The sequence below is a fragment of the Streptomyces sp. BK340 genome (assembly GCF_007827595.1).
Lineage (GTDB): Bacteria > Actinomycetota > Actinomycetes > Streptomycetales > Streptomycetaceae > Streptomyces.
This window is the reverse complement of the sequence record NZ_VISR01000007.1, coordinates 227,470-285,140: the sequence shown is the minus strand read 5'-3', so window position 1 is coordinate 285,140 and position 57,671 is coordinate 227,470. Positions and strand designations below refer to the sequence as shown.

Here is a 57,671-nt window from a genome sequence, read left to right as displayed (position 1 = left end):
GTGAACACCGGGAACCGTTCGTACAGTTCACGGCCCATGCCGGGGCGCTGGGCGCCCTGGCCGGTGAACAGCAGGGCCGGCCTGGCCGTGCCGCCGGTCTCGCCCGTCACGAGGGCGGGATCGGTGTCCCCGGTGGCGAGCGCGGTCAGCGCGCGCATGAGGTCGTCGCGGTCGCCGACCGCGGCGGCACGGTGGTCGAATGCGGAGCGGGTGGTGGCGAGGGACAGGGCGATGTCGGCGGGGTCGAGTTCCGTTCGGGTCTCGGCATGGGCGCGCAGGCGGGCGGCCTGGTCGCGCAGGGCCGCGCGGCTGCGGCCGGACAGCGGCCAGACGGTCGTGCGGGGGCCGTCCACGGGCACGGGCCGGGGCTGCGTGGCTGCCGCCGTGTCCGGAACCTGTTCCAGGATCACGTGGGCGTTGGTGCCGCTGATGCCGAACGAGGAGACGCCGGCGCGGCGCGGCCGGCCGCTCTCGGGCCACGCGGTCTCGTCGGCGACCAGTTCCACGGCTCCGGCGTCCCAGTCCACGTGGGTGGAGGGCTGCGTGGCGTACAGGGTGCGCGGGACGACGCCGTGGCGCATCGCCATGACCATCTTGATGATGCCCGCGACACCCGCGGCGGCCTGCGTGTGGCCGATGTTGGACTTCACCGAGCCGAGCAGCAGCGGCTGTTCGGGGGCGCGGCCCTGGCCGTAGGTGGCCAGCAGGGCCTGGGCCTCGATCGGGTCGCCCAGGGTGGTGCCGGTGCCGTGCCCCTCGACCACGTCGATGTCGGCGGTGGTCAGACCGGCGCCGGCGAGGGCCTGGCGGATGACCCGCTGCTGGGAGGGGCCGTTGGGGGCGGTCAGGCCGTTGCTGGCACCGTCCTGGTTGACGGCGGAGCCGCGCACCACGGCCAGCACCCGGTGGCCGTTGCGGCGGGCGTCCGAGAGCCGTTCCAGGACCAGGACACCGACGCCCTCCGCCCAGCCGACGCCGTCGGCGCTGTCGGAGTACGCCTTGCAGCGTCCGTCCGGGGAGAGCCCGCGCTGCCGGGAGAACTCGATGAGGGAGGTCGGCGTGGACATCACGGTCACACCGCCGGCGAGCGCCAGCGAGCACTCCCCCGCCCGCAGTGCCTGCATCGCCCAGTGCAGGGCGACCAGCGAGGACGAGCAGGCGGTGTCGACGGTGACGGCCGGGCCCTCCAGGCCGAGGACGTACGAGACGCGGCCGGAGGCGATGCTCGGCGAGGTGCCGCTGCCCTGGTGGCCCTCGAAGCGCTCGTCGGCGAGGGTGGCCGCGTAGTCGTTGTACATGACGCCGGCGAACACGCCGGTCTGGCTGCCGCGCAGGGACACCGGGTCGATCCCGGCCCGCTCGATCGCCTCCCACGAGGCTTCCAGCAGAAGCCGCTGCTGGGCGTCGGTGGCCAGGGCCTCGCGTGGGCTCATGCCGAAGAAGGCCGGGTCGAAGTCGGCGGCGTCGTGCAGGAATCCGCCGAAGCGGGTGTAGGCGGTACCGAGGTGGTCGGGATCCGGGTCGTAGAGGGAGTCGAGGTCCCAGCCGCGGTCGGTGGGCAGGCCGGAGATGGCGTCGGTGCCTTCGCGCACCAGTCGCCACAGGTCGTCGGGCGAGGCCACCCCGCCCGGGTAGCGGCAGCTCATGCCGACGATGACGATCGGGTCGTCGTCGTGCCCGGCCGGGCGTGCCGCGGCCGTGGCGACCGTGCCGTCCTCGCCCATCAGCTCGTCGAGGACGTGGGCGGCGAGCGCGGTGACCGTCGGGTAGTCGAAGACGACGGTGGCGGAGGTGCGCAGGCCGGTGGCGGTGCGCAGCCGGTTGCGCAGTTCGACGGCGGTCAGCGAGTCGAAGCCGAGGTCCTGGAACCGGCGTACGGGGTCGACGTCCTCGGGGCCGCCGTGCCGCAGGACGGCGGCGACCTGGGCGCGCACGAGCTCCACGACCGCCTCGCCGCGGGCCGCGGTGTCGAGTCGGGCGAGGCGCTGGACCAGGCCGGCCGCGGCCTCGGAGCCCGCCACGACGGAGCGCCGGGCCGGGGTACGGATGAGACCGCGCAGCAGCGGCGGTACGTCTCCCAGGGCGCGCAGGACCGGCAGGTCCAGGCGGGCGGGCAGCAGCACGGGGGCGCCGAGCGCGAGGGCGGCGTCGAACAGCGCGAGGCCGTCCTGCTCGGACAGGGCGGGGGTGCCCGTCCGGGCGAGCCGCTCCACGTCGGCCCGGGTCAGGGTTCCGGTCATGCCGCCGTCGGCGGAGGCGTCGGCGGTCGGGGCCCACGGGCCCCAGGCCAGCGACTGGCCGGGCAGTCCGGCGGTGCGGCGCAGCTGGACCACGGCGTCGACGAAGGCGTTCGCCGCGGCGTAGTTGCCCTGTCCCGGGGCGCCCACGGAGCCGGAGAGGGAGGAGAAGACGACGAAGGCGGCCAGGTCGTCACCGCGGTCGTGGACCGCTTCGTGCAGGTGCCATACGGCGTCGCCCTTCGGGCGGAGCACGCCGCTGATCCGCTCGGGGGTGAGCGAGTCGATGACGCCGTCGTCGAGGACGCCCGCGGTGTGCACCACGGCGGTGAGGGGGTGTGCGGCGGGCACGGCCGCGAGCAGCCGGTCGACCGCCGCGCGGTCGGCGAGGTCGCAGGACTCGACGGTCACCTGGGCTGCGCCGAGGCCGCGCAGTTCGTCGGCGAACTCCATGGCGCCGGGCGCTGCCGGTCCGCGGCGGCCGGCGAGCAACAGGTGCCGTACGCCGTGCCGCGCGACCAGGTGGCGGGCGAGGGCCCGGCCGAGACCGCCGGTGCCACCGGTGATGAGGACGGTGCCGTCGGGGTTCCGGTCGGTGACCGGGGCGGTGGCGTCCGTGCCGGAGTGGCGGGCGCGGGCCAGCCGGGCCATGAGCACCTGGCCGTCCCGCACGGCGAGTTGCGGTTCGTCGCCGCCGAGGGCCTGCGGGGGCAGGGCTGCGGGGGCGTCCGGGTCGAGGTCCAGCAGGCCGAACCGGCCCGGGTGTTCGGCCTGGGCGGAGCGCACGAGACCCCATACGGCGGCGCCCGCGGGGTCCTGCACGCCCTCGCCGTCGGCGGCGACCGCGCCGCACGTGACGAAGGTGAGCCGGGAGGCGGCGCCCGCGTCGTCGGCGAGCCAGGACTGCATCTGGCCGAGGACGCGGGCGGTGAGGGCGTGGGCCGCTGTGGCCGGGTCGTCGGCCGGGTCGCCCACGGCGGGGGCGAGCACGACGTCGGGTACCGGTTGCGCGCCCGCGGCCAGAGGTGTGCCGAGGTGGAACGGGTCGTCGCCGAGGACGGCCACCGACGGCGGCGCGGTGGGGGCGGAGCCCCGCAGCCGGGTCCAGCGCAGCTCGAACATGGCGTCCCGGGCCAGGGCGGTGGCGGCGGTCAGTCGTTCGTCCGGCAGGGCGCGCAGGACGAGCGATCCCACGGAGGCGACGGGCCGTCCCTCGGTGTCGGCGACGGCGAGGGACACGGCGTCGTCCGCGGCCCAGGACAGCCGGACCCGCAGTGCGCGGGCGCCCTCGGCGTACAGCGCCACGTCCTGCCATGAGAAGGGCACTCCGCCACTGCCGTGCTCGCCGAGGTCCAGGAAGGCCGAGCCGTGCAGGGTGGCGTCGAGCAGTGCCGGGTGGAGGCCGAAGGAGCGGACGTCCGCGTCGCTGTCGGGCAGCGCCACCTCGGCGAGGACGTCGTCGCCGTGCCGCCATGCGGCGCGCAGTCCCTGGAACAGCGGCCCGTAGCCGAATCCCAGGGTGCCGAGCCGCTCGTACAGGTCGTCGGTGTCCAGCGGGCGGGCGTCGGCGGGGGGCCAGTCGGCTGCGGTGAGACCGGCGAACGCGGTCTCCTGCGCCGCTGCTTGCGCCGGGTCCGCGGCGGCGAGGACACCGCCGGCGTGCTGGGTCCAGGGCTGGTCCTCGGCGCCGTCGGGCCGGGAGTGGACGGTGAGGGTGCGGCGGCCGGACTCGTCGGGGCTGCCGGCCCACACCTGCACCTGGACACCGCCCTGTTCCGGCAGGACCAACGGCGCGGCCAGCGTCAGTTCCTCGACCCGGTCGCAGCCGGTCTCGTCGCCCGCGCGCAGGGCCAGTTCCAGGAAGGCGGTGCCGGGCAGGAGCACGGTGCCGCGCACGGCGTGCTGGGCCAGCCAGGGTTGTGTGCGCAGCGACAGCCGCCCGGTGAGCAGCAGTCCGTCGGAGTTGGCGAGGGAGACGGCGGCGGCGAGCAGCGGGTGGTTGGCCGCGCCGAGGCCCGCCCCACGGACGTCGCCGGTACGGCTCAGCGCGGTCCTGGGCCAGAACCGGCGGTGCTGGAACGCGTACGTCGGCAGGTCCACGGGCCGGGCGTCCGTGCCGGCGAAGTACTCCGCCCAGTCGACGCGCACACCGCGGACGTGCAGCCCGGCCAGGGCCTCCGTGAGGGTGTCGGTCTCGGGCCGGCCGGGCCGCAGCACCGGCAGGGCGCTGACCGGGTCGTGGGACTCGAGCGCGGTCCGGGTCAGCGCGGACAGCACTCCGTCGGGGCCGGCTTCGAGGAAGAGGCCCGCGCCGTGGCCGCCGAGCCAGTCGAGGGCGTCGGCGAAGCGGACGGTACGGCGGACGTGCTCGGTCCAGTGATCGGGCGAGGTCAACTGCTCGACGGTGGCGGGAGCACCGGTGACCGTGGACACGATCGGGATCACCGGAGCCTGCGGCGACAGGCCGGCGACCACCGCGCGGAACTCGTCCAGCATGGGTTCCATGAGCGGCGAGTGGAAGGCGTGGGACACCCGCAGCCGGTTCGTCCTGCGGCCGAGCGCGGTGAAGTGCGCGGCGACGGCCTCGGCCTCGGCCTCGGCGCCCGCGACGACGACCGCGGTCGGGCCGTTCACGGCGGCGAGGGAGACCCGGTCCTCGCGGCCCTGCAGCAGGGGCAGCACCTCGGCCTCGGCGGCCTGAACGGCGATCATCGCCCCGTCGGCGGGCAGCGCCTGCATCAGCGTGCCCCGGGCGAGGACGAGCGCGGCCGCGTCGGCGAGCGTGAACACCCCGGCGACATGCGCGGCCGCGATCTCGCCGACGGAGTGGCCGGCGAGGAAGTCCGGCTTGATGCCGAAGGACTCCATCAGCCGGTACAGGGCGACCTCGACCGCGAAGAGTGCGGGCTGCGCGTAGGCGGTGCGGTCGAGCAGTTCGGCGTCGGCGCTGCCCTCGGCCGCGAACAGCACGTCGCGCAGCGGACGGTCGAGTCCGGAGTCGAAGTGGGCGAGGACCTCGTCGAGCGCGCGGGCGAACACCGGGAAGCGAGCGGCGAGTTCACGGCCGGTGCCGAGCCGCTGCGAGCCCTGCCCGGCGAAGAGGAGGGCGAGTTTGGCGCGGGCGTGTGTGCTGCCCTGCACGGCGGCCGAGGCGTCGCCGCCGGAGAGCGCCGCGAGCGCCGCGGCGGCGGCCTCGCCGCTCGCCGCGGTGATCACCGCTCGGTGTTCCAGGGCTGCCCGGGTGGTGGCCAGGGAGCGGGCGATGTCGGCCGCGGACAGCCGGGGCCGGGCCTGAAGGAAGGAACGCAGCCGGGCGGCCTGGGCGCGCAGGGCGTCGGGGGTCCGTCCGGACACGAGCCAGGGCAGCACCGCCCCGTCGGTCTCCGCGACCGGTACGGGCTCCGGCTCGGTCTCCTCGGCCGGCGGGGCCTGCTCGATGATGGCGTGGGCGTTGGTGCCGCTGAGACCGAAGGACGACACACCGGCGCGGCGCGGCTCGTCGCGCTCCGGCCAGGCGGCCGGCTCGGTGAGCAGGCGCACGGCTCCCGCCGTCCAGTCCACATGGGTGGTGGGCGTGTCGACGTGCAGGGTCTTCGGCAGCAGGCCGTGCCGCATCGCCAGCACCATCTTGATGACACCGGCGACACCGGCGGCCGCCTGGGTGTGGCTGATGTTGGACTTCACCGACCCGAGCAGGAGTGGCCGCTCCGCGTCGCGGCCCTGCCCGTAGGTCGCCAGCAGGGCCTGCGCCTCCACGGGGTCGCCGAGGGTGGTGCCGGTGCCGTGGGCCTCGACCACGTCGATCTGATCGGCCGACAGCCGGGCGTTGACCAGGGCCTGTTCGATCACGCGCTGCTGTGAGGGGCCGTTGGGGGCGGTCAGGCCGTTGCTGGCACCGTCCTGGTTGACGGCGGAGCCGCGCACCACGGCCAGCACCCGGTGGCCGTTGCGGCGGGCGTCCGAGAGCCGTTCCAGGACCAGGACACCGACGCCCTCCGCCCACCCGGTGCCCTGCGCGGAGTCGGCGAAGGAGCGGCAGCGGCCGTCGGCGGCCAGCCCGCCCTGGCGGGCGAACTCGACGAAGGTCGTCGGACTGGACATCACGGTGACGCCGGCTGCCAGCGCGAGGGAGGACTCCCCCGAGCGCAGTGAGTGAGCGGCCAGGTGCAGGGCGACGAGGGAGGAGGAGCAGGCGGTGTCCACGGTCACGGCCGGTCCGACGGCGCCGAAGAAGTACGACAGCCGGCCCGAGATGACGCTCGTGGCGTTGCCGGTCAGGACGAATCCCTGGACGTCGTCGTCGGGACCGGTGCGGTACTCCTGGGGCATCGCGCCGACGAAGACACCGGTCCGGGTGCCGCGCAGCGTGAGCGGGTCGACGCCGGCCCGTTCGAAGGCTTCCCAGGACGTCTCGAGGAGCACCCGCTGCTGGGGGTCCATGGACAGGGCCTCGCGGGGCGAGATCCCGAAGAAGTCGGGGTCGAACTCGGCGGCGCCCCGAAGGAAACCGCCGGAGACGTCCGTGGGGCCGTCCTGCGGGTCGAGTTCCCAGCCGCGGTCGTCGGGCAGCCCGGTGATGCCGTCCCGCCCCTCGACGAGCATGGCCCACAGGTCCTCGGGGCTCGCCACCCCTCCGGGATAGCGGCAGCTCATGCCCACGATGGCGATCGGCTCACTGGCGGCGGCCTCGAGTTCCGTCACCCGCTGCCGTGCGCGCTGCAGGTCGGCGCCGGCCCGCTTGAGGTAGTCCCGCAGTTTCTGCTCGTTGCCCATATCAACTCAACCCATCTGGAAGACCAGCGCAGACCAGCGCACAGTCTCGGCAGGCCGGCGCAGGAAAACCCCTAGTCGTGGCGGGGTGCCGGGCTGGGACGGGCGGGGCCGAACGCTCCTGCGGGAGCCGGCCGGCGGGCAACACTAGGGGTTTGCTGCCGGTGGGCGGGACAGCATCGGCGCTGCGAGATGGGTTCCGGGGGGACACCCCGGCCAGCGACTTCGACGAGGATCACTTCGCATGCCCGAATCCGCCCCGACGGGCAATCCGCCGTGTCCCGCACCGTCCGCTCCCGGCGATCCGGCCGAATTCGATGCCCAGGACGAGGAGTTGATCGCGTATCTGCTCCGGCGGGTGCAGCGTTCCCGGGGCCGGCAGCTGAGCCGGCGGGCCGCGGGTCTTCCGGCCACGACGCTGACCGGGGAGACGGAGATGCTGCGGGAGTACACGGCTCGCCTGGGCCGGCCCGGCGCGGAGATCGCGTTGGCGATCCTCACACTGGCACGGCAGCAGCAGCGCGCACCGCACAACGGCTCCTGAGACGTACCGCCCGAGTCGTACGGCTGCGCACATGACGACGGCGGGCTCCCGGACCGGAGTCCGGGAGCCCGCGTCCGCAGGCCCTTACGGCCGCCCGCTACCAGCGGGCGCCGGTGAGCGCCGCTCCGTGTTCACGGACCAGCCGTGCCTCGGCGAGGTCGGATTCCACCATCATCCGCATCAGCTCGGCGAAGCCGACCTCGGGCTCCCAGCCCAGCACCGTGCCGGCGTGGGTGGAGTCGGCGCACAGGACCTCCACCTCCGCGGGCCGCACCAGCGCCGGATCGATGACGACGTGCTCCTCCCAGTCCAGACCCACGTACTCGAAGGCCAGGCGCACGGCCTCACGCACGGAGTGCATCCGGCCGGTGCCCACCACGTAGTCGCCCGGCTCGTCCTGCTGGAGCATCAGGTGCATCGCCCGGACGTAGTCGCCGGCGAACCCCCAGTCGCGTACGGCGTCGAGGTTGCCGAGGCTGAGCTTGTCCTGCATGCCGAGCTTGATCTGCGCGACCGCCAGGGAGATCTTCCGGGTGACGAACTCGGCACCCCGCCGCGGGGACTCGTGGTTGAACAGGATCCCGGAGACGCCGTACATCCCGTACGACTCGCGGTAGTTGCGCGTGATGTGGTGGCCGAACGCCTTGGCGACGCCATAGGGGCTGCGCGGGTGCAGGAGGGTGGTCTCGCGCTGCGGCGTCTCCGCGACCATCCCGAACATCTCGGAGGACGACGCCTGGTAGAAGCGGATCCGCCCCGGGGCGCCGACCCCCGCCGCACCACCGCTGAGCCCGCTCACCATCCGGACCGCCTCCAGCATGCGCAGCACGCCGTTGCCGTTGACCTCGGTGACGAGTCCCGGCTGTTGCCACGACATGGGGACGAAGGAGATGGCCCCCAGGTTGTAGACCTCGTCAGGCTGGATCCGGTCCACCGCGGAGACCAGGCTGCCCTGGTCCATCAGGTCGCCGTCGACGAACCGCAGGTCCGGGATCAGCCGGCCGATGCGGTCCTTGCGCGGGTTCGCCTGCCCCCGGACCAGGCCCCAGACCTCGTAACCCAGCGAGATCAGATGTTCTGCCAGGTAGGACCCGTCCTGCCCGGTCACTCCGGTGATCAGCGCACGCTTGGACATCATTTCCCTTCCACCGCCACGGCCTTCTCGGAGTGCCAGCGAACCAGCATCGGCCCTAAGGAATTTGCGAGACTCCGGCCGCACGGTGGACACCACATCGGCGAACAGCAGCGACACGAGCCACTCTGTGAGCTGCCTCACCCCTTGCCACCCGCCCGGCGCACGAACTGCCTGACCAGCGCCCCTCCTGTCGGTCCGGGCCCGCCTGTTGGCCGGATACGTCAGTAATCTGTCATTGCAGCCAGTGCGAGATCCGATACAGGCTGTGACCGTGTTGGAGCGACGTGTTGTTGTGGTGGTGTACGCGGGCGCCATGGCCCTGGACATCACCGGACCGATTGAAGTGTTCGATACCGCGAACCGGCTCCTGGGTCCCTCGGGCACCCCCTACCGGACCGACTTCGTCTCCGCCGACGCGCCGCTGGTGCGCATGAGTTCGGGGGTGGTGGTCGGGGCGGCGCCGCTGGAGGCGGGGCAGGGCCCGATCGACACGCTTCTCGTGCCGGGGGGATGGAGCGTCGGCAACGCTCTCCGGGACCAGGAGCTGGTGTCCTGGATCGGCGGGGCGGCGGCCCGGTCGCGCAGAGTCGCCTCCGTCTGCGGCGGATCCTTCCTGCTGGCCGAGGCCGGGCTGCTCGACGGCAGACGCGCCACCACGCACTGGGCCTACAGCGAGGCGATGGCGTGCCGCTATCCGGATGTGACGGTGGACGCGGAGCCGATCTTCGTCTGGGACGGCCCCTTCGTGACCTCCGCGGGCGTGTCGACGGGCATCGACATGGCGCTGGCTCTGGTGGAGGCCGATCACGGATCGGCGCTCGCACTGGAGACGGCACGGTTTCTCGTGCTGTTCCTCAAGCGGCACGGAGGACAGTCCCAGTACAGCGCCGTCCTCGACGCCCAGCTGGCCGACCATCCGCCGATCCGGGCGGCGCAGGAGTGGATTCTGGACAACCTGGACAACCCATTGCCCGTGGCCGAGATCGCGCGGCAGGCCAACATGAGTCAGCGCAACTTCGCCAGGGTCTTCCGGCGCGAGGTGGGCACGACACCCGGCCACTACGTCGAGCGCACGCGTATCGCCCGCGCACGCGAACTGCTGGAGACCACAGACCTGACGATCAGCCAGATAGCGGGCCGCTGCGGATTCGCCGCCACCGAGACGTTCTTCCGCTCCTTCGGACGGACGCTGGGACTCACGCCCAAGGAATACCGGCACCGCTTTCAGGTCATCTCGCCATCCGGCCTCATCGACCGGCACCACGAGAGGGAGGGAAGCCCCGCATGACCACCGCGACCGCGGAATTACGCGAGGCAGGAACGATACGCCTGGCCGACTATCTGGCCGGGGAACTCGCCAGGGCCGGCGTCACCCACATGTTCGGCGTGGGCGGCGCGAACATCGAGGACCTGTACGACGCGGTGCATCGCGGCGGTACGGTCCGCGGCGTCGTCGCCAAGCACGAGTTCTCCGCCGTCACCATGGCCGACGGGTACGCGCGTACTACCGGGCGCCTCGGCGTCGTTGCGGCCACCTCGGGCGGCGGGGCGATGAATCTCGTACCGGGTCTGGCGGAGGCGTACGCCTCCCGCGTTCCTGTGCTGGCCCTGGTGGGCCAGCCGCCGACCGGTCAGGAAGGGCACGGGGCCTTCCAGGACTCCAGCGGCAGGGCGGGCTCCTTCGACGCACGGGAGGTCTTCGCACCCGTCTCCCGGTTCTGCGCCCGGGTCGACGACGCGGACTCGCTCAGGGAGTTGCTGCCCCGGGCAATGGCGGCGGCACAGGCCGAACCACGCGGGCCGGCCGTGCTGCTGCTGCCCAAGGACGTGCAGCAGGCCCGTATCCGGGTGCCCGCCCTTGACCCGGAGCCGGCACCGGGCGGCCGGGCGGCGGCCACCGTGGCACCGCTCGACACGGCTGCCGTCAGCGCCGTGTCGGACGCCCTTCGCGGGGCCGGTCGCGTCCTCGTCATCGCCGGTGAGGGTGTTGCCGCCGACGACGCACGCGGCGAACTGGCCGAACTGGCCCGGCGTCTGGGGGCATGGGTGGCGGTCACCCCGGACGCCAAGGACGTCTTCGACAACCACGATCCCCGATTCGCCGGCGTGGCCGGGGTGATGGGCCACGCAAACGTCGAGGAATGTCTACGGCGGGCCGATCTGTGCCTGCTGGCCGGTACCCGGCTGCCGCTCCTGGCACGTGGCGGCCTCGACCAGGCCCTGGCCGCCACCGACGTCGTGTGCCTCGACCCCGAACCGCCCTTCGTGGCAGGCATCGCACTGGGTGGGAACCTGCGCGACGCGCTCCGCGCGGTGACCGCCCGGCTGCCGTCGGCCCCACGTCCCTGCCCGCCGCACGCCGGCCCGCTCCCCGCGCCCGTGCCGGGTCCGGACTTTCGGGCCCGGGAGCGAACCGTCCCCCATGCCCAGGCGGTCGCCGCGGTGGCGGCGGCGCTCCCCGAGGACGCGCACGTCTTCGTGGACGCCGGCAACGCGGGGGCCAGCGCGGTCCATCTCCTCCCGGCACCGCGCCGCGGCCGCTTCGTGCTGGCGGTCGGCATGGGCGGTATGGGCTACACCTTCGGTGCCGGCATCGGCGCCGCACTCGCCACCGGCCGGCGCACCTACGTCCTGGCAGGCGACGGGGCCTTCTTCATGCACGGGATGGAAGTGCACACCGCCGTGGAGTACGGCGCACCCGTGACATTCGTGATCTTCAACAACAACGCCCACGCCATGTGCGCGCTGCGCGAGGAGTTCCTGCAGGGCGGCGTCCGCAGCGACGACCTGTTCGCCCCGGCGGACCTCGCCGCCGGAGTGGCCGCCGCCTTCCCGTCGCTGGAGGCCACGGGAGCCGTCGACGCGGCGCAACTGCGCACGGCGCTGCTGCGCAGCAATGCGGGCGGCGGCCCGGCGTTCGTCGCCGTGGCCTGTGATCCACGGGAGATCCCCCCGTTCCTTCCCTTCCAGTCCTTCACCGAAGTCACCGAGAGCAAGGAGGGTTCGCATGAGCGAGGAGTCGTCCATGTTGGCTGACATCCCCGGTCTGATCCGGATCGAGAACGCCGGCAAGGAGGAACTGACCGCCCACTGCATGGAGCTCACCCACGCGGTCTACCCCCACCATCAGGTCTACGGGCAGTACTGCACCATCCACGAGTACGTCGACTGCCCCCCGGAGCAGGCCTACGACTATCTGCGCCAGGGGCACCATCTGGAGGAATGGACCTGCAGCCTGCGGGACTTCGCGCCCACCGGCACACCGGGGCTGTGGGTCGGTCACGACCGGCTGGAGGACGACACCAGGATCTACTGCGAGGTGGTCGCCAACCCCGAGGCCATGACCGTGGACTACCGCTGCTCGTGGGACCAGGGCGAGAAGCTGTGGATGATCTACCTGATGCGGGTCGTGCCGGCCCTCCTGGTGCTGGACAAGCCGGGTTCGGTGATCACCTGGACCAACTGCCGCCATCCCTACTACGACGAGAACCCGCGCCCCGACCTGGCTCCCCGCCCGGACCGGCCCTGGGTGGGCGACTACTGGGACCTCTTCTACGCGGGGCACACCTTGGAGATGAACAACCTCAAGGCGATCCTGGAACACCGCCACCGGAGCGGTCTGCCGGTCAGCGTGGCTCCGGGCAGGGCGGTGGCGCAGTGACGACGGTCAGCCTCACCGACGTGGCGAGCTACCTCCCCGGTGAGCCGGTCCCCGCGGAGTACTACACCGAATACCCCGGGGCCGAGGACAAGCTCCGCAACCACCCCATGTTCAAGGTCCCGCTGTCACGGCACCACGTGGCCGGGGACGAGACCAACGCGGACATGGTCGAGCGCGCCGTACAGCCCCTGATCGAACGGCACGGCAGGGCGGCGATCCGCGGCGTCGACGTGCTGTTGGTGCACAGCCAGTTGCCGGACCTGCCGTTCGTGGGCGCCGGAACCGAGGTGGCGCGCCGGCTGGGCCTGAACCCGGAGTGGCTCGTCGACGTCGCCAACGCGGGCTGTGCGTCCTTTGTGTACATGTTGAAGATGGCCCGGCAGATCCTCGCCTCCACCGACGCGAAGACCGCGCTGATCTGCAACGCGCAAAGCGCCGCGGGGCAATGCTTCACTCAGTCCGAGGTGCGCAGACTCGCCCAGGCGGCGATTCCGGGCGACGGGTGCGGTGTGGCGTTCGTGACGACGTCGGCACAGTCGCCGGTCCTCGATGTGGAGACCCGGCACATCGGCGAGTACGCCGGCGACATGACCGTGGCGCTCGACGACGGTCGCAAGTACTGGGAGCCGGGCGAGTCCCAGCTGCGGATCGGGTTCACCGACGCGAGCGTCGCCAAGGTCCTGGCACGCGGGAACCGCCTCGTCCCCGAAGTGGTCCTCGATCTGTGCCGGCGGCTCGGCGTGGCGAGCACGGACATCGACGTCCTCATCACCAACCAGCCCAACCGCACCTTCCTGCGGAACTGGCGAGAGGCGCTGCAACTGCCGGCCGAACGGCACCTGAACACCTTCGACGAATACGGCAATCTGTTCGGGGCGGCGATCCCGATCACCTTGGACCGTGCGATCGGCTCCCGGCAGGTGGCGGACGGCGACCTGATGGTGCTCGGAGGCTTCGCCCACGCGGGCGACTTCGCCGGTGCCGTCGCGGTTCGCTGGCACGGCGGACGGGACTGAGGCATGGACGTCCCCGTACTGCACCGACTCGCCCTGAACGAGAGCCCGTACCCCCCACTGCCCCCGGTACGCGAGGCCATGCAACGGGCCGTCGCGGAGGCCCACCGCTACCCGCAGTTCCACCCCGACGACCTCACCGAGCGGATCGCCGCGTGGTGCCGGGTGCCCTCCGACCGTGTCGCGGTCGGCAGCGGGTCGGTCGGCGTCGCCCTGCAGTTGCTCCAGGCGGTGGTCAGGCCGGGCGACACCATGGCCTACGCCTGGCGCACGTTCGACGCCTACCCTGTCCTGGCCGCCATCGCCGGCGCTCAGCCTGTCCCCGTCCCCCTGTCGCCGGACGGCCACCAGGATCTGGACGCCCTGCTCGCGGCGCTCGACCACCGCACCCGCGTCGTGGTGCTGTGCAATCCGCACAACCCCACCGGAAGCCTCGTCACCGCCGGCGCACTGTCGGCGTTCCTGCGCCGGGTCCCCCGGCGCGTCACCGTGCTCCTCGACGAGGCGTACGTGGAGTTCGCCCGCGGTGCCGACCTGCCGGACACGTCGGCGCTGCTGGACGCACACCCCAACCTGCTGGTCCTGCGCACCTTCTCCAAGGCATACGGCCTCGCCGCCCTGCGGGTCGGCTACGGACTCGGCGCGCCCGACCTGGTGGAGCGGGTCCGCCGGCAGCAGCTGCCCTTCGGGATCAACGCGGTGGCGACAGCGGCGGTGAAGGCCTCGCTGCGGGCCGAGAGCGAACTGCGCCTGCGCGTGGACACCGTCGTCGCCGAACGCGAACGGCTTCGGCGTGCACTCGTGTCCCTCGGCTGGTGCGTGCGCCCCGGCCATGCCAATTCCGTCTGGCTCGCCGCGCCCGATCCGGTCGACGAGGGCGCCGCAGCACTCACCGGCGCCGGTGTCCAGGCGCGCCACTACCCCGGCGAGGGACTCCGGCTCACCGTCGGCGACCGGAACGCCAACGACACCGTGCTGACCGCGCTGGCAGGAGTGCGGGTGCTCGGTGGTGCGGCGCGGACGTGAAGCACGCCTCCGTGGCGGCCGGGCAGGAACCTAGTCCTGGGTTTCCGCCTGGTGCTCCTCCCCTGCGAGCAGGCCCGCCGGACGGCGGCCCGGTGGCTGCTGCGGCTCGGGGCGCGCAGGTGCCGCGGGCATCGACCGGTCCACCGGGCCGTCGGGGGTCACGGTCAGCGGTTCCCCGTGATGCAGCAGTTCCAGCGGTTCACCCTCCACCAGCCGGTAACGCACATGGGCCGGGCCGACGTCCACCTTCAGCCTGCGTCCGCGCACCAGCACCGTGAACGCCACCCTGGACAGCGCTTCCGGCAGGCGCGGTGCGAACGCCAGCAGGCCCGGCTTTCCTTCCTCGCCGATGTACCGGCGCAGGCCGCCGAGACCGGCGACCAGGGCGATCCACGTCCCGGCGAGGGAGGCGATGTGCAGCCCGTCACGGGTGTTGTGCTCCAGATCGTCCAGGTCCATCAGCGCGGCCTCGCCGAGGTAGGCGTAGGCCAGCCGCAGATGCCCGGTCTCGGCGGCGAGCACCGCCTGGCAGCACGCCGACAGGGAGGAGTCGCGGACGGTGAGCGCTTCGTAGTAGGCGAAGTTGCGTGCCTTCTGCTCGTCCGAGAACAGGTGTGGGCACGCCAGCATCGCCAGCACCACGTCGGCCTGCTTCACGACCTGCTTGCGATACAGGTCGAAGTAGGGGTAGTGCAGCAGGAGCGGGTAGTGCTCGGGCGGGGTCGCCTCGAAGTCCCAGCGCTGGAAACTGGTGAACCCGGCGGACTGTTCGTGCACGCCGAGGGACTCGTTGTACGGCCTCGCCATGCGCGCCGCGGCGTCCCGCCACACGGCGGTCTCCTCGTCGTCGACACCGAGTTCCGCGGCCCGGTCGGGATGCCGCGCCGCCACCTCCGCGGCGGCCAGCAGGTTCTGCCGGGCCAGCAGGTTGGTGTACAGGTTGTCGCGGGCGATGGCGCTGTACTCGTCGGGTCCGGTGACCCCGTCGATGTGGAAAACGCCTTCCGGGTCGTGGTGCCCGAGGGAGCGCCACAGCCGAGCGGTGTCCACGAGGAGGTCGAACCCCTCACCACGCTCGAAGTCCTCGTCCCCCGTCACCGCGGCGTACCGGACGACGGCCATGGCGATGTCGGCGTTGATGTGGAAGGCAGCCGTACCGGCCGGCCAGTAGGCGGAGCTCTCGCCACCGTCGATCGTCCGCCAGGGAAACGCCGCTCCCGACAGGCCCAGCTGGCTCGCGCGTTCCCGGGCCGCCGGCAGCATCTGGTGCCGCCATCGCAGTGCCGACGCGACGGTCTCCGGCGCGGTGAACGTCAGGACCGGCAGCACGTAGGACTCGGTGTCCCAGAAGGAGTGCCCGTCGTACCCGGTTCCGGTCAGGCCCTTCGCGGGAATGGCCCGGTTCTCGCCGCGGGCCGCCGCCTGGAGCACGTGGAAGAGAGCGAACCGCACCGCCTGCTGGATCTGTGCGTCGCCCTCGACCTCGACGTCCGCGCCGGCCCAGAAGCGGTCCAGGTACGCCCGTTGCGCGGCGACCAGCCCGTCCCATCCCGTGCTGACCGCGGCCGCCACGGCTCCGTCCACCTGATCGTGCACGGCCGGCAGCGAACGCTCCCCCGACCAGCCGTAGGCCACGAACTTGACCAGCCGCAGCGGTTGCCCGGGCACCAGGTCCGCGGTCACCGTCAGACGGCTGACATCGGGCTCGCTCTGCGCCGTCCGGCGAGTGCTCCCGGGTCCCTCGATGAGGTGGTCGGCCGCTGCCGCCACCCGCAGTGCGCTGCGGTCGGTGCAGTGCACGAGCCGCAGGCGGGTGTCCTGCGCGAAGTGCTCCTCGGCGTTCAGGGGGGACTCGATGGCGGCGGCCACGCGCGGGTCGCCCGCCGCGCCGGGCAGTTGTTCGTTGGCGACCAGCTCGGACTGCACGGCCACCGTGGTCGGTCCGTCGATCGGCTCGACCTCGTACACGATGGCGGCGACCGCGCGTTGGGTGAAGGACACGAGTCGCCGTGAAGTGATCCGGACCGTGCGGCCGCCGGGCGATGTCCACCGGGCCGTGCGGCTGAGCACTCCGGACCGGAAGTCCAGCACCCGTTCGTGCGCCACCAGCCGGCCGTAGCGCAGATCGCACGGGTGGTCGTCGACCAGCAGCCGGATGATCTTGCCGTCGGTGACGTTGATCATCGTCTGGCCGGACTCGGGATATCCGTAGCCCGCTTCCGCGTACGGCAGCGGATGCCGCTCGTGGACGCCGTTGAGGTAGGCGCCGGGCAGCCCGTGGGGCTCTCCCTCGTCGAGGTTGCCGCGCCACCCGATGTGCCCGTTGGACAGCGCGAACACCGACTCGCTCTGGGCGAGCACGTCCAGGTTCAGCTCGGTCTCGCGCAGGCACCACGGCTCGACCGTGTAGCTGGGGTGGGTGATCATCGCAACTGCAGAAGTTCGGCCAGGTCACGGACCACGATGTCCGCCCCGTGCGCCCGCAGCTGATCCCCCTGGCCCACCCTGTCGACGCCCACGACCACGCCGAACCGTCCCGCCCGCCCGGCCTCGACCCCGGCCAGCGCGTCTTCGAACACCGCGGCCGCGTCCGGATCCGTTCCGAGCACGCGGGCCCCCTCCAGGTAGGTGTCCGGGGCGGGCTTGCCCCGCAGCCGGCGCTCGTGCGCCACCACTCCGTCGATCCGTTGCTCGAACAGGTCCTCGATGCCGGCCGCCGCCAGGACGTCCCGGCAGTTCGCACTGGACGACACCACCGCGCAGCGCAGGCCGGCCTCCCGCGCCGCGTGCACGAAGCGGACCGAGCCCTCGTAGGGTTCCACCCCGTCCTCGCGGATCCGGCGCAGCACCAGCTCGTTCTTGCGGTTGCCCAGTCCGTTCACCGTCTCAGCCTGCGGCGCGTCGTCCGGCGTTCCCTCGGGCAGGTGCACCCCGCGCGAGGCGAGGAACGTGCGCACGCCGTCCTCGCGGGGCCGCCCGTCCACATACTCGTCGTAGTCGCCCACCGCGTCGAAGGGCACGAACTCGGTGCCCTCGTGTGTCGCGCGCTCGCGGAGGTAGTCGTCGAACATCTCCTTCCAGGCAGCCGCGTGCACCGTGGCGGTCCGGGTGAGGACACCGTCGAGGTCGAACAGGCAGGCACGGACATGAGCAGGAAGACCCAGCATGTCGCCGAGGCTAGGAGGCGTCCGCCGCCGCTCGCGGCAGGCCACTGTCCGGCACGCCGGAAGGCACCCGCACGGTCGAGGGCCGAGCGCGGCCGGGGTGGGATCGGGACGAACCGGGGGGACGCAGGACCGAAGGACACAGCCGTGGCACAGCAGGGCCCCAGGCCGGCGGTGCGGCCGGCCAGGGGCCCTGCGGGCGATCGGGCTGCGTCAGCCGTCGGACTCCGACGACGGGATGTAGGCGCCCGGCACGTCGTTCGGGGCGTAGATCTTGTTCTCGCCGGGGTACGGCATGCTCCAGTTGTGCGTCTGGTACCACGTGAGGTGGTTCATCTGCGCGGGGTTCGCGTAGTCGGGCACGGCGTGCGGCCCGGTCAGCCGCTGCTTGGACTTCCACGCGTCCCACTCGGCCGCGAGCTGCCGCTTGTCCGCCGGCACCTTCGACGACGGCACGGCCGCCGCCTTGGGGTCCTGCGGCGCGGGGGTGTCCACACCGCAGGAGGGCGGGGTCTTCAGGCCGTCGGTCAGTGAGGTGCGGTTGGGCAGCGCCGTGAACGGCGTGAAGTCCGGCTTCCTGGTGAACGCCCCGGCCATCGGGCTGGCCGCGCTGTCCTTCTGGTTCATCGGGTGGATCCCGAGGATCTGTTCGATGGTGCGGATCATCGTGATCTGCGAGTAGTAGTGGCTGTCGACGGTGCCGTGCCGGGCCCAGGGACTGATGATCTGGATCGGGGCACGGTGGCCGTCGACGTGGTCGAGGCCGGCCTGGGAGTCGTCCTCGACCACGAAGATCGCCGAGTCCTTCCAGTACTTGCTGTGCGAGATCTCGTCGACCATCCTGCCGACCGCGAGGTCGTTGTCCGCGACCTGGGCCGCCGGGCTCGCCGGACCACCCGTGTGGTCGTTGGAGAGCCAGAACATGTTCAGGTTCGCCGGACCGTTCTTCTCGAAGTCCTGCTTCCAGATCTCGTACTTGTAGATGTCCGGGACGCTCGTGTCGAACATCGGGAAGCCCGGCACCGACACGTCGTTGAGCGACGGGATCGCCGAGCCCGTCTGTATCGGGTAGGCGGTGTTCTGCCCCGTAGCGTCCATGTTCTTGGCGTCGCAGTACAGGTTCTGCCAGGAGGCGTCGGACGGCTTGCTCTCGATCGACTGGAACTCGCCGAAGTCCCGTACGGTCTTGTCCGCCGCCTGCGCACCGGTCCACAGGAAGCCGGACCTCTGGTGGCCGAGAGCGTCGTTCTCGGTGTCGTAGCTGCGCGCGTACTCACCGGCCGAGGACTCGGTGTACTCCGGGTCGTCGGCCTGCATCAGCCAGTTGTGCCCCTCGGCGGAGTTCGTGCCGATGTCGTAGGTGTTGTCGTACAGGCCGAACTGTTCGGCCAGCGCGTGCTGGTTCGGCGTCACGTTCTCGCCGAACTGTGTCACCGAGGGATCGCCGTCGCCCTTCGGGATGTCACCGAAGACCTGGTCGTAGGTCCGGTTCTCCTTGACGATCAGGAAGACGTGCTTGATCGTCGAGGGAGCGCCGATCCGCTGCGGGACGGGGACCGGCCTGCCGTGGGTCCTGTCCTTGGCCAGCTCGACCGAGCCGGGGGTCCAGCCGTTCTGCTTGAAGACCTTGGCCGTCTGGGACCTGATGACGCTGTCGTCCGGCAGCGTGAAGCGCTGCACGCTCGACGTGGTGTCGTGGGTGCCGTGCCCGGTGGTGTTGGTGGGCCGGCGGGCGTCGATACCACGGGTGTTGGAGACCAGCACCTGGTTGCCGACGGTGGTGATCTCCGCGGGGAAGTAGTCCGTCGGGAGCAGGCCGACGTAACTGACGGGCTCCTGCGCGCTCTTGTACCGGTAGACGGCGACCGCGTCGGCCCGGCCGAGCGTCACCAGCAGACGACCGTCGTCGGTGAGCGTCACCGCGTTGGGCTCGTAGCCCACCGACGCCTCCGGCCACGGCCGGGTGTCGATGGTCTGCACGACCGTGTCCTTGCCGGTGTCGATGACCGACACGTTGTTGGTGGCGGTGTTGGTGACGAACAGCGCCTTGCCCTTGGCGTAGAGGGCCGTCGGGTGCAGGCCGACGTCGATGCTCGACGGGGCGGCCTGCGGGTTCGCCAGGTCGATGACGCTGACCGTGCCGGTGGTGGTGGCACCGGTCTTCGGGTTGGCCGGCACCTGGGTGCCGTACGAGTTCATGGTGGTGTCGCCCGGCTCGGCCGCACGGCCGCCCTCGTTGCTGACGTACAGCTTCTCGCCGACCTGGACCATGTCGCGCGGGGCGTTGCCCACGGCCCAGCTCTGCTTGACGGCACCGGTCGCCGCGTCGATGGCGACCACCCGGTTCTGGCCGTTGACCGCCGAGTACACGGTGGAGCCGTCGGCCGAGAAGACCGCCTCGCCGACGAGCGCGTGCTTGGCCCCGTCCGCCGGGATCTTGACCGACGTCGGGTCGGTGACGGAGCCGTCCGGGTTCACCGTGAACCGGGTGTAGCCGTCGGTCTGGCCCAGCCACAGCTGCTTGCCGTCGGGCGAGTACGTGGGGCCTTCCTGTCCCACGCTGTTGCTGCTGAGCCGCGGGACCGAGGACGCGGCGGTGCCGACGACCTGCTGCACCTTCCAGTTCTGCACGTCGACGATGGCCAGCGCGCTCCCGCCGTCGGTGACCGAGGCCGCGAGGCGGGTGCCGTCCGGGCTGACGGAGGACGACATGATCTTGCCGTTGTCGATGACGAGGCGGTCACCGTACGGGGCGATGTACTGGTCGCTGGAGATGACCTGGCCCCGGTCGGTGGTCTGACCGACCTGATCGGTGCCGAACTGGTGTGTCTGGGCGTAACCGATGCCGGTGGTGACGGCGAGGACGACCGCGGTGGCGGCTGCCGTGAGGGTGCTCCGGCGACCGAGCCGTCTACCGCGAAGGCCCGTCCCGACAGTCCTGCGGTTGCGAGTTACCTGCATGGAGTCATTCCTCCGAGGGGCGGAGAAGTTCGACGTTGCCGTCGAACTGCCAAAGTGGGTTCGGTGCGTCGCCGGTCGGTGTCCGCACCAGGAAGTACCCGTTCACTTCCTTCGGTCCATCGCCGTCGGCCATGAACCGCCCGTCTGGGGTGACGTCGAGTTGATAGATGGCCGTGCCTGCGGCCTCGACGCCGGGCAGATGCCACGAGACGACGCAGCGCCAGTCGTTGCCCGGTCCCTCGGCGGCGACTCTGATGCTGCCCTTGTTGCACGTCGCCGTGACCCTCAACTGCGCTTCGGTGACGTCGGGGCGGTTGAGCTGCTTCGTCTGCATGCGATAGAGGTGGGCGAACGCCGTGGCGAGCGAGCGCTGCACCTTGTCCTGTTCCACGCCGGAGCCGGTGGCCCCGGTCGTCGCGGCGACGACCGCGGCGGTCAGCGCCACCACCCCGGCCGGCGGCAGGGCTCCGATGACCGCGCGGCGCCCCGAGCCGTCGTAGGCGGCGTTGGTGAAGTCGCGCCGCACGAACAGCAGATAGGCCGGCGCCGTAGAGAGCACCGCCCACACCAGGCTGACCACGATGCCGATCAGGAGCGGGCCGAGCTGAGCCGGGCCGGTGAACAGACCGTTCCAGGCGATGAACGCGTAGCTGGGCAGGGCCAGTCGTACGGCGGCGGGAAGCGGCATCATCTGCGCGAGCTGCATCGCCAGCGCGACGCCCGCGGGCAACAGCAGCCCCATCGGGGAACGCCCCAGCGCAACGGACCCGAGCAGTCCGATCCCGGCGAGCGCCAGCGTCGGGGCGAGTACGCAGACCCAGGCGAGCAGGACCTTTGCTGCCGCGTCCGCAGGTGTCAGCAGGTGGCCGTCGAGACCGACCAGCGGCTGGTTGCCCACTGCGAGGAGGCCGCCGGCCGTACTGGAACAGGCCAGCCCGGCCACGAGCAACAGCAGGACGGTGAGACTGGCCAGTGCCTTCGCCGCGAAGATCCGCCTGGGCGACCGGACCACCACGAGCAGGTGGCGCCAGGTGCCGAGCCGGTCCTCGGAGGCGAACACGTCGCCGGCGACCACCGAGGTCAGCAGCGGGAGTGCCCAACTGCCCGCGAAACCGAGCATCACCAGCGGTCCGGCCCATCCCGTGGCGTGCATCCAGCGGCCGAAGAGCGTGTCGACGGGCAGCGTGCTCTGCCGGCTCACCGCGGCGACGAAAAGCGCCGGCGCGATCCAGCAGGCGAGGACCAGCAGGCGGATCCGCCATTGCGAGACCAGCTTGACCAGCTCGAAGCGGTAGCCGCGCGCAACCGAGACCGGGCGGGCACGGGCAACGTTGTCGGGGGTGACGGTCGCGGTCATCGGCGGGTCCCCTCCTGTGGCTCGGTGAGGGCGAGGAACGCGGCTTCGAGCGGGGACACCACGGGGGCGAGCTCGCGCAACGCGATGCCCGCGCCCACCAGTTGCACCACGAGTGCGTCCAGGGCGGGCACCAGCGCGCGCACCACGAGAGTCTCGGTGCCGCGCCGTGCCCCGGCGTCGTCGACGATCCGGATGCCGGCCGCGTCGGCAGCCAGCCGCCGGGCGGCCTGCGGGTCGGAGGTGAGCAGCCGGTAGTCGAGTTCACGGTTCTCGGCGGCCAGCTTGCCGAGCGGGCCGGAGAAGACGACCCGTCCGGTGGCGATGACGGTGACGTCGGAGCACAGTGCCTGGAGGTCGTCCATGCGGTGGCTGGAGAGAACGACACTGGTTCCGTCCGCCGCGAGCCGGTTGAGGACACCGTGTACGTGCTTCTTGCCGGCCGGGTCGAGGCCGTTGGACGGTTCGTCCAGCACGAGCAGCCGGGGCTTGGTGAGCAGGGCTGCGGCGAGCCCGAGTCGCTGACGCATACCGAGGGAGAAGCCGCGGGCCTGGTCGTCGGCGACGTCGGTGAGCCCGACCTGGTCGAGCACGTCGTCGACCCCCGCCGTCCTGGCGTCGCGGCCGCGGAGAGCGGCCAGCGAGGTGAGGTTCTGTCGGGCGGTGAGCGAGGGGTAGAGACCGGGCCCGTCCACGAAACCTGAGACACCGTCGGGAGCGTCGAGTGTCCGCCGGACCGGCGTGCCCAGGATTTCGAGGCGGCCGCTGTCGGCGACGGCCAGGCCCAGCAGGAGACCGAGCAATGTCGTCTTGCCGGCGCCGTTCGGTCCCACCAGGCCGTGTATCTGCCCCTGCGCCACATCCAGATCGACGCCGTCGAGCGCGACGACGTCGCCGAAGCATCTGGTGATCCCGCGAGCCCGGACTGCGAGAAGTGTGTCCATGAGTCCCTTCTTCGAGTCCCTTCTTCCGAAACCTTCAGGGACCTTAGGGACAGCGCACAACGCAGGCACAGACGGCCGGTTGAACCCTCATGGAACGAATCGTCAAGGCGTCGTAAGCCCGGGGTGCACAAAACGGCTGTCGTCGAACCAGACTTGGGCATCCCGGGAAGTCGAGCGACCTGGTGTGAACCTGTGGTCAGCTTCCCGTTTCCCGGTCACCGGAGACGGGCAGCGGGCCGTGCGGGCGCCCGGCGGTCAGGGCAGTGTCCAGAACCGGACCGTGACGAGGTAGAAGACGACGGCCCAGAAGGCCATCGCCACCGCGACGACACCGAGGCCACGGAGGTTGGTTCTCAGCGCCGGTTCGTCCGGCGGTGGCCGCAGCCATCGCCCGAGCAGCGGGTTCACGTAGTACGGCATGGTCAGGAAGCTCATGATGAAGCTCGACAGCAGGTTGCCCACGAGCAGGCTGATCCAGAGCCGCATGTGCAGCGGGGACAGAGCGAGCGTCAGCAGCACGACGGTCGGGTACAGGCCGACCCAGATGGCGAGGGAGGTCCTGGTCTCGGAGGGCGGCGGCGGTGCCTCCCTGCCATTGCCCTGGAAGGCGAACCAGCTGCCGAACGAGTTGTCGATCGTACGCAGTTTGAAGTCGCTGAACCTCTCGCCCTCGGCCAGGATCCGCTGCCGTTGGGGCGACGTCAGCCAGGCGTCGAGGTGCTCGGCGCTGTCGTAGCGGTAGAGCGTGGTCCATTCCTCCTGGAGCCCCTCGATGGGGCGGAAGAGCTCGGTTCCGCGAAACCCCTCGAACTTGCTCTCCTCCTCGACCATGCGCTGCTGCCAGTCCAGGAAGTCGTCGACCTGGTTCGGGGGAACGCGGTGCGTGACCACCACGGTGACCAGCGGATCCAGGGACTGGGTGCCGCTGCTGACCACCTGCTGGGTCGCCGGTCCGTCGAAGTACTTGGCGCCGACGTCGAGATACGTCTGCCTGGTCCCGCTGTTGATCCACGCCTGCAGGTGCGCCACCGAGTCGAACCGGTACACGACGACCCAGTCGGGTTGCAGCGCCGTCGGCCGGGAGACCTCGGCGCCGAGGAATCCTGGGTAGTAGGCGGCCGCGCCGTTGAGGCCTTCCTGCCACGACTCGAACTCCTGGTCCATCCCGGGCAGGACCTTCTGGCCGATGATCGCCGTCGCCGCGGAGGCCACGTTCTTCTCGGTGTTCATGGTGGCTCAACCTGCCGACACCGACTGCTCCGCGGGGAGTCGGCCGTAAATGCGTTCCGGAGTCAGCGGCAGCGCACGGTAGCGGACGCCCGTGGCGTCGTGCACCGCGTTCGCGAGCGCGGGGGCGACCGGGTTGATGCAGCACTCCGCCATCCCCTTCCCCCGCATCGGCCCCACCGAGTCCGCCGAGCCCACCAGGAGGACCTCGGTACGGGGAATGTCGGCGTAGGCGGGGATGCGGTAGTTCCGAAGGTTCGGGTTGACCATGACGCCGCTCTCGTCGACGTGATGGTTCTCGGTCAGCGCGAAGCCGAGTCCCTGGGCGACGCCGCCCTCCACCTGTCCCCGGACCTGCGCCGGGTTGATGATGACCCCCGCGTCCGCCGCGTGCACGCTGTACAGGATCCGTATCTCACCCGTCACGCGGTGCACGGCGACCCGGAACCCCTGCGTGTTGGAGGTGACGCTCCGGGGCGAGCCGTACGCCTTGCGCGCGGCGGTGAAGCGGATTCCACGTCTCCGGGCCAGCGCGACGAGTTCGGCCAGCGACACCCGCCGGTCCCCGCAGACGACTCCGTCGTCGTCCATCGTGCACATGACGACATGGACGCCCGTGTGCGCCGCGGCGAACTCCAGGATGCGGTCACGTACGGCATTGGCAGCCCGCAGCACCGCGTTGCCCGCCACGAAGAGGCCCGCGCTCGCGAAGGCACCGGTGTCGAAGCCCGTGCGGTCGGTGTCGGACTGCACCAGACGGATCCGTGACGGCGTCGTGCCCAGCTGGTTGGCTGCGATCTGGACATGGGCCGTGGAGGTTCCCTCACCGAACTCGACGGTCCCGACGGCCACTTCGTAGATGAGATCGTCGCCCAGCGTGACCCAGGCCTCGGAGAGGTGTTCCGTCGGGGGCGCGGTCTCGTGGAGGGAACTCGCCACGCCGGTTCCGACGAGCCACCCGGGTCCGGGGGCCGGCCGGCCGGCCGTGCGGGCCAGGGCGTCACCCACCAGGTCGATGCATCTGGCGAGTCCGTCCTCGGTGAAGATCACGTCGTCCGGTCCGTCGTGCAGGGCGACCAGGGGCTCACCCGGCCGCACGATGTTGCGCCGGCGCAGTTCCAGCGGCTCGATGTGCAGGGCGCGGGCCAGTTCGTCCATGGCCGACTCCACGGCGAACGCCGGCTGCGTCATGCCGTAGCCGCGCAGCGCCCCGCTCGGCACCGTGTTCGTGTAGACGGAGTACGCGTCGTACTTCTTGTTGGGGCAGCGGTAGATCATGACGGCAGCCCCGCCCGCGTACAGCGTCTCGCCGCCGTGGTTGCCGTAGGCGCCGGTGTTCGACACGTTGCGCACCTGGAAGGCGGTGAGCGTTCCGTCGGCCTTCGCTCCGAGCCTGACCGTCAGGGTCATCGGGTGCCGCGGCGAGGCCGTGGTGAACTCCTCCTCGCGGGTGAACTCGAGACAGGTGGGCCGCCCGGTGTCCAGGGTGGCGAGCGCGACCAGGTCCTCCGTGATCACCTCCTGCTTGCCGCCGAATCCGCCGCCGACGCGCTTGCAGAACACCCTGACCTGGTCCGGGCGCAGCGCGAACAGGTACTCCAGTTTGACCTTCGCGATCGACGGTGACTGGGAACTGGTGCGGACGTTCAGCCGCCCGTCCTGCATCCAGGCGATCGAACCGTGGGTCTCCAGATGCGCGTGCTGCACCCGCGGGGAGAAGTACGTGCCTTCGTGGATCACGTCGGCCGCCGCGAATCCCGCTTCGACGTCGCCCACGTGCGAGTGGAGTTCGATCAGGATGTTGTGGACCGGGTCACGGACGAACGGATCGTCGGATCCGTGCAGTTGGGGTGCGCCCTCGGCCATCGCCGCCTCGGGCTCGAACACCGCCGGCAGCACCTCGTACTCGACCGCGAGACGCCGGCAGCCCTCCTCGGCCGCCCCGACCGTGTCGGCCAGGACCGCGGCGACGCGCTGGCCGGCGAAGCGGACCGTGTCGTCGAGGATGTAGGTGTCGTCCGGGTCGACCAGGTGGTCGGTGTGGATCGCCGTGGTGAAGCGTCTGCGGGGTACGTCCTGCCAGGTGTAGACCCGGTGCACGCCGGGCACCGCGAGGGCGGCGCTCTTGTCGATCGAGAGGATCCGGGCGTGCGCGTGGGGTGAGTGCAGCAGCTTGAGGTGCAGCATGCCGTCGATCCGCGTGTCCATGGTGAACTCGGCGTGCCCCGTCACCACGTCGTGGCCCGCGGGCGCGCCGACGCTCGTCCCGACGGCCTTGCCCGGTGCCGCCGTCTGCACCGCGCCGACGCCCTTCACGGCGTCCTCGATCGCCCGGTATCCGGTGCAGCGGCAGAGGTTGCCCTTCAACGCCCGTGGCAGATCCGCCTTCTGGTCCTCGGTGAAGGTCGCTGACGTCATGATCATTCCTGCGGTGCAGAAACCGCACTGGAACCCCGGGGCGTCCTCGAACTGCCGCTGCATGGGGTGCGGGGCGCCGGGCCGCCCCAGGCCCTCGATCGTGGTCACCTCCCGGCCGTCGGCGCGGAACGCGGGGGTGATGCAGCTGTGTACCGGGGCGCCGTCCAGCCACACCGTGCAGGCGCCGCAGTCGCCCGCGTCGCACCCCTTCTTGACGCCGAAGTGGCCGAGTTCGCGCAGGAAGGTGCGCAGGCACTGACCGGGAGCCGGCTCCCGGTCGTATTCCCTGCCGTTCACGAGGTAGCTCATGCCAGGTCCCCAGCCGTGAGTTCGCGGCAGATCTCCTCGGCGAAGTGCCGTGTCAGATGCCGACGGTGGTCAGGGGTCCCGTTGGGATCGGCGAACCAGACGTCGGCCGGCAGGGCATCGATGCTCTGCCGCAGGGTTCGGGCATCGGGCAGGGAGTCGAAGGCCATGCGCACCGGCCGCGTGGTGCCGGCGGTGATGGTGAGCAACAGGTCGTTCGCTCCCGGTCGTTGCGTGCCGACGAGGAACACCGTCGAACGGCCGAGCCGGGTCAGTGTGAAACGACGGTGCGCGGTGCGTCGGCGCAGCGCGTGCTCCGGAATGGTGATGCGCCGAAGGATCTCCCCGGGGGCGAGGACGTTGCGGTGGTCGCCCGTGACGAAATCGAGGGCGTCCACAAGACGTACGGAGCCGTCGGGCGCCCACAGCTCGTACTGCGCCTCCAGCGCGACCGTCAACGTGATCATCGGGCCGGCGGGCAGGGACATGCAGATGTTTCCGCCGACGGTCGCCGCGTTCCAGACCTTGAACGAGGACAGGAACGCCTCACAGCTCTGGCGGAAGAGAATTGCGGCGGTCCAGCCCTCCGGCCAGGGAAAGGCGTACAGGTCGCGAATGGTGCAGGTGGCGCCGATCTCCAGACCCTCGTCCGACGGAACGAGAGGCTCCCAGCGCAACGCCGTCAGGTCGACCAGCCGTCGCAGGTCCGGCTGCTCCGTGGAATAGAGCCATGTCCCGCCTGCGAGCCAGGCGTCACCCTCGTGCCAGTCCCGGCCCGGCCGCTCGGACGGTCGCCGGACTACTTCGGTGATGGTGTTGAGGTCCATGGAAACCGGCCTACGGGGAGAACGGACCTACGGGCCACGAGAGACAAGCGGGCACACGCATATTTGTGACATTTTATCGCAGCATGCGGATGAGGGCCCGGCCGAAAACAACCGAAAGTATCCGATAAGCAGCAGACAGTCACGTGCGAGTCCATGGAGCGCCGCTGACATGAGCCAGAAGATTCACCAGTAAAGGACCCAGCCGTCCTACGGGGAGATCAGGGCGCTCGCCCTCCAGGCCGAGGACTGCGGCTTCGACTTGGTCTGGGTCTTCGACCACCTGCTGTTCCGCGACGCCCAGGGACCGAGCGAGGGTATCTGGGAGTGCTGGACGGTGTTGTCGGCCCTGGCCGAGGCGACGGATCGTGTGGAGCTCGGCACCCTCGTGCTGTGTACCGCCTTCCGCAACCCCGCGGTGCCGGCCAAGATGGCCGTGACCCTCGACGAAGTCAGCCGGAGCCGACTCGTTCTCGGCCTCGGATGCGGATGGCACGCCCCGGAGTTCGAGGCGTTCGGCATCCCCTTCGACCACCGGGTCGACCGTTTCGAGGAAGCGCTGCAGATCATCCTCGCGCTGCTGCGGTCGGGCCGGGCAGACTTCTCGGGACGTCATCATCGGCTGCGCGACGCAGAGTTGCGCCCCCACGGTCCGCGCCCCGGCGGTCCACCCGTCCTGGTGGGGGCGCGCGGCCCCCGGATGACCGCGCTCGCGGCCCGGTACGCCGACCTGTGGAACGCCTGCTGGTTCGGCTCCCCCTCAGGTGCCGAGGCGACCCTGGCCCGGGTGCGGCAGACCTGCCTGCGCGAAGGACGCGATCCGGCGACGCTGGGCATCACTCTCGGCGTCAACGTCCGGGTGACGGACGGCACTCGGTCCGACGCCGACGGCGCGGCACCATCGGCGGCCGACGTCCTCGGCGGCTCACCGCAGGACGTCGCGGACGGCCTCCTGAGGTACGCGTCGCTCGGCGTGGACCACCTGGCCCTCAACCTCAATCCGCACCACAGGGACACACAGCGGCAACTGGCCGCTGCGTTGCGGTTGTACCGCGCGGCGTCCCGTCCGACGACAGGAGTGCTGAACACATGACCTGGACCATCGACGAGTCAAGGGTTCGGCCGTTCCTCACGGCCGCCGAGCGGCACGATGTCCCGGCGCTGCTGTGGAACGCCCTGCAACCGGGCCGGGCCTTCCCCGGCACGGACCTGAAGCGGCAGATCTCCTCACCCTGCCGGTCCGGCTGCCCGCGGCAGGCGGCGGCCTGAACCCCTGGGAGGTGAGCCACGACCAGTTCCGGCATGCGCTGGAGAAGGGCTGGATCGAGTCCGTGGCCGATCTCAGTCGCTTCCACGCCAGGCGGTACGTCCCTTCCACGGTCGGCCGCATGGTGATCCACTCCGGCCACACACTGCACCAGGTCGCCCCCAGTACCCGCGTCGAGCCCAACGACGAACGGCTCACCCTCCAGGGGCACGGCGTGTGGTGCGACGGCCGGTGGCTGCTGTACTGGTGACGGCGGCGCCTTCGGCGGTCACGGTGGAGGCGTCGAGGATCCTGCCGCTGGGCCCGCCTGCCTGATCACGCGCGGACTACCGGTCCCGGAAGCGGTCCTCGAGCATTTCGACGAGACCGGGGATCACCCCGTCGGGTGACGGGCTGTAGTGCGGCACGGCCCAGCGTGTGATCTTGGCGTCGATGAGCGTGGGCCGGCCGGAGACCAGTGCCGCGCGGAAGGCCTCCTCGAACTCGTCGAGCGTCTCCACCCGGTGGCCGTCGGCGCCGCAGGCCCGCGCGTACGACGCGAAGTCCGGATTCCGGAACTCGACGAGAGCGGACTCGCCGTAGGTGGCGACCTGGAACATCTTGATCAACTTGAATTCCGCGTCGTCGAAGATGACCCAGATGACGGGAATGCTGTTCTCGACGGCGGTCATCAACTCGAAGCCGGACAGCGAGTAGCAGCCGTCGCCGCAGCCGACGACGACCGTCCGCTCCGGGTGCGCGACCTTGAGGCCGATGGCTCCGTTGACGTGACCGGCCATCGGCCCGAAGGCCCCGGCCTTGCGGAAGTTCTGGCCCTCCTCCAGCTCCGCGTAGTACCCGAGCCAGGCCAGATGGGCCCCGGCGTCCGCGAGCAGCACGCCCTGCGGCGGCAGCATCCGGCCGATCGCCTGCGCGAGCTGCGCGGGGTGGATCTTCCCGGTCAGGTGGGTGACATGCCGAGCCTCGTAGTCCTGGCTGTCGACCTTCACCGGCGGTACTTCACCGACCCGCTTCGCCAACGCGTCGACGAGGGCAGCCACCGCCGGGCGCGCGTCGGACAACAACGCGTAGTCGGGCCGATAGGCCTTCCGGAATTCCGTCTCGGCGATGTTCACCTGGATGAGCAGCTTGTTCTCGAACAGGTCCGCGCGGTAGTTGAACGTGGCGTGCTGGCCGAGGGAGTTTCCGATGCACAGCACGATGTCGGCCTCGCGGAAGGCCTTCCACGCGCTGGAGTGACCGCTGTCCGCGAAGACTCCCACCGCGAGCGGGTGTCCCTCCGACACGATGCCCTTGCCGTCCAGGGTGGTGAGAAGCGGTATCTGAAACCGCTCGATCAGGTGCTTTATCTCCGGTCCGGCTCCGGAGCGGACCGCTCCGAATCCGACCAGCGCCACGATCCGTTTCCGCCGCCCGATGGCGTCGGCCAGTACGGAGGCGATCTCCTCGACCCTCGCCGGGTCGGGCCGCACGGGCGCCACGTCGAGCCGTACGGGCCGGAAGTTCGTCACCTCGACGCCGTGCTCGGTCAGGTCTTCGGGCACATGGATGTGCACCGGGCCCGGCCTTCCCTCGAACGCGAGGTTGACTGCCTCCTCCAGGACGTCACAGGTGTCTGCCACGTCGGTGAGCAGGAACGACTTCTTGGTCGTGGCCGCGAACATGGCCTGGGAGTCGGGAGTGCGGTTCAGTCCGGAGGTCTCGTTGAGCGAGCCCCATCCGCGCCATTTCATCCGCGCGTATCCGGAGACGGCGAGGACCGGGTACGAGTCGGACATCGCCACGGCCAGCCCGGAGAACAGGTTGAACGCCCCGGGCCCCGCCGTGGCGAAGCAGAACCCCAGTTGTCTGGTGTACATGGCGTAGCCGCAGGCCATGAACGAGGCGGCCTGTTCGTGTCGCGTGATGACGGGCCGGATCTGCCGCGAGTGCTTCAGGGCCAGCATCAGGCCGGCGGCGTTCTCCCCGGCGCCGCCGAAAGCGGCGCGTACACCGATTCCTTCCAGGCCCTTGACGATGGCCTCGTACACCCTCATGGTTCTTCTCCTCCGTACTGGCGGTCGACGGCGGAGTTCTCGCGCGCCGCTCAGCTGGAGCTCGTGGTACCCGCGCCTCGGCGAGTCACCACTGTGCGGGGTCACCCGTGGGCACACGGGCGCACATCCCTCTTCCGTCAGCGTAGAACAGGGTTGCCGCGCAGGCATCCGGTCCCACGGCCACAGCCGCCGTCGGCCTGGCACTTCCTGCCACACGCCGCGCGTGCGGGGGCCGTCGCGAAATGCGAGCGGCGCCGGGTTGCGCGAACATGGTCGAGTGGCCCGGCGGTGAGGAGACCCGCCGGCTGCCCCTCCTCGACCGGAGGCTCCGTGCCGCTCCACCCCCGCCGGAGGATGGAGGATCCCGTATGACGGAGACCGGCATCCGCCGACGGCGCTGCGGCGCGGCCGACTGCATCGACGCGGCCATCGAGATCCGGCCGACGCGATGCCCGACGCATCATCAGCAACGCCCGCGACGGCGGTCTCCGGCAGGTCACGGCGTCCGCGGCGGGACGCGCGGGCGGTGGCGCGAACCTGCGTAGGAAAGGCATGGCGCAACCATGAGCAACGCAGAACAGTACGAGCGGTACGAGGGCGGCAGCGCGGAGGCCGAGCGGCTGGTCTTCGAGGAACTCGCCAAGGAACTGATGCGTGTCCAGGTGCGGAACAGGAAGTCCAGCGGGGCGGCGTCCTTCGCCAGGACCTTCCATGCGAAGCCGGTGCTCGGTGTGGAGAACGCCCGGCTGAGAATCCACGACCAGGTGCCGCCCGATCTGCAGACCGGCTTCGTCCGGCCCGGTGCCGAGTACCCGGTCACCGTCCGGCTGTCCAACGCCAGTGGCGCCCCGCAGGCCGACTCCCTGCCCGACATGCGCGGCGCGGCGCTCCGCGTCGAGGCATCCGACGGCACGCACGACCTTCTCATGACGAACTTTCCGGTGTCCCACGCCCGCAACGCCCGTGAGTTCGTGGCGTTCGCCAGAACGATGGCGGGCGCCCGCACCCGCCCACAGAAGGCGTTCGCACTGTTCGTCAAGTTGCCCTTCGCCGTCGGCTGGTCCACCGCCGCCCGGATGCGCCGAAACGTGCGGGCCGGAGCGCGCGGCGATGTGCGCAGCCCGGCCCTGGAGACGTACTGGAGCCGCGGCGCCATCCTGTGGGGCGAGGCCGGGCCGGTGCGCTACCAGTTGCGCCCCGTGCGGGGCGCACCCGACGCGCCCGCACCACCCAGCGCCGACCCGGACCAACTGAGCCGCGAGCTCGCGCAGCGCCTGGCCCGCGGCGACATCGCCTTCGAACTGCTCGTACAGCGGTATGTCAACGAGGCGATCACCCCCGTCGAGGACGGCTCGGTGGAATGGCGGGAGGACATCGCACCCGCGCTGCCCGTGGCCACCCTGACCGTCCCCCGCCAGGACGTGGCCGGCGCCGAGGCTCGCACGGCCGCGCGCCGGATCGAGGAGCTGGCGTTCAATCCCTGGCACACCACGGAGGAGTTCCGTCCGCTGGGCAATCTCAACCGTGCCCGCAAGGCCGCCTACCAGGCGAGCAGCTCGCAGCGGCTGGGCTACCGCTTCACCACCGACGAGCCCCGGCGCAACAAGCTGTTGAGCGCTCCCGTCGGTGCCGCCTTCCGCGTCCTCAACCGGCGGGTGCCCTGGTACCGGCTGCCGTTGCCGGCCGGCCTGCTCAACCTCGTCTTCCTGCGCAAGACGTTGCGTACGAAGAACCTCATCGACACGGATCACCACGAGGCACCGCCGCGGCCCGTCCCGGTGCCGCCCCCGATCGACGAGTCGCTGCGGGTCGCCCGCAGTTACGACGGCACGTTCAACGACCTGTCCGCACCCGCGATGGGAGCCGTGGGCGCGGCCTTCGGCCGCAACATGCCACCGGTGCTGCGCCCGGACCTGTTCGACGAGCCCAGCCCGTACGAGGTCAGCAGGCTGCTGCTGCACCGCGACACGTTCCTGCCCGCCCGGTCCCTGAACCTGCTCGCCGCCGCCTGGATCCAGTTCCAGGTGCACGACTGGGTCAACCACAGTCGCTACCCGACGGGTACCTCCAGCGTGGAGGTACCGCTCCCGCCGGACGTCGAATGGCACAACACCCCGGGCGGTCCCGCGGAACACATGATGCGCTTCGCCGAGAACGTGTCGATGACAGGCGACGGCGCGCCGGTCCACTTCGCCGACTCGGCCTCCCACTGGTGGGACGGCTCGGAGCTCTACGGCGGCGACGAGAAGGCCGCCCGCTCCCTGCGCGACACCGACGGCGGCGCGGGCCTGCGCCTGGAGGACGGACATCTGCCGCTCGGCCCGAACGGCATCCCGCTGACCGGGGTCCGCGAGAACTGGTGGCTGGGCCTCAGCCTGATGCACACCCTCTTCGCCAGGGAGCACAACGCGGTGTGCGCGGCGCTGCGTCGCGAGTATCCGCGCATGGACGAGGAGCGCGTCTACCACACGGCACGGCTCGTCGTGTCCGCGCTCATCGCCAAGATCCACACGGTGGAGTGGACACCGGCGATCCTCGCCACCGAGGCGATCGACATCGCGCTGAAGACCAACTGGCAGGGCCCGCCCGCGAAGTGGCTGGAACGGCTGGGGCTGTGGCTCTTCGAGGCGCACTCGCTGACCGGTATCCCCGAGACCGTGCCCGACCACCACGGCGCGCCCTACTCCCTCACCGAGGACTTCGTCACCGTCTACCGGATGCATCCGCTGATCCCGGACGACTTCGAGATCTGCGACCACCGCATCGGACGGCGGCTGGACATCCTCGCCTTCGACGACGTGCAGGGCGCCGCGGCCGAGCCACTCATCCGCAAGACCGGCCTGCCGGACTCGCTGTACTCGTTCGGCATCGCCCATCCCGGTGCGATCACGCTGCACAACTTCCCCCGCGCGCTGCAGCACTTCGAGCGGGACGGGGAAATCATCGACCTGTCCGTCGTCGACCTGGTACGGACCCGGCGACGCGGTGTGCCCCGTTACAACGACTTCCGGGCCGGCCTGCACAAGGAGCGGATCCGCCGCTTCGAGGACCTGACGGCCGAGCCCGGGACGCTGGCGCGGCTGAAGGAGCTCTACCGCTCGGTCGACGAGATCGACACCATGGTCGGGCTGTTCGCGGAGAACCCGCCGACCGGATTCGGATTCAGCGACACGGCCTTCCGCGTCTTCATCCTGATGGCGTCCCGGAGGCTGCAGAGCGACCGTTTCCTCACGGTGGACTACCGCCCCGAGCTCTACACGCCGCTCGGCATGGACTGGATCGAGCACAGCGGCATGACCGAGGTCATTCTGCGGCACTGCCCGGAGCTGGCGAGCTTCCTGCCCCGCGACGCGAGCGCCTTCGCACCGTGGCGGCCGGTGCTGACTCCGCCGAACGGTGCCCACGGCACGGAGTCCTGAGTCAGACGGTGTTCCAGAGGCGGTGCCCGTTCCTGGGGCAGTGCCCGTTCCTGAGGCAGTGGCTGTTCCTGAGGCAAGGAGAGGACGGACCATGACGGTGTCCACCCGCCATCGGGGGCTCGAAGCGCTGCTGGCGCGGCCGCTCCTGGAGACCATCTGGCGACGGCGCACCCACCGGGTCGGCCGGGGTGCGGCCGTCCCTGCCGGCTCGATGAGCTACAGCTCGTCCGACGTACCGCTACCGCTCGGTGAGCTGGAGGAGGCGGTGCTGATCGCCCTCACCGGCTGCACCGGGCTCACCATGCCGGACCGGCCGTTCGAGGATCCGCGCGACGGCAAGCCCATCATGGCCAAACCGAACCTCAACATGACCGGCCGCACGGCAGGCAGCCCCGACAACGCGCAGGGCACCCACTTCTTCATGATCAACGACAGTGGCACCTACTATCTGCGCAAGCTGCCGCCGTCCCCGGACGCCTCCTTCGAGCCCGGTGCACTGGTCGAGCGGGCCAGGCAGGCCAAGGTGCGGGTTCTGGACCACCGCCTGGACGTCGCCGAGGGCATGCGCGACTTCCCGGCCTACCTGGACTCCAACCGTGTGCTGTCCAACCTGCCGGGCAGCACCGTCTTCCTGCCGGTCGTCGACCTCTCGCACCAGTACATCAACGGCCTGATGTACCTGCTCACCCAGCCGGACGGGGCCCGGCCCACGCTGGTCGACGACCGCAACTTCTACCGCCCCGCCGGAGTGCGCACATGGGTGCGCAACGGCTTCCTGAACAAGGACCTCAAGCTTCCGCTGGGTGTGCTGGGCCCGCTGCGGACCCAGATCGAGGCCGAGCTGCTGCTGCAGAACCTCATGCTGACCGCGGACGCCATGGGACTCGGCGCGTGGATCCATGCCTCGATCAACCCCCAGATCATGCTGGGTGACCCGAAGTTCTCCGCCCGGTACGGACGGATGCTGGGCTTCGACTTCGTCACCCCCCGCTGGCGCCCGCTGGACCTCCCGCGCTGGCAGCTGCCGCTGCCCCGGTTCGCGACCGCACGGTCCCATCCGGTCGGGCTCAGCGTCGACGGCGAACCGCTGATCACAGCGGCCTGTCCCCCGTACCACGCGTCGATGTCGGAGGCCGTGGACGCGGTCGTCCAGGCGAAGTTCGGTCCGAAGGGCATCTATCACGACAAGGACCTCTTCACGGGCATCTACCGCGACGACTACGGGCAGCGCTACCTCGCCGAGGCCCGGGAGTACGACCAGCGGGTGATCGAGTGCGCCCGCGACGTGTGCGAGTACATCCACGCCACGCACGGCCGGTTCCCCGCACACGTCGACGCCATTCAGGTGCCCGGCATCTGGCTCCAGACGCACCATCCCGAACTCGGTTACTACGAACGATTCTTCCGGGACGGCCTGACCGAGGCGCACAGGGAGCACGCACGGCGGTGGGACACCTGACGCCTCAGAACTACGACGTTCCACCCCATGCCCCCTGACCTGCACATTCATACGGTATGGCGGGTCATCGCAGCTCGGCTGCGCGTCGATCGCGACCGGATGGGCATTTCAGATTAAATCATGCCGTATATAAGATCATCGACATATCGGCGTGGTTGATAGTGACTCTGGCATATCCGACATTACGCTGCCGCTGTTGACCAGCGACATCGAAAGGAATGCCGTGCCCCTCAAGCTCCACCACGGCCGTCGGCCGGCCGCGAAGCCTGCGCTCCCGCGCTTGAAGTCCCGTGTCGGCGGACGCCCGGGACGGCTGTGGACCGCCGCCGTAGCCGGGGCCCTGCTCGCCGGGCTGAGTCCGGTGGCGGCCGGTGCGCCACAGGCCGCCGCCGCGACAGGACACAAAGACGATCCGACGCAGTACTGGAACAAGGTCCTGCTCCAGACATTCCGCAATGCGCGGGGCTGGGACGCCTCGCCCGGCAAACTCTCCAGGTCCGGGGCGGTGGTCTTCGCGGCGATCTACAACGCGGAGAGCGCCTACCAGTACACGTACGGAACCCTGAAGTACGAGCCGTACCTCAACCGGCCGCTGAAGTACGCCGACAAACACTCGCGGCCGGGCAAGGACGAGGAGGAGCGGCTGATCGACCGCACGGCGTACAAGATCATCTCGCAGCTGTACCCGGGCGACCAGGCGTACATCGACGCCCAGTACAGGGCCCGGACCGGCAGCTCCCCCCACTCCTACGACCCCCTCGACCGCCTGGTGGTCGACCCCGTGGTGAGGCAGATCAACAAAGCCCGGGCGGGCGACGGTTCGGACAACTCGGCGGTCTACAGCGGTGACACCACCACACCCGGGGCCTGGCGGCCGACGGGTGAAGCGGACTGCAAGAAGCCGAGCGACGCGGTGACCCCGAACTGGGGCAAGGTGAAGCCGTTCGTGCTCCGCTCCGGCTCGCAGTTCCGGCCTCCCACTCTGCGCGGCTTCACTTCCTACGCCGATCTGGTGGCCAGCCCGGAGTACGCGAGCCAGCGCGACGAGGTGCGACGGGTCGGCGCCGTCGACTCCACCGAGCGCACCTACGATCAGACCGTCGTCGGCTGGTTCTGGGACCACGATCTCGACGGCACCTACCACCCCCCGGGGCAACTGCTCGAACTGACCGGGATCGTCGCCAAGAAGTTCAAGCTCGACACTTACGAGACCACCCACTTGTTCGCGCTGTCGGCACTGTCGTTGGCGGACGCCGGGATCGCGGCCTGGGACAGCAAGTTCGACTCCCCGATCAACGAGTGGCGCCCGGTGTCCGCGATCCAGGCGACGGGCGGCGCGAACGCGACCTGGGAGCCTCTCAGCTCGGACCGTTCAGGGGCACCGTTCACCCCGTGCTTCCCCGCCTGGACGTCCGGGCACGCCAACTTCACGGCCGCGTGGGCAACCGCGATGAAGCACTTCTTCGGCCGTGACAACGTCTCGTTCGTCGCACATTCCGAGGACCCGCACACACTCGAGGCGTACCGCCAGATGAAGAGCTTCAGCCAGGTCGCCCAGGAGGGCGAGTTCAGCCGACTCTGGCTGGGCGTGCACTTCCGCTGGGACGCCGAGGACGGGAGGGGGATCGGTACCAACGTCGCCGACTACGTGTTCGCCAACGCGCTGCTGCCGACACGATCGGGCCATCCGCATCAGCAGTGAACCGACACCGTGACCCACGCCTGGGGCGCGGGGGTGACAGGCCCGGCCGTCACCCCCGCCTGCGGCCGGATCGGCGGCCCGGGTGACGGACGTTCGCCGATCGTCCTCACGGGAATCGCCTCACGATCGCCGACGTGATCGCATCCGGTGTGTGTTCCTGGATGAAGTGCCGCGCACGTGGCAGCTCGACCACGTCCAGATCGGTGAAGGCGGCACGCATCCTCGGGATACAGGCGTGCGGACGGAAGACCAGGTCCTGCATCCCCTGCGTGTGTGTCTGAGCTGTTTGGCGGTGAGTCTCTCGTCCTTTCGCGTGGTGGGTCTGGCGCGTGCGCGGCCGACGGGGACGGCACCGGTCGACCATCGGTGAACTGGCCGATGGATCGCAGGAGGAGCCTGCGGCCGCTGCGTGAGGGTAGGTCGCTGTGATCGACAGGCGGGACGTGCTGCGAGCAGGTGTGCTGGGCGGCGTCGGTGGGGCGCTGGGGCTGCACGCACCGGAGAGTGCGTCGGCGGCACCCGAGGCAGTGGGGCCGGTCGGCGCTCGGGACTGGAAGCGGTTGGCTGACGCACTGTCCCCCGGCGCTACCCTCTACCGGCCGTACGGCTCCGAATACGTGTCGCTGGCCGTGCCGTTCAACCACAGGTACGCCGGAGTTCTGTCTGCCGGAATCGTCGCCTGCGCGACCACCGGGGACGTGTCCGAGGCGATCCGCTGGGCTCGCGCGGTAGGGCTGCCCGTCGTACCGCGCTCCGGGCTGGGACACAACTACGCCGGGTATTCCACCACCACGGGCCTGTTGCTGAACATGGCCCGCATGAAGAGCATCGTCACCACCCCGACGCCGGGCGATGCCCGCTCTCGGGTCTACGGGCCGATGAAGGTCGTGCACGACGCCGGTACCGTCACCGTGGGGGCCGGCGTCACCAATGGCGACCTGCATCCGCTGTTGGAGGACCACGGCATGTTCGTGCCGACCGGTCGCTGCCCCAGCGTCGGGGTCGCAGGGCTGGTGCTCGGCGGTGGCATCGGCTTCAGCGACAAGATGTTCGGCCTGACGTGCGACCGGCTCGTCGCCACGACCGTCGTGCTCGCCGACGGACGCACGGTCAAGGCCGGCAAGGACACGCACTCCGACCTGTTCTGGGCCTGCCGCGGCGGAGCCGGCAACAACTTCGGTGTCCACACCTCGTTCACCTTCCAGTACGAGCAGTTCAAGGGCGCCGTGGGCTTCTACCAGCTCCGCTGGAGTCTGGACTCCGCGCTGCCGGTGATCGCCGCCGCGCAGCACATCGCCCAGGACACCGCGAACGACAAGCGCTTCCATCTACGTCTGGGCATCGGGACCAACGGGACGACCAGGACGCAGATCCATGCGAACGCCAACGTCAACGCCATCGGCCAGTTCTACGGCACCGTCCAGGAACTGCGTGCCGTCCTCGACCCGCTGCTCACGATCGGCACGGCCGGGGAACGCGCCCGCAACCGCGCTTCCGTCCGTCAGGTCACGCCCGGTGAAGCGAGCGAACTGCTGAGCGCCACCACACCGATCGATCGCTTCGCCACCAAATCGGCGATCCTGGACTCCCACACCCTCCTGACCGATCAACAGGTCGGCGCGGCAGCCGATCGCCTGCTGAAGTGGCCGGGCAGCAACAACGAGGACGGAGCGGGGTTCGCCATGTTCGCCCTCGGCGGTGAGATCAACCAGGTGGCGCCGAACGCGACCGCGTTCGTGCACCGCAACGACCTCTTCGTCTTCGCCGCCGAGACCTCGTGGGCGGACTACGACCGCCCCGACGTCGCCGAAGCCAACCTCCACTGGCTCAAGCAGTTCTACGACGACATCTTCCCCGGCAAGTCGCCCGCACAGGCATACCAGAACTTCCCCGACCCGACGCTGAAGAACTGGCGGGAGGCCTACTACGGCACGAACTACCGCCGCCTGGTCGAGGTGAAGCGGAAATACGACCCGAGCGGCTTCTTCCACTACCCGCAGGCGATCGGCACGAGTTGAGCCCGGACGGCGAGGTTTCTCATGCTTGGAAATCCTCGCCGGCGTAGACATGGACGGGCCCTGGTCACCCAGGACCCGTCTCACCCCACGGGACGCGCGGGGTCGTCAGGCGGTCAGTCCGTCACGACCACAGTTGGTAGACATTTCCGTCGTTGCACTCGTGCGTGTAGACCTTGTTGTCGTCGTTGGCGTCGAGGCATTCGCCGGTAGCCACGTTCTGCAGTTTCCAGCCGTCACCGGTATTGATCTCGTGCCAGCGCTGGTAGTTGTTCTGGCCGCTGCTGCAGGCCTCCACGTAGGCGTCGTGGTCGGTGTACCCGGCGAGGCAGGAGCCCGGGACCTCCGCCATCCGCTCGATCCAGACGTCGCCTCCGACATTGATGTCATGCCACTTCGCGGCGCCGAACGAGCAAGGGTAGAGGCCCACGTTGTTCCAGCCGAGGTGGTGGTCCCACATGCCGGAGAGGCAGCCTCCACCGCGCTTGTGGTTCCACACGACGTCACCGTCGGCATGGGCCGCGGTGCTCACCCCGACGACCAGAAGCGGCGCGACGAGTGCCGCCCCCAGCACGCGCCCAATACGCTGCCGAATCAATTCAGTTCCCCCTGTGTCGCACTTCGGTCATTTCTTCCGGACTCCCCCGGAGTCCGGACCACGCGGGCGCCGACTCCCCGCCGGCGCCACACGCAACCGTATGCAGCCGCCCACCACCGGGCAGTACCAAAAGACCGCCGGAACGCGTCCCGCCGCCATCTCACCCACGTGACCTGCGACTTGGGACACCGAGCCTCCGCATCCCTGGGACGTCCCACGATGCCGGCTGCGGTGCGACCTGATCACGGACGGTTGGAGTGATGAGGTGCCGACAGGGCATGTGTCTCTCCGGGCTCGCCCGGCAGCCCACGGCATTTTGTTTTCACGGCATGGGGAGAGTTGGCGTGATACTCGACGGCGTTCCGGCACCCACTCGCGGCAGCATGCCCGATGCAGCGGCGCGCAAGCAGCGCCTTCGCCGTCGGCTGGAGCGGCTGATCGGCGTGGCCGCCACCGAAGGCAATGAGCTGACGCCTCTGCGCAATGGTGACGAGATCTTCCCCTCGATGCTCGACGCGATCCGTTCGGCCCGGCACACCATCGACATGATGACGTTCGTCTACTGGCGAGGGCAGATCGCTCACGACTTCGCCGTCGCTCTGGCCGGCCGCGCCCGGGCGGGTGTGCGCGTGCGACTGCTGCTCGACGGCTTCGGCGCCAAGGAGATCGAAGGGCGGCTGTTGGACGTCATGAGCACCGCGGGCGTGCAGGTGGCCTGGTTCCGCAAGCCCGCTTGGCTGTCGCCGTTCAAGCAGAATCACCGGTGCCACCGCAAGGCCCTCGTCGTCGACGAGCACACCGCCTTCACCGGCGGTGTCGGCATCGCGGAGGAATGGTGCGGCAACGCACGCAATCCTGCCGAGTGGCGGGACACCCACGTCCGGGTGCGGGGACCCGCCGTGGACGGGATCGCGGCCGCGTTCGCGCAGAACTGGGCCGAGTGCCACGACGAACTGTTCGACGACCGTGACCGCTTCACGGAACACCCGCAGGCCGGCTCGTCGGTGGTGCAGGTCGTTCGCGGCTCCGCGAGCATCGGATGGCAGGACATGCAAACCCTGATCCGGGTCATGCTCACCTCCGCCGAGGAGCGCTTCCGGCTGGCCACCGCCTACTTCGCCCCCGACACCTACTTCATCGACCTGCTGTGCGAAACCGCACGCCGTGGCGTGCATGTCGAGATCCTGCTGCCTGGCCCTCACACCGACCAGCGTGCCTGTCAGCTCGCCGGTCAACACCACTACACCCGTCTGCTGCAGGCCGGCGTGCGCATTCGGCAGTACCAGCCGACCATGATGCACGCCAAGATCATCACCGTGGACTCGGTCGCCGCCCTCATCGGTTCCACCAATTTCAACCGCCGGTCCATGGACCACGACGAAGAGGTCATGCTCGCCGTCCTGGACGAGCAGTTCACCGCCGCGCTCGACCGCGACTACGAGGCGGACCTGAAACTCAGCGTGGACATCGACCTCGCCCGATGGAAACGACGGGCAGTGCTGCAGCGCGCCAAGGAGGCCGCCGTCACCCCCGTCCGGCGCTTCCTCTGAACCGATCGGCATCCCTCGTCGGTGAGTTGAAATGACCTGCAGGCAAGGGGCCCGGCCGATATGTCGGCCGGGCCCCTCGTCGAAGGCGCACCTACAGGTCAGATCACCATCGGTACCAGCGGCCTCGACCTCCACCGGCGCCGGTGGAGCGCATGACGAAGCCGAGAAGCCACAGCACCAGAACGGCTACGGCGACCCACCAGAGGATCTTGATGGCGAAACCGGCGCCGAAGAGGATCAGCGCGAGAAGCAGAACGAGCAACAGGGGTACCATGATTATCAACCTCCTGAACGCCTTCTGCCCTGGATTTCTGTCGCCATTCACCGAAGCTGCTTTGTTTGTGAAGGGAATTCGGGGGCACACGGGGTGCACCGCGACAGCGGAATACGACCAACGAGGAAGTACTCTCCCGTGACTTCCGGCGCGAGGGCCGAGGACGCATTCAAGAAGTCATCGGAGGTGAGAGCATCCGCTCCATGGAGAATGCATATGGTCGGACGGCCCGGTGGTGGGCGGCGCTGCGCCGGGTACCGGCTGCCGTCTGGAACGACGACGTAACGGACTGGGCCGCTGCGCTCACCTATTACGCGATGCTGGCCCTGTTTCCACTGCTGCTGGTAATCCTCTCGATCCTGGGTCTCACCGTGCCCACAGCCAAGCCGGAGGTCATCGACCGCATGTCGCAGGCCGCCCCGGTCGCGTCCCGCGCTCTGCTGCGCAGCGCCCTGCAGCAAATGGCCGGACAGTCCTCGACGGCATGGACGCTGGTCTTTCTCGGAGGTTCGGCAGCCCTGTGGTCAGGTTCCAGCTATCTCAGTGTCTTCCGCCGGGCGTTGCACGCCATGCATCGGGTCGATTCGCACCGGCCGGTATGGCGAACCGCTCCACGCATCATCGCCACAGCCCTCGTCCTGATCACCCTGCTTCTGACGTCAACCCTGGCGTTGTTCCTCACCGGCAATCTGGCCCGGCGTCTGGGCCGTGCGCTGGATCTGGGGATCGGGCCGCAGGCCGCCTGGGACGCACTGCGATGGCCGGTCGCGGCCGCGGTTGCCATCGCCCTAGTGCTCGTCCTGTACCACTCGGGCCCCGCGTCCTCCCGCCCCGTTCGCAAGATGGCGCCGGGCGGCATGCTGGCGGTGGTGCTCCTGCTGAGCGTCTCGCTCGGATTCGCTGCCTACACCTCCCACGTCAGCACCTATCACCGGCTGTACGGATCGCTGGCCGGCGTCGTGATCTTCCTGATCTGGCTGTGGCTGTCCAACCTGGCCCTTCTTGTGGGCGCCCAGTTCAACGCGGAGTTGGCGAAGCCCTCTCATGGTCAGCGATCCGGTCGTCCGTGACCTGCGGCGCCCCGCCCCCGGCTGACGGCCGTTACAGGCACTACGACACGCGCGTGTCGACCCGGCCCCCGATGTGAGCGGGCCGCTCGGGGGAGGGTGCTTGGCGCGGCCGGGTGGTCGTGGCACGCAAACACCGCTTGCGTTCCGGTTCCCCGGGTAGGGCGATGGAGTATCGGTGTTACAGCACCAACCGGATCTCTCTGAAAGTGATGCGCCCGTGACTCTTCCCGGCAGCGCCGACGACCGCGCTGAGGCCTCGGGTGAGGATCCGGGCGTCGGCGCGCACGAGATCGCCGACGCCGTGGAACGTCTCGCGACCCTGTGGTCCATGGCGGCCCAGGAGGCGGCGGTGCGGTTGTCCCCCCACCAACTGCGGGCGCTTCGGGCGCTGCAAGCGGCACCGGAGGTGAACCTCACGGGCTTGGCGGAACGGCTGTCCATAGGGCTCCCCACCGCCAGCCGTCTGTGTGACCGACTGGAGGCGGCGGGGATGCTGGAGCGGGCCTCGCACCTGCGCAACCGCCGTGAGGTGCTGCTGACGCTCACTCCTCAGGGGCGCCGTGTTCTGGAAGACGTGGCCCGCCGGCGTGCCCAGGCCCTGGCCGGAGTACTGGCGACCATGGAACCCGCAGAGCGATCGGCGCTGATCCGTGGCATGAAGGCCTTCCTCCGCGCACCGGACGAAACTCCCGCCCGGTCTCCGAAGCCGACGTAGAAAGCGCGCCGTCTCCTGAGGCGAGGTCTGCCGGGTCGCACTCAGGGTCTGACGCTGTGCCTACCGCGTGGCTCAGGCCCTCCCGGTGGGCTCGGTTTCCTCGCCTTCGGGTGGAGCCGTGCGGCACAGGAGGAGACAGACGTCGTCGTCGCGCTCGTGATCGTGCAAGAGGGGTTTGAGCAACGACTCTGCGCACCCGTCCAGGTTCTCCAGTTCGGATTCGCCGAGTGCGGCGAGGGTTTGGCCGAGCAGTTCGATACCCGGGTCGATGCCGTCGGCCCGCCGCTCCACCAGACCGTCGGTGTAGAGGACAAGCGTGGAGCCGGGAGGCAGTTCGGCCGTGTGGTCCTCGTACTCGAAGTCGAGGGGCACGCCCAGCATGACACCGGGTCTGGTGTCCAGAACGCGCACGGAGCCGTCGGGCGTCCGGACCACGGCCGGAGGGTGCCCGGCGGCGGCCCACACGACGTGGGGCTCGCCGGGCCGGAAGCGGGCGATCACAGCGGTCGCGTACAGGTTCGGCTGCTGGTGGCGCAGCATGCGGTGCAGGCGGGTGAGGATCCGGGCGGGGCTGTCGTCCTCGATCGCGTAGGCACGCAGGGCGGTGCGCAGCTGTCCCATGATGACGGCGGCGCGCAGCCCGTGTCCGGTGACGTCGCCCACCACGGTCAGCAGGCCGCCGTCGGGCTGGGGGAAGGCGTCGTACCAGTCACCTCCGATGTTGAGGCCTCGGGTGGCGGGGAGGTAGCGGGCCGCCAGGCGCAGACCTTCGGTGGTGGGCAGGTCGGTGAGCTGGGCACGTTGCAGGGTCTCGGCGGTGTCCCGGTGCTGTTCGTAACGGCGGGCGTTGTCCAGGGCGATGGCAGTCCGGCGGGCCAGCTCGACCAGCATCACGCTGGTGTCCGCGTGGAAGCGGTCGCCGGGTGCGGTCAGGGTCAGCACACCCGAGGTGTGGCGCACCGTGAGTGGGATGCACAACAGCGGCCGGTCCGGGGAGAGTGCGGAGGGCGGGAGGTCGTCGACGCCCGGGAGTGCGCCGGGGTGCGGCCCGGCGTGCTGCGGACGGTCGAGGCGGGCGGCTGCGACCGCTGCGGCGGAGTGGGCACCGTTCGTACCTGCCGGTTCGTCGAACAGCCAGACGTCGACCTTGCTCGCGTACTCGGGAATGAGCAGCCCGGGAAGGCATCGCAAGATGTCCTCCTGGTCGAGAGACGCGGTCACGACCGCGCTGGCGTCGCCGAGGAAGGTCAGCAGGCGTCGTGCCTTCTCGGCCTCGCCGCGCGCGGTTCGTTCGGCTTCGAGCAGGTCGCGCTGAGTCTGCGCGGCTGCGTCCAGTTCGGCGTGCAGGGCGAGCACGCCCTGGTTGGTCTGGTGCAACTCCTCGCGGTGAAGACGGAGTTGTCTCTCCGTCTCGTCCAGCCGGCGCAGGATCGGCGCGAACTCCTCGTCCGCCGTCAGGACCGCTTCGGCGGGTGGGATGTCGTCCTGGCCCGGCTGGGGCAGGTCCCGCGTCGAAGGGCCGGGACCGGCGACAGTGAGCCGCCAGGGGGGCGTGCGGCGCGGCCCGGGTGCGAGGGACCTCCCGACGGCCCGCACGAGTACGGTCTCGTCGGACCCGGACGGCTGAACGGTGAGGGTCAGTTCCGTACCCCCCTCGCCGAGGACTTCACGCAGGTGCGCCGTGAGCGCCGTGAGGAAACGGGCCCGTTCGAGCGTAGGCACGCCCAAGGCGTCCGTGAGGCGCGCAGCGAACATCCGGGCGCGGACGGCCTCGGCGGCCGAGGTGACAGAGGTGACTTCGCGCACTTCCGGCGGGATCACAGGTGCCTGCCCGGGTGGTCGGAGGCCAGGACGGCCACGCAGGTGTCATCGCGTACCGGGCTGGCGGCGCTGCTGGCGTCCCGGAGGATGGTCGCCGCTACCACTGCCGGATCGTGGGTCAGCAGGTGGGGCTCGTTGGGCGGCACCCACCTGCTGGGCAGGCCGTCACTGTGCAGGACGAGCAGGCTTTCCGGGCCCCAGGGCGAGCGGCGGACGGGTACGGTCGCCGGGAACTGGGCGCCGACGATGCCCGGGTGCGAGACCAGGTGTGCCCATGAGCCGGCGGTGTGCAGTCGGGCGCCTATGTTGCCGACACCCGAGAACGCCAGCTCCCCGGTGTCCGTGTCCAGCTGGGCCACGGCGACCGCCGCCCCGCGGGTGTGTCGTAGTGCCGGGTGCATCTGGCGCAGGATCTCCGGGGGTGACAGATGTCCGACGCGGTGCAGCTCGTCCACTGCGGCGCCGGAGGCCTGGGCGGCCTTGGCTCCGTGGCCGAGGCCGTCGGCGAGCAGCAGGGTAAGCCGTGAGCCGGAGACGACGCAGCTCCAGGCGTCTCCGGAGTGTTCGGCCCGGCCGAGCGGGACGTTGATCCCTCCGGCTCGGCCGGCCGGCGCGGTCTTCTCCGGGCCGGTGCCCTGGCCGATGCGGGCCACCGAGACGGTGCCCCGAGGGGTGCTGTACAGGTCGAACTCGCCGGCTATGCGCAGGCAGGTGCCCAGGCCGGCGCCGAGTGACGCCTCGCTGGTGGTGTAGCCGTCAAGCATGGCGGTGGTGACGTCGCGGATGCCGGGGCCGTGATCGAGGGCGACGAGCTGAACCGCCGGACCGTGGGGGCCCGCACCCGGACGCTCGACGAGATCGATCACCAGGCGGCCGCCACCGGCGTGCTTGAGCAGGTTGGTCGCCAGCTCGGTGGCCACCAGGGCGGCGACCGCGGTGCGGTGGGCGTCCAGGCCGGCACGGGCGCCGGCCTCCTCGGTCGCCACCCGGACGTCCCGTACCCGGGTGGGGTCGTGCACCGGGATGTCCCAGACGCGTGTCATCGGGACCCCGCACGCGCACCTGGCACACCGGTGGCCCAGGCGGTGACGGTGACGGCAGTGCCCTGATCAGGGTGGGTGTCGATGGCGAACTCGTCCATCAGCCGCTTGGCTCCGCTCAGGCCCAGCCCGAGGCCGCCCCCGGTGGTGTAGCCGTCGGTCATCGCGAGTTCGACGTCGCGAATGCCGGGGCCGGTGTCGACGAAGCTCAGCCGGAGTCCCCGCGTCAGGCCGTTGGCCAGGGGGGTGATCTTCGCCTGCCCCCCGCCGCCGTGGACCAGGGTGTTGCGGGCCAGCTCGCTGGCCGCGGTGACGATTTTCGTCTGCTGCACGAGCCCGAATCCCAGTTCGGCCGCCAGCTGCCGCACCTGGTGACGGACCCACGCGAGATCGGCGTCCGAGCCGATGGGCAGGCTGGTCGTGGTGGCGGGTTCGAAAGTCGGTGTCACGTACACCCCTCACGGGTGCCCGAGGCGTCGGAGGGACCTTGGCGGAGCAGTTCGAGAGCACGTTCGACATCGAGCGCGGTCACCAGGCCGGGCAGGGTCAGGCCCAGCTCGACCATGGTGATCGCCACGGCCGGCCGCATCCCGCAGAGGACGGTACTCGCGGCCAGCAGACGGGCGCTGACCGCGATCTCGGCGAGCACCCGGCCCAGGAACGAGTCGACGATCTCGACGCCCGATACGTCGATGACCACGCCGGTCGCCGAACTGTGGGCGATGCGATGGGTGATGTCCTGCTGGAGCTGTTCGGCCATGCCGTCGTGCAGCTCACCCTGGAGGCTGACCAGCAGGATGCCCTCCATCGCCAGGATCGGCACCGCGGCCGAGTAGCCCGGGCGGGGGATGGTCATCGCGGGTTCACACCGGCCGTACGGCGCGAGATCTCCACGCCCTGCCGGTCGAGCGCGTAGGCCAGGGCGTCGGACAGCGAGCTGCGCGTGACTATCGAACTCAGGTCGATGCCCAGGTACACGATGGTCTGCGCGATGGCGGGGCGGATGCCGGAGACGATGCATTCGGCGCCCATCAGCCGAGCCGCGGCGACCGTGTTCATCAGGTGCTGCGCGACGAGCGAGTCGACCGTGGGGACGCCGGTGATGTCGAGGATCGCGTAGCGAGCCCGCTGCTCCACGATGGCCTCGAGCAGCGACTCCATGACCACCTGACTGCGGGCACTGTCCAAAGTACCGATCAGGGGCACCGCGACGACGCCCTCCCACAGATTGATCACGGGAGTGGCCACTTCGATCAGCTGTTGCCGCTGCCGCGCCATCAGTTCCTCGCCGGCGCTGACCGTCGTCTCCATGATCACCAGGCGCAGGGTTCCCATCAGCACGGTCAGAGCCAGCAGAAGGTCCTGTGCCTCAGGGGCGGGCGGTCCGGAGCTCTCGCCGCGCAGCAATTCGGCGGCCGCCACTCGCAGGCCGGCGGCCTCCTCCGCGATCTGGGCCGGGCTGAACCCCGCTCGGGACCGGGAGGCCGCCATACGCCCCAGCTGCTCACGCGCCGAGTCGAACCCGGGGGCCGCGACGTCCTCCAGCCGCCCGCTGGACGCCACCTCGGACAGGGCGTCCACCACGGTCTTGCACGCGTCGACGGCCTCGTCCCGGGAAACGGTGAAGACCGTACGGAAGAGAGGCGTGTCCGCCCATCGCTGGGCGATCTGTTCGCGACGGCGCTCCAGGAAAGCCCCCAGCTCCCGCGTAGCCGACTCGGCCGCCGCCCGCTCCGACACCTGCATCGTCTCCCTCGAGAACAGACCGCTGCACCACGACCGGCACAACCACGCCAATTATTGCCACATGACAAGTAATAATTCCGCACGTGCCGCGGAAACGACACAGCATCGACACATCCAGGGCCGACTGCCGGCGACTCAACGTCCGTGCCAGTCCAGACACACCACGAGGGCGTCGTCCTTCGGAACGGACTGCCCCCGGTGACCGGTCAGCTCACGCAGAACCGCACGCGGCACCTCCGCGGCCGGCAGGAGACGAGTGGACATGATCGCCCGGGCCAGGGCCACATCCCCGTACGCCTCCCCGGCGGGCGAGGCGACCGCATACACGCCGTCGCTGACGAAGACGAGCCGATCGCCGGGCTCGACCTGGAAGTCCTGGGCCACGTAGTCGGTCTCTTCGAACATGCCCAGCGGGAGCTGCGCCTCGAAGGTGACGCGTTCGACCACGCCGTCGCGCAGCCGCAGCAGCTGCGGGGATCCGGCGTCCACGAGCTTCGCCCTGCCCGTCGCGAGGTCGAAGTCGAGCATCAGCACCGAGAGGTAGCAGCGCCCCTGGTAGTGGGCGTACACCGCCTGATCGGCGAGGGCGGCCTGGTCGTCGATGGCGATGCCGGCCCGCCGGGCGTTGCGCAGGGCGTTGATGGCGAGGTTGGTCAGCAGGGAGGCTTCGATGCCCTCCCCCATTCCGTTGGTGACGTAGAGCGTGAGGCGGTCCGCGGTGGCGGACCAGTCGAAGTTGTCACCGTAGATCGCGTACGCCGGCTCCAGCTGAGCGCCGAGTTCGTACTCGGGCCGGGAGCAGGAGCGGCCGGGCAGCAGCTGCCACTGCATCTCGGCGGCCAGGGTCAGCCGGTCCTTGCGCCTCGCCTGCAGGTACAGATCGGTGTCGCGCTCGGCCACGACCACCTCGTGCCCGAGCACCTCGGCGATGTCCGCGAGCTCGCCCACCGGGCCCTGCGCCTCCTCGTCGTCCGGCAGGGTGACGGTCAGCACGCCCAGGCGGTCCCCGCGCACCGTGACCGGCAGGTGGACGCGCACCGCGCCGCCGTGGACATCCTCCACGAACGGCTCCTGGGCACCGAACGCGCGGCCGGCGGGGCTGTTGTGCACCGACACCGGCTCCGCGGTGAGGGGCAGCACCGACACCGGCTGCAGGACGGTGAGGCCGTAGTCCGCCAGGTACAGCTCCACGGACTGCGCCGCGTACTCCTGGACGAGCACACGACGCAAGGCGTCGAGCAACTCGTGGGGGGCCGCCGTGCGCAGAGCGCGCTCAGCGGTCACAAATCTGTTCACGATGGTAAATACACCAATCCTTCGACGGACACACACGAACCTCACTCAGGCGACGAGGCCACCCGAGCCGCGCCGGCCGTCCGCCCCATCTCTTGCCGCTCCCGGCACCTAGTACGCTGGCGACCGTCCCAGGTGCCTGCGAGAGTGTGACGGTGACTGTCTTCCGCCCCCGCCCCGAGCCCGTCGAGGTCGCGCGTGTGACCTTGACGGCGGTGGAGTTGCTGGAAGTCCTGTGGGGCCGGGCCTCGACCGCGCCGGCCTCTCCGTCCCAGATGCGTGTCCTGCTCATGCTCGAGCACCAGGACGGCATCAACCTGCGCTCCCTCGCCGACGCCCTCGCCTCCACGCCCCCGTCCACCAGCAGGCTCTGCGACCGGCTGGTGGCCGCCGGCTTCGTCGAACGCGAGGTCAGCCCCACCGACCGGCGCGAGGTACGGCTGCACATCAGCGACCGCGGTCGCGTCTTCCTCGACGACCTGCGGGCGCGCCGGGAGCAGGAGTTGCAGGCCGTGCTGGAGCTGATGCCCGCCGCCAAGCGGACCCAGTTCCTCGCGGGGCTCGAGGCGTTCTGCGACGCGGCTGCGACGCAGATACACGACAATGCCCGGCACACCGGGGACCGGACGGCCTGAGCCCAGGCTCGAACCCCTGATCGCCCCGACAGCGCGGGGCGCGGACGACCGGCACACGGAGCCGTCTCCGCCCACCGGAACATCGCAGATCCTTCCCCGTGCAGCACGACGCCGCTACTTTGTTGCCTCACGGTCATAATTGTCAAACGGCAACAGTTGCAGGTGAGCGGTGACGTGTCGACGTCGAGGCGGGGGCAGTTCTCCACGCGCCCGCGGGGCCCCGCTCGACCGGCAGGGCCCCGCGAAATGCGCTCACATCCGGTATTTCCTCTGCTCCGCGAGGACACCGGGCCGCTGTCCGGCTGCCGGGCCGCCGGCCGTCAGGTGGTGCTGAGCATGCCTGCGCGCAGACGTGACAGGAGGCGGGAGGTCAGCCGGGAGACGTGCATCTGGGAGATGCCGAGACGTTCGCCGATCTGGGCCTGGGTGAGCTCCTCGACGAAGCGCCAGTGGATGATCTTGCGGTCACGTTCGTCGAGTTCGGCGATCATCGGGGCGAGGGCGTGGAAGTCCTCGACCAGGCCGAAGGCGGCGTCCTCGTCACCGATGAAGTCCGCCAGCGCGGACTCGCCCTCCTCGCTGCCGCCCAGGGCCGCGTCCAGGGAGGCCGACTTGTAGCCGTTCGAGGCGAGCTGGGCCTCGACGACCTCGTCCTCCGGAAGGCTCATCAGCTCGGAAAGCTCTTCGGTCGTCGGTTCCCGGCCCAGCCGGCTGCGCAGTTCCTCGTTGGCACGGGCGAGTTGGACGCGTGCCTCCTGCAGCCGGCGCGGCACGTGCACGGCCCAGGAGGTGTCGCGGAAGAACCGCTTGATCTCACCGATGATGTAGGGAATGGCGAAGGTGGTGAACTCCACCTCCCTGGTCAGCTCGAACCGGTCGATGGCCTTGATCAGGCCGATCATGCCTACCTGGACGATGTCCTCCATCTGCTCCGGACCCCGGCTGCGGAACCGGCCGGCGGCGAAGCGGACCAGTGACATGTTCATCTCGATCAGCGTGTTGCGCGCGTACTGGTGCTCGGGCGTGCCCTCCTCCAGCGTCGCGAGCTGCTCGAAGAACAGCCTCGACAACTCCCGCGCATCCTTGGGCGCGACTTGTGAAGGATCGGCGATCTCCGGCACGCCCACCTGCTCGGCAGTCTGCACGGTCGTCGTCGCCATGATGTGCCCCTCCCAATCGATCAGCCTTGTCTCAGCCGGTCCATGCTCCAGCAAGCACCCGCATACCCCGTGCGCCGACCGGCACTCCTGTGACCGTGCATGCACGGCCTGAATGACGAGGCCGCTCAGCGGAATCAGGTGTCGTTGCGTTCGATGCAGGGGATCTGGACGAGTCCGGAGACGGGATCGCAGGTCATGCCGAGATGATGTTCGAGGGCACCTTCCGCGGCGGCTTCGACCTGGGCGGGGTCCCGCCCATGAGTTCGGTCAGCCCCACGGCGGCCATGGCGGCAGCGGTGAGCAGGAAGCGGACGGTGCTGTCGTCGTCGGCGCCCGGGATGAACCGGTGGCAGTAGTGCAGGACGGCTTTGTCGGTGCCATGACCGATGCCGGTGGCGGCCGGTGAGCCGTGCAGCTCGATGCCGATCGCTGCGGCAATCTCCATGCTGCTGGATGAAGGAGAGCGCGGCGGCAGGGCACTTCCCGGAAATGTGCACTCCCGGAAAACTCCGTGCGTGGCACACGACGGCCACTGACGCATACGGGCGTTCTCCTCCCCCTCGCGCTATGGCACCGAGCACATACTCACCGGTTGCATGGCGCCCGACGGACCGGGCGTGCCACGATGCCGCGCACCAACTCGCCGTGGAGGAACGGGAGTACGAACGCGTTCCTTCCGAGCAGATGAATGGTCCCCCGTTCTCACTGGGAGGTGCTCCGATGGCCGACGAGGACCTGCGGACTCATTTGTGCCGTCTTGGGCTGACCCGCCGGCAGGCGGAGATCTATATGGCTCTGCTTGCCCTCGGTCCCTGTGAACGAGAGAGTCTGGCCAGGGGCCTGGGCCACGGCCGCGGTGACCGGAAGAACGGAAGTCCCGACGAAGAAACCCAGGACCAGGGCCAGGATCAGGATCAGGACTCCGGTCTGGAACGGGAGTTGGCCCGACTTCGCAAGCTGGGTCTGATCACCGTCACCGGGGCCGACGTCCCTGAACATGTGCCGGTCGAACCGACCATTGCGCTGGAATTCCTGGCGCATGCCCGCACGGCCGAACTCCGCCGGTCACACCAGGCCGCAGTCAACGCCTATCGTGGCTACCGGCGCTCCGTCAGCCCACAGGCCACCGACAACCTGGTCGAGGTCGTCACCGGTCCATCCATCGCCGAACGCATCTGGAACATCGAAGAAGCAGCCGAGAGCCAGGTCCTGCGCTTCGACTCGCCGCCTTATCACACCCACGGCAGCGCCAACCCGATCGAGGTCGAGAAGCTCAAGAACGGTGTCGAGTACCGGGTCGTCTACTCCAAATCCGCGGTGGAGAATTCCGCCTACTACAGCATCAACATCCAGCCCTGCATAGCCGCCGGGGAACACGCCCGTGTCCTTCCCACCGTCCCCGTGAAGCTGACCATCTTCGACCACCGCCTGGCCATCGTGTCGATGTCCTTCGTCGAGGCCGAAGTCAACGACTCACTGCTCATAGTCCACCCCTCCAGCCTGCTGTCGGCACTGACGGGACTGTTCGAGACCTCATGGCGGACGGCTCTGCCCATGCATCTGAACGAACACGTTCCCTCGGCACTCAGCCCGACGCATCGCCGCATCCTGGAACTGCTGGCCACCGGCGTGAACGATGACACCATCGCCGAACTGCTGGGCGTGAGCCGCCGCACGCTGTCCCGCCATCTGGAGCAGCTCAACACCCGTGCCGGATCACTCACCCGGTTCCAGATGGCCTTGCACGCGACCCGTAACGGATGGATCTGATCCGCAACGGACCGCTGATCGGGGCGGACATCATCACGCCCCGCCGCAAACATCCGCAGTACGGGCACTACCGCCAGCGGCGCTTCCCGGCCGGCAGGCTTTCGCTGCCGTTGAGCGGGGCTGCCGTCGACGACCTCCTCGCACTCGCGCCCTTCTTCGCCACTGGCGACACATCGTCACCGCGCGGGCCCAACCGGCGCTAAACCAGTCGCACTTGGATCCCGGGGGACCTCCCATCCCCCCTCTCTCCCTGGAGCCGACGTGCGCCCATCCGCCCGAATAGCCGCTCTCGCCGCCCTGGTGGTCACCGCCGCCCTGTCCACACAGGTCTCCCACGCGGCTGACACGAAGACGCCGTCCGGCGGCGAGATCCGCACCACGGCCGACGCCCTCACGGGGAGGTACATCGTGGTCCTCAAGGACCCGGCCGTCGCTCCGGTGCGGGAGACGGTTCTGCGCCTCGCCCGCGCCCACAGCGCCAGAATCCGGCACACCTACAACACCGTGCTGCGCGGCTACGCCGCCGAGATGACGCCCGAGCAGGCACGTGCGACGGCCGACGACCCGCGCGTGGCCTACGTGGAGCAGGACGCGGAGCTGCACGGCTCCGCCACGCAGAACAACCCGCCGTCCTGGGGCCTGGACCGTATCGACCAGCGCAACCTCCCCCTCGACAAGAGCTACACGTACCCAACGACCGCGAGCAACGTCACCGTCTACCTCGTCGACAGCGGTCTGCGCACCACCCACGAGCAGTTCCAGGGCCGCGCCTCCATCGGCGCGGACGAGGTGGGCGACGGCCGCAACGGACAGGACTGCCTCGGCCACGGCACCCATGTGGCCGGAACGGTCGGCGGCAAGGACCACGGCGTCGCCAAGGGCGTCAAGCTCGTCGCCGTCCGAGTCCTGAACTGCAACGACTCCGCGAGCACCTCGTCCATCATCGCCGCCGCCGACTGGATCACCCCACACGCCGCCAAGCCGGCCGTGGTCAACATGAGCATCAACGGCTCACGCAGCGGCAGCGAGGACGACGCGATCAAGAAGTCCATCGCCTCCGGTGTCACCTGGGTCGTCTCCTCCGGCAACGACGGCAAGGACGCCTGCAACAACTCGCCCGGGGACATCACTTCGGCGATCGTGGTGAACAACGCCGACTCCAACGACACCCGGCGGTCCAGCTCCAACTTCGGCCGCTGCACGGACCTGTTCGCGCCCGGCACCGGCATCGTCTCGGCGTGGAACAGCGGTGACACCGCCACCCACTCGCTCTCCGGCACCTCCATGGCGGCTCCCCACGTCACCGGTGCCGCCGCTCTGTGGCTCTCCGCCCACCCGAACGCCACGCCCGCGGATGTGCAGACGGCGCTGACCAGCAGCGCCACGCCCGACAAGATCCGCGACGCGGGCAGCGACACCCCCAACCGCCTGCTGTACACGGGCAGCACCACTGCCGCTGCCGGCAGGTAACCCCACCGCCCCCACCGATCCTCGCCAATCCCCGCAAGGAGGGCTACACGATGCGTCCTTCCCGCATCGCCCCACTGCTGTGCGCACCCGCGCTGGCACTCCTGGCCATGCACGTGCTCCCGGTGAAGTCGGCGGAGCACGCCCACAACGGCTCCGCGGCCAAACCGGTCGCATCGGCGATCCCGCAGTACGACCACGTGGTCATCGCCATGTTCGAGAACAAGAACTACACGTCCGTCAAGGGCAGTTCCAGCGCCCCCTACCTCAACTCCCTCGCGTCCCAGGGAACGCTGTTCACCAGCTCCTTCGGCCTGACCCACCCCAGCCAGCCCAACTACATCGGGCTGTTCTCCGGCTCCCAGCAGGGCGTCACGAACGACGACTGCCCCAAGTCGTTCCGGACCGGCAACCTGGGGCAGCAGCTCCTGGACGCCGGCAAGACCTTCAAGGGCTACTCCGAGGCCCTGCCCAAGGCCGGCTCCACCGACTGCACGAGCGGCAAGTACCGGCGCAAGCACGCCCCCTGGGCGGACTTCCCCACCGTGAGCGGCTCCGCGTACAACGTGCCGTTCTCCTCGTTCCCCAGCGACTTCACGAAGCTGCCGACGGTGTCGTTCGTCATCCCCGACATGTGCGACGACATGCACGACTGCTCGATCGGCACCGGTGACTCCTGGCTCAAGAAGCACCTGGACCCGTACATCCAGTGGGCCAAGACCCACAACAGCCTGTTCGTCGCGACCTTCGACGAGGACAACTTCACCAGCGTCAACCAGATCTACACGGCCATGGCCGGCGCCCACGTGAAGGCGGGCCACCAGTCCAGCACGCAGATCAGCCACTACAACGTGCTGCGCACCCTGGAAGACATGTACGGGCTGCCCGCCCTCGGCAACGCCGCGGACAAGTCCGCGATCACCGACGCCTGGGACACCTCCTCGGCCGTCTCCGCCAAGGGCTGACCCAGCCCGACGCGAACCCGCCGGCGGCCGGAACCCCACACCTGATTCCGGCCGCCGGCCCTCCCCCGCCGCCCCGAGGAAGCGAGCACGGCCGTGTATCTGTCCACCGTCGACCGACCGCCGAAGGACCGCCCCGGCCGAGGCCGGCGCGCCGGCCCGGCCTCGGTCGGGGCCAACGTCCTGGCACTGGGAACGGTGAGCCTGCTCACCGATGTCTCCGCGGAGATGGTCACGGCCGTCCTCCCGCTCTACCTCGTCCTCACCCTGCACATGAGTCCGGCGGCGTACGGCATGGTCGACGGCCTGTACACGGGGGCGACGGCCCTGCTGCGACCGGTCGGGGGCTTCGTCGCCGACCGCTTCCGCAGGCGCAAACCCGTGGCCGCGGTCGGCTACGGTGTCTCGGCACTGGCCAAGCTGGGCCTCGTCGCCGCCGGCTCCTCGGTGCCGGCCCTCGGTGCGGTCATCGTCGCCGACCGCACCGGAAAGGGGCTGCGTACGGCCCCGCGCGACGCGCTCATCACACTGTCCGTCCCCGAACCGCTGCTGGGCAGGGCGTTCGGGGTCCACCGTGCCATGGACAGCGCGGGTGCGTTCGCCGGGCCGCTGGCCGCGCTCGGCGTGCTGGCGGCCGTGGGAACGGTCTCCCCGGCCGCCTTCGACGCACTGTTCCTCACCAGCTTCTGCGTGGCCGCCGCCGGCCTGCTGGCCCTGGCGTTCCTCGTCCGCGACGACCGCGACAAGCGCCCGCCGGCCGCGCCCGTCACCCTGCGCGCCGCCGCTGGACTCCTTCGCGAGGCATCCGTCCGCAGACTCCTGTACACCGCCGGGCTCCTGGGGCTGGCCACCGTCGGGGACGGCTTCGTCCATCTGCTGCTGATGCAGCGCCACACCGTGACGACCGGCTGGTTCCCCCTCCTGGCCGTGGGCACGAACCTGGTGTACCTGCTGCTCGCCACTCCCCTCGGCGCGCTCGCCGACCGGTTCGGCCGCCGCACGGTGCTGCTGTCCGGTTTCGGCGCGCTGGTGGCCGTATATCTGCTGCTGGGCAGCCCGATGGACGGTATGCCGCTGGCCGTCGCGGTGCTCTGCTGCCACGGCGCCTTCTACGCCGCCACGGACGGAGTCCTGATGGCCCTGGCGGGGCCCGCCCTCCCCGCCGGCCTGCGTACCACCGGCCTGGCCTGCGTGCAGACCGTCCAGGCCCTGGCCTACTTCGCCTCCTCGGTGGCCTTCGGCGCCGCCTGGGCGAACTGGGGGAGCACCACCGCGGCCTGGGCCGCCGCGGCCGCCGCCGCCGTCGCGGCCACGGCGACCTTCACCCTGCTTCCGCACCCCACGATCGAGAAGGAATCGGTCACGTCATGACCAAGCGCAACACCCGGCTCCTCACCGTGATCATCATCCTGGGCCATCTGGCTGCGCTGGCCGCCTTGGCAGCCCTGGCCATCCTGGACGCCCGGGCCGCCGGGGCGTCCTCGCGGTCGGCGGCGACCGGCACCGTCTCCATCGCCCCCGGGCCACGTCTGCTGGCCCGCAGCACGGCTGCGGACAGCCAAGGCCGTCTGGTCGCCGTACCGGCGAACGCCCCGGGCGGGAGAAGGGTGGTGTCGACGCTGTCGTGCAGCAGGCTCTACGCGGCCGGGGGCACGGGGCTCTGCCTGCGCCTCGACCCGGGGCTGACGACCTACCAGCTCGTGGTCCTCGACCGGCGCCTCAAGCCCCTCCGTGAGATACCCCTGGTCGGGGTGCCCAACCGGGCCAGGGTCTCGCCCAGCGGACGGCTGGTCGCCTGGACGGTGTTCGTCGCCGGCGACTCCTACAACGGAGGGCGGTTCTCCACCCGAGTCGGCATCCTCGACACCCGTACTCAGGAGCTCATCCCGACGTTGGAGAACTGGAAGGTCACCGTGTCGGGCAACCCGTACAAGGCCAGGGACCTCAACTTCTGGGGTGTCACGTTCGCCGCCGACGACCGCCGCTTCTACGCGACCATGTCCACCTCCGGCCACCGCTACCTGGTCCTGGGTGACCTGGCCACCCACCGCCTGCGCACGGTCAGGGACAACGTCGAGTGCCCCTCCC

Annotated in this window: 43 protein-coding genes and 2 pseudogenes (2 of these 45 only partly in view); 23 read left to right on the top strand and 22 right to left on the bottom strand. The window is 70.2% G+C overall.

Annotated elements, in window-relative coordinates; all coding sequences use genetic code 11:
* On the bottom strand, positions 1-7,010 hold the 5' end (the start) of the coding sequence (locus tag FB157_RS16710; RefSeq protein WP_145880406.1) for a type I polyketide synthase. The gene continues 21,388 nt to the left of window position 1, outside the view; 7,010 of the gene's 28,398 nt are visible here — the first part of the coding sequence; its start codon is at positions 7,008-7,010; the stop codon falls past the left edge of the window.
* 241 nt (positions 7,011-7,251) lie between these two features.
* Here FB157_RS16710 and FB157_RS16705 point away from each other — a divergent pair, with 241 nt between their 5' ends.
* Entirely contained in the window at positions 7,252-7,551 is a 300-nt protein-coding gene (locus FB157_RS16705) for a hypothetical protein (protein ID WP_145880404.1), read from the top strand.
* A gap of 97 nt (positions 7,552-7,648) precedes the next feature.
* Here the strand turns inward: FB157_RS16705 and FB157_RS16700 are convergent, their stop codons facing one another.
* Positions 7,649-8,686: a GDP-mannose 4,6-dehydratase gene (locus FB157_RS16700; RefSeq protein WP_145880468.1), complete on the bottom strand. Its 1,038-nt coding sequence runs from the start codon at positions 8,684-8,686 to the stop codon at positions 7,649-7,651.
* A gap of 271 nt (positions 8,687-8,957) precedes the next feature.
* Between FB157_RS16700 and FB157_RS16695 the strand changes: the two genes are divergently transcribed.
* The 5 genes from FB157_RS16695 to FB157_RS16675 are packed head-to-tail and all read left to right on the top strand — an operon-like array spanning position 8,958 to position 14,386.
* A complete protein-coding gene (locus tag FB157_RS16695; protein ID WP_315903819.1) occupies positions 8,958-9,974 on the top strand; it encodes a GlxA family transcriptional regulator in 1,017 nt (338 codons plus the stop codon).
* Entirely contained in the window at positions 9,971-11,722 is a 1,752-nt protein-coding gene (locus tag FB157_RS16690) for a thiamine pyrophosphate-binding protein (protein ID WP_145880402.1), read from the top strand. The genes FB157_RS16695 and FB157_RS16690 overlap by 4 nt, the downstream gene beginning before the upstream one ends.
* Complete coding sequence (locus FB157_RS16685) at positions 11,694-12,347, top strand: SRPBCC family protein (RefSeq protein WP_145880400.1); 654 nt, start codon at positions 11,694-11,696, stop codon at positions 12,345-12,347. Before FB157_RS16690 ends, FB157_RS16685 begins: the two co-directional genes overlap by 29 nt.
* Positions 12,344-13,363 (top strand): 3-oxoacyl-ACP synthase III family protein, encoded by a 1,020-nt coding sequence (locus FB157_RS16680; RefSeq protein ID WP_145880398.1) that lies wholly within the window; start codon positions 12,344-12,346, stop codon positions 13,361-13,363. The genes FB157_RS16685 and FB157_RS16680 overlap by 4 nt, the downstream gene beginning before the upstream one ends.
* A 3-nt stretch (positions 13,364-13,366) precedes the next feature.
* Entirely contained in the window at positions 13,367-14,386 is a 1,020-nt protein-coding gene (locus tag FB157_RS16675) for a histidinol-phosphate transaminase (protein WP_145880396.1), read from the top strand.
* Between the two features lie 30 nt (positions 14,387-14,416).
* On the opposite strand, the gene FB157_RS16670 is transcribed toward FB157_RS16675, so the two are convergent.
* The 8 genes from FB157_RS16670 to FB157_RS16635 all read right to left on the bottom strand — a co-directional run bounded on the left by FB157_RS16670 (position 14,417) and on the right by FB157_RS16635 (position 27,587).
* Positions 14,417-16,813, bottom strand: coding sequence for a glycoside hydrolase family 65 protein (locus FB157_RS16670; RefSeq protein WP_145880394.1), 2,397 nt, complete (start codon positions 16,811-16,813; stop codon positions 14,417-14,419).
* The gene (locus FB157_RS16665; RefSeq protein ID WP_145880392.1) at positions 16,810-17,553 is read right to left on the bottom strand and encodes a beta-phosphoglucomutase family hydrolase; all 744 of its coding nucleotides are present in this window, start codon (positions 17,551-17,553) and stop codon (positions 16,810-16,812) included. The genes FB157_RS16670 and FB157_RS16665 overlap by 4 nt, the downstream gene beginning before the upstream one ends.
* 210 nt (positions 17,554-17,763) lie before the next feature.
* Positions 17,764-20,511 carry a bifunctional YncE family protein/alkaline phosphatase family protein gene (locus FB157_RS16660; RefSeq protein WP_145880390.1) on the bottom strand — a complete coding sequence of 916 codons (2,748 nt, stop codon included), beginning with the start codon at positions 20,509-20,511 and terminating at the stop codon, positions 17,764-17,766.
* 4 nt (positions 20,512-20,515) lie between these two features.
* On the bottom strand, positions 20,516-21,868 hold the full coding sequence (locus FB157_RS16655; RefSeq protein WP_145880388.1) for an ABC transporter permease: 1,353 nt from the start codon (positions 21,866-21,868) through the stop codon (positions 20,516-20,518).
* Positions 21,865-22,809 (bottom strand): ABC transporter ATP-binding protein, encoded by a 945-nt coding sequence (locus FB157_RS16650; protein WP_145880387.1) that lies wholly within the window; start codon positions 22,807-22,809, stop codon positions 21,865-21,867. The genes FB157_RS16655 and FB157_RS16650 overlap by 4 nt, the downstream gene beginning before the upstream one ends.
* 255 nt (positions 22,810-23,064) lie before the next feature.
* On the bottom strand, positions 23,065-24,039 hold the full coding sequence (locus tag FB157_RS16645) for an antibiotic biosynthesis monooxygenase (protein WP_145880384.1): 975 nt from the start codon (positions 24,037-24,039) through the stop codon (positions 23,065-23,067).
* A gap of 6 nt (positions 24,040-24,045) precedes the next feature.
* Positions 24,046-26,763 (bottom strand): molybdopterin-dependent oxidoreductase, encoded by a 2,718-nt coding sequence (locus FB157_RS16640; RefSeq protein ID WP_145880382.1) that lies wholly within the window; start codon positions 26,761-26,763, stop codon positions 24,046-24,048.
* Positions 26,760-27,587, bottom strand: coding sequence for an FAD binding domain-containing protein (locus tag FB157_RS16635; RefSeq protein WP_145880380.1), 828 nt, complete (start codon positions 27,585-27,587; stop codon positions 26,760-26,762). The genes FB157_RS16640 and FB157_RS16635 overlap by 4 nt, the downstream gene beginning before the upstream one ends.
* Positions 27,588-27,801: 214 nt before the next feature.
* Here FB157_RS16635 and FB157_RS16630 point away from each other — a divergent pair.
* From FB157_RS16630 to FB157_RS16620, 3 genes and pseudogenes are all read left to right on the top strand, one after another.
* Positions 27,802-28,677: pseudogene (locus tag FB157_RS16630) on the top strand (LLM class flavin-dependent oxidoreductase); the annotation flags it as partial.
* The gene (locus tag FB157_RS16625) at positions 28,674-28,853 is read left to right on the top strand and encodes a hypothetical protein (protein WP_145880376.1); all 180 of its coding nucleotides are present in this window, start codon (positions 28,674-28,676) and stop codon (positions 28,851-28,853) included. The pseudogene FB157_RS16630 and the gene FB157_RS16625, both read left to right, overlap by 4 nt.
* 11 nt (positions 28,854-28,864) lie before the next feature.
* Complete coding sequence (locus FB157_RS16620; protein ID WP_145880374.1) at positions 28,865-29,101, top strand: hypothetical protein; 237 nt, start codon at positions 28,865-28,867, stop codon at positions 29,099-29,101.
* A 76-nt stretch (positions 29,102-29,177) separates the two neighbouring features.
* On the opposite strand, the gene FB157_RS16615 is transcribed toward FB157_RS16620, so the two are convergent.
* A complete protein-coding gene (locus FB157_RS16615) occupies positions 29,178-30,887 on the bottom strand; it encodes a thiamine pyrophosphate-binding protein (protein WP_145880373.1) in 1,710 nt (569 codons plus the stop codon).
* A 563-nt stretch (positions 30,888-31,450) separates the two neighbouring features.
* On the opposite strand from FB157_RS16615, the gene FB157_RS16610 reads away from it, so the two are divergent.
* The 3 genes from FB157_RS16610 to FB157_RS16600 all read left to right on the top strand — a co-directional run bounded on the left by FB157_RS16610 (position 31,451) and on the right by FB157_RS16600 (position 37,467).
* Positions 31,451-34,306, top strand: a complete 2,856-nt coding sequence (locus FB157_RS16610) for a peroxidase family protein (RefSeq protein WP_145880371.1) — start codon at positions 31,451-31,453, stop codon at positions 34,304-34,306.
* Positions 34,307-34,397: 91 nt separating this feature from the next.
* The gene (locus FB157_RS16605) at positions 34,398-35,765 is read left to right on the top strand and encodes a hypothetical protein (RefSeq protein ID WP_145880369.1); all 1,368 of its coding nucleotides are present in this window, start codon (positions 34,398-34,400) and stop codon (positions 35,763-35,765) included.
* A gap of 196 nt (positions 35,766-35,961) precedes the next feature.
* The gene (locus FB157_RS16600) at positions 35,962-37,467 is read left to right on the top strand and encodes a vanadium-dependent haloperoxidase (protein WP_186581539.1); all 1,506 of its coding nucleotides are present in this window, start codon (positions 35,962-35,964) and stop codon (positions 37,465-37,467) included.
* 106 nt (positions 37,468-37,573) lie between these two features.
* Here FB157_RS16600 and FB157_RS16595 read toward each other — a convergent pair whose 3' ends face one another.
* On the bottom strand, positions 37,574-37,729 hold the full coding sequence (locus tag FB157_RS16595) for a hypothetical protein (RefSeq protein ID WP_261386343.1): 156 nt from the start codon (positions 37,727-37,729) through the stop codon (positions 37,574-37,576).
* A 163-nt stretch (positions 37,730-37,892) separates the two neighbouring features.
* On the opposite strand from FB157_RS16595, the gene FB157_RS16590 reads away from it, so the two are divergent.
* Complete coding sequence (locus FB157_RS16590; protein WP_145880365.1) at positions 37,893-39,485, top strand: FAD-binding oxidoreductase; 1,593 nt, start codon at positions 37,893-37,895, stop codon at positions 39,483-39,485.
* Positions 39,486-39,606: 121 nt separating this feature from the next.
* Here FB157_RS16590 and FB157_RS16585 read toward each other — a convergent pair whose 3' ends face one another.
* Entirely contained in the window at positions 39,607-40,056 is a 450-nt protein-coding gene (locus tag FB157_RS16585) for a ricin-type beta-trefoil lectin domain protein (protein ID WP_145880363.1), read from the bottom strand.
* 407 nt (positions 40,057-40,463) lie between these two features.
* Here FB157_RS16585 and FB157_RS16580 point away from each other — a divergent pair, with 407 nt between their 5' ends.
* Complete coding sequence (locus FB157_RS16580) at positions 40,464-41,630, top strand: phosphatidylserine/phosphatidylglycerophosphate/cardiolipin synthase family protein (protein ID WP_145880464.1); 1,167 nt, start codon at positions 40,464-40,466, stop codon at positions 41,628-41,630.
* Between the two features lie 103 nt (positions 41,631-41,733).
* Here the strand turns inward: FB157_RS16580 and FB157_RS16575 are convergent, their stop codons facing one another.
* Positions 41,734-41,904 carry a hydrophobic protein gene (locus FB157_RS16575; protein ID WP_145880361.1) on the bottom strand — a complete coding sequence of 57 codons (171 nt, stop codon included), beginning with the start codon at positions 41,902-41,904 and terminating at the stop codon, positions 41,734-41,736.
* A gap of 203 nt (positions 41,905-42,107) precedes the next feature.
* Here FB157_RS16575 and FB157_RS16570 point away from each other — a divergent pair, with 203 nt between their 5' ends.
* A complete protein-coding gene (locus FB157_RS16570) occupies positions 42,108-42,974 on the top strand; it encodes a YihY/virulence factor BrkB family protein (RefSeq protein WP_145880359.1) in 867 nt (288 codons plus the stop codon).
* Positions 42,975-43,191: 217 nt separating this feature from the next.
* Positions 43,192-43,689, top strand: a complete 498-nt coding sequence (locus FB157_RS16565; protein ID WP_261386342.1) for a MarR family winged helix-turn-helix transcriptional regulator — start codon at positions 43,192-43,194, stop codon at positions 43,687-43,689.
* A gap of 72 nt (positions 43,690-43,761) precedes the next feature.
* On the opposite strand, the gene FB157_RS16560 is transcribed toward FB157_RS16565, so the two are convergent.
* The 6 genes from FB157_RS16560 to FB157_RS16535 form a co-directional block, all read right to left on the bottom strand.
* On the bottom strand, positions 43,762-45,444 hold the full coding sequence (locus FB157_RS16560) for a PP2C family protein-serine/threonine phosphatase (protein WP_145880460.1): 1,683 nt from the start codon (positions 45,442-45,444) through the stop codon (positions 43,762-43,764).
* Positions 45,445-45,506: 62 nt separating this feature from the next.
* Positions 45,507-46,553: an ATP-binding SpoIIE family protein phosphatase gene (locus tag FB157_RS16555; RefSeq protein WP_145880358.1), complete on the bottom strand. Its 1,047-nt coding sequence runs from the start codon at positions 46,551-46,553 to the stop codon at positions 45,507-45,509.
* Positions 46,550-46,999, bottom strand: a complete 450-nt coding sequence (locus FB157_RS16550; RefSeq protein ID WP_145880355.1) for an ATP-binding protein — start codon at positions 46,997-46,999, stop codon at positions 46,550-46,552. Before FB157_RS16550 ends, FB157_RS16555 begins: the two co-directional genes overlap by 4 nt.
* On the bottom strand, positions 46,996-47,406 hold the full coding sequence (locus tag FB157_RS16545; protein ID WP_145880353.1) for an STAS domain-containing protein: 411 nt from the start codon (positions 47,404-47,406) through the stop codon (positions 46,996-46,998). The genes FB157_RS16550 and FB157_RS16545 overlap by 4 nt, the downstream gene beginning before the upstream one ends.
* On the bottom strand, positions 47,403-48,296 hold the full coding sequence (locus FB157_RS16540; RefSeq protein ID WP_145880351.1) for an STAS domain-containing protein: 894 nt from the start codon (positions 48,294-48,296) through the stop codon (positions 47,403-47,405). The genes FB157_RS16545 and FB157_RS16540 overlap by 4 nt, the downstream gene beginning before the upstream one ends.
* Before the next feature lie 135 nt (positions 48,297-48,431).
* The gene (locus FB157_RS16535) at positions 48,432-49,580 is read right to left on the bottom strand and encodes a PP2C family protein-serine/threonine phosphatase (protein WP_261386341.1); all 1,149 of its coding nucleotides are present in this window, start codon (positions 49,578-49,580) and stop codon (positions 48,432-48,434) included.
* A gap of 158 nt (positions 49,581-49,738) precedes the next feature.
* Between FB157_RS16535 and FB157_RS16530 the strand changes: the two genes are divergently transcribed.
* Positions 49,739-50,224, top strand: coding sequence for a MarR family winged helix-turn-helix transcriptional regulator (locus FB157_RS16530; protein ID WP_261386340.1), 486 nt, complete (start codon positions 49,739-49,741; stop codon positions 50,222-50,224).
* Between the two features lie 320 nt (positions 50,225-50,544).
* Here FB157_RS16530 and FB157_RS16525 read toward each other — a convergent pair whose 3' ends face one another.
* Both FB157_RS16525 and FB157_RS48440 read right to left on the bottom strand, forming a co-directional pair.
* On the bottom strand, positions 50,545-51,384 hold the full coding sequence (locus tag FB157_RS16525) for an RNA polymerase sigma factor SigF (RefSeq protein WP_145880347.1): 840 nt from the start codon (positions 51,382-51,384) through the stop codon (positions 50,545-50,547).
* Positions 51,385-51,527: 143 nt separating this feature from the next.
* Positions 51,528-51,679, bottom strand: a pseudogene (locus FB157_RS48440) (L-serine ammonia-lyase, iron-sulfur-dependent, subunit alpha); the annotation flags it as partial.
* 425 nt (positions 51,680-52,104) lie between these two features.
* Here FB157_RS48440 and FB157_RS16515 point away from each other — a divergent pair.
* The 6 genes from FB157_RS16515 to FB157_RS16490 all read left to right on the top strand — a co-directional run.
* Positions 52,105-53,154: a helix-turn-helix domain-containing protein gene (locus FB157_RS16515; protein ID WP_145880345.1), complete on the top strand. Its 1,050-nt coding sequence runs from the start codon at positions 52,105-52,107 to the stop codon at positions 53,152-53,154.
* Positions 53,145-53,357, top strand: coding sequence for a hypothetical protein (locus tag FB157_RS16510; RefSeq protein ID WP_145880343.1), 213 nt, complete (start codon positions 53,145-53,147; stop codon positions 53,355-53,357). Before FB157_RS16515 ends, FB157_RS16510 begins: the two co-directional genes overlap by 10 nt.
* A 58-nt stretch (positions 53,358-53,415) precedes the next feature.
* Positions 53,416-54,624, top strand: a complete 1,209-nt coding sequence (locus tag FB157_RS16505) for a S8 family peptidase (RefSeq protein ID WP_261386339.1) — start codon at positions 53,416-53,418, stop codon at positions 54,622-54,624.
* Between the two features lie 50 nt (positions 54,625-54,674).
* Positions 54,675-55,586 (top strand): alkaline phosphatase family protein, encoded by a 912-nt coding sequence (locus FB157_RS16500; protein WP_222440940.1) that lies wholly within the window; start codon positions 54,675-54,677, stop codon positions 55,584-55,586.
* A 93-nt stretch (positions 55,587-55,679) separates the two neighbouring features.
* Complete coding sequence (locus FB157_RS16495) at positions 55,680-56,954, top strand: MFS transporter (protein WP_145880341.1); 1,275 nt, start codon at positions 55,680-55,682, stop codon at positions 56,952-56,954.
* A protein-coding gene (locus tag FB157_RS16490) for a PD40 domain-containing protein (RefSeq protein ID WP_145880323.1) crosses the window boundary here: on the top strand, positions 56,951-57,671 show its 5' portion. Its footprint extends 299 nt past the window's final position; the window shows 721 of its 1,020 coding nt (coding positions 1-721); it begins with the start codon at positions 56,951-56,953; its stop codon lies beyond the right edge, outside the window. Before FB157_RS16495 ends, FB157_RS16490 begins: the two co-directional genes overlap by 4 nt.

What these genes read in the sequence shown, in the direction of transcription:
- FB157_RS16635 (WP_145880380.1), bottom strand. Translation starts at nt 27,587, where the DNA reads ATGGACCTCAACACCATCACCGAAGTAGTCCGGCGACCGTCCGAGCGG.
- FB157_RS16525 (WP_145880347.1), bottom strand. Translation starts at nt 51,384, where the DNA reads ATGGCGACGACGACCGTGCAGACTGCCGAGCAGGTGGGCGTGCCGGAG.
- FB157_RS16500 (WP_222440940.1), top strand. Translation starts at nt 54,675, where the DNA reads ATGCGTCCTTCCCGCATCGCCCCACTGCTGTGCGCACCCGCGCTGGCA.
- FB157_RS16645 (WP_145880384.1), bottom strand. Translation starts at nt 24,039, where the DNA reads ATGAACACCGAGAAGAACGTGGCCTCCGCGGCGACGGCGATCATCGGC.
- FB157_RS16670 (WP_145880394.1), bottom strand. Translation starts at nt 16,813, where the DNA reads ATGATCACCCACCCCAGCTACACGGTCGAGCCGTGGTGCCTGCGCGAG.
- FB157_RS16555 (WP_145880358.1), bottom strand. Translation starts at nt 46,553, where the DNA reads ATGACACGCGTCTGGGACATCCCGGTGCACGACCCCACCCGGGTACGG.
- FB157_RS16640 (WP_145880382.1), bottom strand. Translation starts at nt 26,763, where the DNA reads ATGAGCTACCTCGTGAACGGCAGGGAATACGACCGGGAGCCGGCTCCC.
- FB157_RS16700 (WP_145880468.1), bottom strand. Translation starts at nt 8,686, where the DNA reads ATGTCCAAGCGTGCGCTGATCACCGGAGTGACCGGGCAGGACGGGTCC.
- FB157_RS16690 (WP_145880402.1), top strand. Translation starts at nt 9,971, where the DNA reads ATGACCACCGCGACCGCGGAATTACGCGAGGCAGGAACGATACGCCTG.
- FB157_RS16615 (WP_145880373.1), bottom strand. Translation starts at nt 30,887, where the DNA reads ATGAGGGTGTACGAGGCCATCGTCAAGGGCCTGGAAGGAATCGGTGTA.
- FB157_RS16665 (WP_145880392.1), bottom strand. Translation starts at nt 17,553, where the DNA reads ATGCTGGGTCTTCCTGCTCATGTCCGTGCCTGCCTGTTCGACCTCGAC.
- FB157_RS16540 (WP_145880351.1), bottom strand. Translation starts at nt 48,296, where the DNA reads ATGCAGGTGTCGGAGCGGGCGGCGGCCGAGTCGGCTACGCGGGAGCTG.
- FB157_RS16605 (WP_145880369.1), top strand. Translation starts at nt 34,398, where the DNA reads ATGACGGTGTCCACCCGCCATCGGGGGCTCGAAGCGCTGCTGGCGCGG.
- FB157_RS16610 (WP_145880371.1), top strand. Translation starts at nt 31,451, where the DNA reads ATGAGCAACGCAGAACAGTACGAGCGGTACGAGGGCGGCAGCGCGGAG.
- FB157_RS16685 (WP_145880400.1), top strand. Translation starts at nt 11,694, where the DNA reads ATGAGCGAGGAGTCGTCCATGTTGGCTGACATCCCCGGTCTGATCCGG.
- FB157_RS16595 (WP_261386343.1), bottom strand. Translation starts at nt 37,729, where the DNA reads ATGCAGGACCTGGTCTTCCGTCCGCACGCCTGTATCCCGAGGATGCGT.
- FB157_RS16570 (WP_145880359.1), top strand. Translation starts at nt 42,108, where the DNA reads ATGGAGAATGCATATGGTCGGACGGCCCGGTGGTGGGCGGCGCTGCGC.
- FB157_RS16660 (WP_145880390.1), bottom strand. Translation starts at nt 20,511, where the DNA reads ATGCAGGTAACTCGCAACCGCAGGACTGTCGGGACGGGCCTTCGCGGT.
- FB157_RS16650 (WP_145880387.1), bottom strand. Translation starts at nt 22,809, where the DNA reads ATGGACACACTTCTCGCAGTCCGGGCTCGCGGGATCACCAGATGCTTC.
- FB157_RS16675 (WP_145880396.1), top strand. Translation starts at nt 13,367, where the DNA reads ATGGACGTCCCCGTACTGCACCGACTCGCCCTGAACGAGAGCCCGTAC.
- FB157_RS16510 (WP_145880343.1), top strand. Translation starts at nt 53,145, where the DNA reads ATGGATCTGATCCGCAACGGACCGCTGATCGGGGCGGACATCATCACG.
- FB157_RS16515 (WP_145880345.1), top strand. Translation starts at nt 52,105, where the DNA reads ATGGCCGACGAGGACCTGCGGACTCATTTGTGCCGTCTTGGGCTGACC.
- FB157_RS16545 (WP_145880353.1), bottom strand. Translation starts at nt 47,406, where the DNA reads ATGACCATCCCCCGCCCGGGCTACTCGGCCGCGGTGCCGATCCTGGCG.
- FB157_RS16625 (WP_145880376.1), top strand. Translation starts at nt 28,674, where the DNA reads ATGACCTGGACCATCGACGAGTCAAGGGTTCGGCCGTTCCTCACGGCC.
- FB157_RS16580 (WP_145880464.1), top strand. Translation starts at nt 40,464, where the DNA reads ATGCCCGATGCAGCGGCGCGCAAGCAGCGCCTTCGCCGTCGGCTGGAG.
- FB157_RS16705 (WP_145880404.1), top strand. Translation starts at nt 7,252, where the DNA reads ATGCCCGAATCCGCCCCGACGGGCAATCCGCCGTGTCCCGCACCGTCC.
- FB157_RS16655 (WP_145880388.1), bottom strand. Translation starts at nt 21,868, where the DNA reads ATGACCGCGACCGTCACCCCCGACAACGTTGCCCGTGCCCGCCCGGTC.
- FB157_RS16560 (WP_145880460.1), bottom strand. Translation starts at nt 45,444, where the DNA reads ATGTTCGCTGCGCGCCTCACGGACGCCTTGGGCGTGCCTACGCTCGAA.
- FB157_RS16575 (WP_145880361.1), bottom strand. Translation starts at nt 41,904, where the DNA reads ATGGTACCCCTGTTGCTCGTTCTGCTTCTCGCGCTGATCCTCTTCGGC.